We start from the raw sequence: 56822 nt of genomic DNA on the forward strand, positions 1-56822 counted from the left end.
CCGATGGTACTGCACCGGGGACGGTGTGGGAGAGTAGGACGCCGCCGGACAATTTTTTGGAAGGGCCATCCCGTGTGGGATGGCCCTTCTTTTTTGTCCCCACCCAATCGGCCTGATCGGTGGCTAGGGTTACGGGAGTGACCGAGCGACTCATCCGTGCGCTGGCCCGCCACCTGCCCGGCTACGCGGTCGGCAGCGTCGTACCGCTGGGCGAGGGACAGGACAACGCGGCGTACGAGGTCAACGGTGAGTTGGTCGTACGACAGAGCAAGGTCGACGATTCGGTGCTGCGCGGGGAAGTTGTGCGGCGAGAGGCGGCGTTGCTCGCCGCCGTGAGCGAGTTGTCCCCGTTGCCGGTGCCGCGGACGGTCTTCGTGGACGAGGAGGCGGGGCTCCTCGCGTACGGCAAGTTGCCGGGCCGTCCGCTGAACCTTCACCCGGTCAGGGACCCCGTGCGCCTGGCGGCTCCTCTGGGCGGTTTCCTCAGCCGGCTCCACACGGCGCCGGTGGAGCGCATGCACGCCTTCGTGCCGCACGACGCCTTCCCGCTGAGCGATCTGCTGGAGGAGGCCGAAGGCCACTACCGGCAGATCGCGACCCACGTGCCGACGGCCGCGCGGCGGCTGGTCGAGGGGTTTCTCGGCACCGCGGCCCCCGCGGAGCCCGGTGTGCTGACGTTCTGTCACAACGACCTGGGCAGTGAGCACGTGCTGGCGGACGCCGAAACGAGCACCGTGACGGGGATCATCGACTGGACGGACGCGGCCATCGCCGATCCCGCCTACGACCTCGCACTGGTCTACCGGGATCTCGGTTCCGAGGTCTTCGAGCGGACGCTGGCGCATTACCAGGGGCGCCTCGACGACGCCGGCCACGAGCGGGTCGTCTTCTACGCGCGGTGCGCGCTGCTGGAGGACGTGGCATACGGCCTGCACACGAACGCCCGGTCCTACGCGGATGCCGGCCTGGCCCACCTCGCCCGGGTCTTCTCCCGGAACGAGGACGGTCTCACCCGCTGACCAGCCGGTAGCCGACTCCCCGCACGGTCTGGATCATCGCGTCCTCCACGTCGCCCAGCCGGGCGCGCAGGCGCTTCACGTGGACGGCGATGGTGTTGGTCGACATGCCGTCGGTGGAGTGCCAGACGTTGCGCATGATCTGTTCGCGGGTGACCGTTCTGTCGGCGTTGCGCATCAGGTAGTGCAGCAGCTCGAACTCGCGCAATGGCAGGTGCACGACGCGCCCGCCGACCTTCACCTGGTACGCCGTCACATCGAGTTCCACGTCGCCGATCGTCAGCACGCTCCGCTGGCCGTCCTGGCGCCGGAAGGCGGCCTGGACGAGGGGGAGCAGCTCGGGCACGCGGTATGGCCTGGCCACGCAGGCCGTCGCGCCCGCCTCCAAGGCCTGAAACGCCTGCCCGGCATCGCCCCCGAGGTCGACGCCGAGCAGGACGGGCACGGACCGCATGAGCCGTACGGCGCGGACGAAGTCGACGGGGCCGACGATGGGGAGGCAGGCGCAGATCAGCACGGCGTCGGGCCGGAGCGCCCCGGCCTGCAGCAGCGCCTGGGCGCCGTCGGAAACGCCGGTCACGTCGACGCCCTCGGCCTGCATGGCGGCCGAGAGCTGCCGCACGAGTCCCGCGTCCGGATCGGCCACCAGGAGCATGGGCGCCGTCCGCGTGTCCCCCTCCACTGCGGGTGCCGTCACCCGGGTCCCTCCAATGCTGTCAGCCGGATGCGGTGGTCGGCCGAAAAGGCGGTCGTCAGCCGAAGCGGCCCGTGATGTAGTCCTCGGTCGCCTTCTCGGCCGGATTCGTGAAGATCTTCGAGGTCTCGTCCATCTCGACCAGCTTGCCGGGCTGCCCCTGCGCGGCCAGGTTGAAGAACGCGGTCTTGTCGCTGACCCGGGCGGCCTGCTGCATGTTGTGGGTCACGATCACGATCGTGTAGTCCTGCTTGAGCTGGGAGATCAGGTCCTCGATCGCCAGCGTCGAGATGGGGTCGAGGGCCGAGCACGGCTCGTCCATGAGCAGCACCTGCGGGCGTACCGCGATCGCGCGGGCGATGCACAGGCGCTGCTGCTGGCCGCCGGACAGGCCCGCGCCGGGCTTGTTCAGCCGGTCCTTGACCTCGTTCCAGAGGTTGGCGCCCTTGAGCGACTCCTCGACGACGCCCTCCAGCTCCGACCGGGAGTGACGGCCGTTGAGCCGCAGGCCGGCCGCCACGTTGTCGAAGATGGACATCGTGGGGAAGGGGTTCGGCCGCTGGAACACCATGCCGATGGTCCGCCGGACCGACACGGGGTCGACGTCGGCGCCGTACAGGTCCTGCTCCTCGAGGCGGACCTTGCCCTCGACGCGGGCGCCGGGAATGACCTCGTGCATCCGGTTGAGGGTCCGCAGGAACGTGGACTTCCCGCAGCCCGAGGGGCCGATGAAGGCCGTGACCGACCGCGGCTCGATCGTCATCGAGATGCCCTCGATCGCCTTGTGCGAGCCGTAGTAGGCGTCGAGTCCCGCGACTTCGATCTGCTTGGCCATTTCTTACCTCCTCCTCGCGGGCGAACGCCACCAGGTGATGAGGCGTGCGACCAGGTTGAGCAGCATGACGATCAGGATCAGCGTGAGCGCGCCCGTCCAGGCCCGGTCGATCGCGGTGTCCGTGGGACGGCCGGCCTGATCGAAGACGTACAACGGAAGCCCCATCTGGGGCCCGTTGAACGGGTCGTTGTTGATGGAGTCGGTGATGAAGACGGTCAGCAGCAGCGGCGCGGTCTCGCCGGCGACGCGGGCGACGGCCAGCATGACGCCGGTCACGATGCCGGTGAACGCCGTGGGCAGCACGACCTTGACGATCGTGCGCCACTTGGGCACACCCAGTGCGTACGACGCCTCACGCAGCTCGCGGGGGACCAGGCGGAGCATCTCCTCGGCGGACCTGACCACGACCGGCATCATCAGGATCGACAGGGCGAGCGCGCCGGCGAAGCCGGAGAACGGCATGCCGAGCACGAGGATCCAGAAGGCCAGGACGAACAGCCCGGAAACGACGGAAGGGACGCCGGTCATGACGTCCACGAAGAAGCTGATCGTGCGCGACAGCCGCCCGCCCTCGCCGTACTCGACGAGGTAGACGGCGGTGAGCAGGCCGATCGGGACCGCGATGAGCGACGCGAGCAGGACCTGTTCGAGCGTGCCGATGATGGCGTGGTAGGCGCCGCCGCCGGCGTCACGCGCCCCGATGTTGCGCATCGAGTGGGTGAGGAACTCCATGTCGAAACGGCCGATGCCGTTCTTGACGACGAGCCACAGCACCGAAAGCAGCGGGATGACCGCGAGCGCGAACGCCAGGTAGACGAGCACCTGGACGATGCGGTCCTTGGCCCGCCGGGCCGCGGAGATGGGCTGGATTCCGGTCCGTATCCGGATTTCGGTCTGTGCGGTCACGCTGCGGCCCTCGCGTACTCCTTGCGGCGGGCGATGACGAAACGGGCGGCCATGTTCACCAGCAGGGTGATGAGGAACAGGACGAGACCCGAGGCGATCAGCGCGCCGCGGCCCACCTCGGTCGCCTCGCCGAAGCCGTTGGCGATGTTGGCGGCGATGCTGTTGCCGTACGGGCCGAGGATCCGGAACGAGATCGTGAACGTCGCCGGGAAGATCAGCGCGACCGCGATCGTCTCGCCCATCGCGCGGCCGAGGCCGAGCATGGCGGCGCTGATGACGCCGGGCCGGCCGAACGGCAGGACCGACATCCTGATCATCTCCCAGCGCGTCGCGCCGAGTGCGAGCGCGGCCTCTTCCTGCATCTTGGGGGCCTGCAGGAAGACTTCGCGGGAGATCGCGGCGATGATCGGCAGGATCATGATCGCGAGCACGAGCGACGCGGTGAGCATGCTCTTGCCGACCACGGTGTCCCCGCCGAACAGCGGGATCCAGCCGAGGTAGTCGTTGAGGAACTTCGACGGGCCGAGCATGAACGGCACGAGGAAGGTGACGCCCCACAGGCCGTACACCACGCTGGGGACCGCCGCGAGGAGGTCCACCACGTAGCCCAGGACGGAGGCGAGCCGCCGGGGCGCGTAGTGCGAGATGAACAGCGCGACCCCGACCGCCACCGGGGTGGCGATGACCAGCGCGAGCAGCGAGCTCAGCACGGTGCCGAAGGCGAGCGCCCCGATGCCGAAGACGGGCTCGGTGGCGTTCGGCTGCCAGGTCGGCTCGGTGGCGAAGTGGGAGGTGTTCGCCTGGAGGGCGGGGACGGCCTTGACGACCAGGAACACCCCGATGGCCGCCATGATCGCCAGAAGGACGACCCCGGCCCCGGTCGAGGCGAAGCGGAACGGGCCGTCGCCGCGGCTGCGCCGGAAGGCGGACCGGCGCATGGCCGGCCCGCTCTCCCTGGTTCTGGTTGACGTCGCCATCTGGTTAGGCGATCGCCTCGACCGCGCCGCGGACCTTCGTGAGCAGGCTCGACGGCAGCGGAGCGTAGCCGAGGCTGGTCAGCGCCTGCTGGCCCTCGTCGCTGGCGGTGTAGCCCAGGAACGACTTGACCAGCTTCGCGTCCTCGGCCGCCAGGCCCTTCTCACAGGTGATCTCGTACGTCACCAGCACGATCGGGTAGGCGCCCGCGGCCTTGGTGGCGTAGTCGATCTTCAGCTTGAGGTCGTTGCCGGTGCCCGCGATCTCCGCGGCCTCGACGGTCTTGCCCGCGCTCTCCGGCGTGAGCTCGACGTACTCGCCGGCGCCGTTGGCGACCTTGGCCTTCTGCAGCTGGGAGTTCTCGGCGAAGGAGAGCTCCACGTAGCTGACCGCGCCCTCGGTGCTCTTGATGCTGGAGGCGATGCCGTCCGAGCCCTTGGCGCCCTGGCCCTGGGCCTCGGCGGGCCACGCCTTGGCCGGCTCGTACGGCCAGTCGGCGTCCGCTGTGGCCTTCAGGAACTTGGTGAAGTTGTCGCTGGTGCCCGACTCGTCCGAGCGGTGGAACGCCTGGATGGCGGTCGAGGGAAGCTTCGCGTCGGGGTTGTCCGCCTTGATGGCCGGGTCGTCCCACTTGGTGATCTTGCTGTTGAAGATGCCGGCGATGGTCTTCGGCGACAGCTGGAGGCCGTCCACGCCAGGCAGGTTGTAGACGACGGCCACCGGGCCGGTCACCATCGGCAGGTTGATCGCCTTGCCGGTCTTGCAACGGGCGTCGGCCTGGGCGGGCTCGCCCTTCTCGTCGTTCAGCGCCGAGTCGGAGCCGGCGAAGGCCACCGTGCCCTGGATGAACGCCTGCACGCCGGCGCCGGAGCCGCTCGGGTTGTAGTTGATGCTGACGCCGGGGTTCGACGACTGGAAGTTCTTCTTCCACTCCGCGATGGCGTTCGCCTGGGCCGAGGAGCCGGCGGCGTTGATGGTGCCCTTCACGGTGTCGTCGCCCTGCACGGGAGCGGCGGCGCTGGAGGTGCCCCCCGCGGTGCTCGTGTTGTCATCGGTCCCGCATGCGGCGAGCGAGAGCACGCCGGCGATGGTGGCGGCGGCGAGCCGGCCTGCATACTTCACGGTTGTTCCTCCCCATGTCTTCTCAACAGCAGGGACGGTAAGGAGCCAAGGTGACGCAAAGCCCTGGTAAAGGTGAACGGGTAATGAACGCCCCCAGTCGCTCTTGTGCGACCCCAGAAGAGATAACGGCCAGGTCACGGGCGTTATGGGAGAGGATTGAGTTCATGAAGCGTGTATGTCTGGTCTGCATGGGGAACATCTGCCGCTCGCCGATGGCCGAGGTCGTGCTGCGCCGTACGCTGGCCGAACGCGGGCTCGACGCCGAGGTGGACAGCGCCGGCACCGGAGGCTGGCACGCGGGGGAGCCGATGGACGAGCGGGCCCTGGCCACCCTGGCCGACCACGGCTACGACGGCTCGTCCCACCGGGCGCGCCAGTTCGACCGGGCGTGGTTCGCCGAGCGCGACCTCATCCTCGTGATGGACCGCGACAACCTGCGCGCCGTACGCGCCATCGCCCCGCCGGACGCCGACGTGCGGCTGCTGCGGTCGTTCGACCCGGCGGCCCCCGAGGGCGCCGAGGTGCCCGATCCCTACTACGGAGGACGCGAGGGGTTCGTCGAGGTGCTGCGCATGGTCGAGGCCGCCTGCGAGGGGGTGGCGAAGTACCTTGAGGATCACTAGGGACCTCGGCGGCGGACACGCCTGGACGCTGCATGAGGGCGTGCTCGGCGATGGCCGCAGGGTCTTCGTCAAAAAGTGCGGGGCCGCGTCGGCCGTGTTGGAGAGTGAGGCGGCGGGGCTGCGCTGGCTGGCCGAGCCTGGAGCGGTGACCGTCCCCGAGGTGGTCGCCGCGGACGGCGGCACGCTGGTGCTGGAGTGGATCGACACCGTCCCCGCGACGGCCGATGCCGCCGAACGGTTCGGCCGGGCGCTCGCGGCGCTGCACGCCGCCGGGGCCCCGGGTTTCGGCGCCCCGTGGCCCGGTTACATCGCCGAGCTTCCGATGGGCAACGAGCCCGCGCCGGACTGGCCGTCGTTCTACGTGTCCCGCCGGGTGCTCCCGTTCGTACGGCTCGCGCGTGACCGCGGCGCGCTGTCGGCCGCCGATGCGGAACTGGTCGAGGATGCGTGCGAACGGGTGGCGGAGATCGCCGGGCCGGCCGAGCCGCCGAGCCGGACCCACGGCGACCTGTGGAGCGGGAACCTGTTGTGGTCGGCGGACGGGGTCGTGCTGGTCGACCCGGCCGCCCACGGCGGCCACAGGGAGACCGATCTCGCGATGCTGGCGCTGTTCGGGGCGCCGCACCTCAACACGATCCTCGCCGCCTACCGCGAGGCGGCGCCCCTCGCGGACGGCTGGCGTGAGCGCGTGCCTCTGCACCAGCTCCATCCGCTGGCCGTGCACGTCTGCCTGTTCGGCGAGGCGTACCGCGGCAGCCTCCGCACGGCCGCCGCGGACGTGCTGGCGTTGTAGGGCTCAGCGGGGGGACAGGCGCTTGAGGACCTCGTCGTGGAGCAGGCCGTTGGTGCACACCAGGTTGCCGCCGTCGAGCGGCGGGGTGCCGTCGAGCGCTGTGCAGGAACCGCCGGCCTCCTCCACGATGATCGTCAGCGCGGCCATGTCCCAGGGGGACAGTTCGGGCTCGGCGGAGATGTCGGCCGAGCCCTCGGCGACCAACATGTGCGACCAGAAGTCGCCGTAGCCGCGGGTGCGCCAGCACTCCCGGGTGAGGTCGAGGAACGGGTCGAGCCGCCCGGCCTTCTCCCATTCCTCCAGGTCGGAGAAGGAGAAGGAGGCGTCGTCGAGGCGGCCGACCGAGGAGACCTCGCAGCGCGTGGCCTTGCTCATGCTGCGCCCGGTCCACGCGCCGCTTTCCTTGGCGGCCCACCAGCGGCGGCCGAGCGCCGGGGCCGAGACCACGCCGACGACGACCTTGCCGTGCTCCATCAGCGCGATCAGCGTGGCCCACACGGGGACTCCGCGGACGTAGTTCTTCGTGCCGTCGATCGGGTCGACGATCCAGGAGCGCATGCCGTAGCCGGTCATCCCGAACTCCTCGCCCACGACGGCGTCGCGGGGGCGGGCGCGGCGCAGCGTGCCGCGGATCGCCTCCTCCACGGCCCGGTCGGCGTCGCTGACCGGGGTGAGGTCGGGCTTGGTGTCGACCTTGAGGTCCACGGCCTTGAAACGGCGCATCGTGATGTCGTCGGCGGCGTCCGCCAGCAGATGCGCGAGGTGCAGGTCGTCGCGGTACTCCGTCACAGGCCCAACGTATCGTGCCGCGACCTGCTCACATCAAAGGATGGATCGCCCCGGACCATACCAGCCGGTAACATCCCGGCCATGGACATCGGCGCCTTCATGCTCGACAGCGTCCCGTTCGCGCGGCTGCTCGGCATCACGTTCGACTCGATCGGCTCCGGCACGGCGGTCGCCCGCCTGGCCGACCGGGCGGATCTGCACAACCACGTGGGCGGCCCGCACGCCGGTGCCCTGTTCACTCTGGCCGAGACCGCCTCGGGCGCGGCCATGCTGTCGGCCTTCGGCGACCAGTTGTCCCGGGCCGTGCCGCTGGCCGTCGAGGCGGGGATCCGCTATCTCAAGCTCGCGAAGGGAGAGGTCACGGCCGCCGCCGCGGTGCGTGCCGAGCGGGAGACGGTCGTCACCCGGCTGGACGCGGGGGAGCGGCCCGAGTTCGAGGTCGGCGTCGAGATCCGCAACGCCGAAGGAGTGATCGTCTCCGAGATGACGGTCTCCTGGACCCTGCGGCCCAACCGCTGACCGCACCGTGGGGCGGTCAGCGGGTCCCGCGTACGGGGTGATGCCGGGTTTCGGGACGTTGCTCCCCGAACGAGCCATAGTCGTGTAACTGATCGGATAGGCTGATGCACCCCTCGTGGGCCGGCCATGCCGACTGCGCGAGGAGCGGTCCGCGCACCGCCGGGTGCACGAACAGTGGAGACCACATAGACGAAGCGTGACCGACGCGGGTAACGATCAACAGGGAGAAGCGGAATGCCGTCGTTCCCTCCGCACAACGCCCGCCCTCCTCTGCAGGGGACGCAGGGAGGCGAGCCCAAATATCAGGCGATCTACCGGGACCTGCTCGCGCAGATGAACCGCGGCGAGCTCGCGCCCGGGCAGCCTCTCCCGTCGCAGCGCGAGCTCAGCCAGCACTACGGGGTCAGCCTGATGACGGTACGGCAGGCACTGCAGCGGCTCAGTTCCGAGGGCCGTGTCGAGCAGCGGCACGGCCTCGGCACGTTCGTCGCGGAGAACGTGATCCCTCACGAGATGAACAGCCTGCGCAGCCTGGCCGAGGACCTCGCCCTGCGGGGCGTCGACCTCAAGACGAGGCTCCTCGGCGTGCACCACGTGGAGGCTCCCGCCTCCGTCCAGGTGGACCTCGGCCTCTCTCCGCGCGCCGACATCGTGCTCGTCGAGCGCCTGCGGGTGATAGCCGGTCGCCCGGTCATCCTGCAGCGCTCCTACCTGCCCGCGGAGCTGGCCCGCCGGCTGGCGGACGAGGAATTCGAGCGCAGGCCCCTCTATCGGCTCATCGAGGACCGATGCGGACTGGTGCTCGGGTCGGCGAAGGAGTCCATCAAGCCGATCGTGCTGACGCAGGAACAGGCGGAGTTGCTGGGGCAGCCCGCGGGTGGCGCCGCCCTGATGAGCGACCGTGTCACCTTCGACGTCGAGGACAAGCCGGTGCTGGTGGACCGCGCGGTGATGTGGGCCTCCCACATCGTCTACACCGCACGGCGGCAGACCCCGGGTGCGGCCCCGGACCCTGCCGTGCTGCTGCACCTGGAGATGTGACAGCCCGCGAGATGTGACAGCCCGAGACGTGACAGTCCGCCGGGAAGCGGGAAAAGCGGGGCGCGGGGGTTGACCGCGCGGCGTCTCTCTGTGAGAGTTCTAGAAGACTAGAACTCCACATCGGCGTGTGCGGATTCCGATGCGCGCGGAGGTGGCGCCCGGGCGAGGGCGCTCGACATCGTCGCCCGGCCGGATGAGTCGCACCTGACCTTTTCCGGCCGGCTGGGCATCGTCACCGAAGCCCCGAGCTTCGCGCATCATATTCGGACTCGTCGGCAGATCCCCGGAAGTGCATCGGCGGCCGGACGATCGAGTTTTCTACTTCCGATACACCCACGGGATGGAACCGAAATTGACTGGTGTATTGACTGCATGTGAGGCGATCTGTCTAATACAAAGGGCGCCTGGCGTGCGAGGTGATCGCCAAGCGCTTGAAGGGGTCGTCCCTCATCGAGGCGGGACGGCCTTCGGAGAAATTTGAAAGCAGCGTACGGTCGTTGCCGAGGTGATCGCCGGAAGGCGGATCGCGTGGGCGTCGACCCCACCAGCTTACCGTCTCCGCCGTAGCCGAGCGGCAATTCCGTGGCACTCGCGCGTCTTCCCGTGGGCGTCCCGAACGTGCTGTCGTGTTCGACGGAGAATTCGACGAAGAATGTGATGGGTGAGGTGGTGGTGGGTGTGCGAAACAAGGTTTGACTGATTTATTTACACGAATTAGCATACTTCGTGAGAGCACTCGGGAACGAGTGAGAAAATAGGCCCAGGTCCGCGTCGGGTAGTGAACTGCCGTAAAAAGATTCACAGCCCGATCGTTCGATGAAAAATGGCCGGCGCTCTTTCGCCGGCTCATGGCGTGGCGTGTGGCCCGTCATTTCAGGGCGATTTCGCCTGCCGTCGGCGCGGCACATCCTGTCAACGGTGTGCCGGCGCGCGAATCATGCCCATGTTCCGATTCCGGGCGGCGGGAACGCCCGCCCAGCCCTTCGCAAGCAGGGTTCGTCAATTCGTCGTTGGAGCACATGTGTTCAGGGGGTGTCGCCTGTGTCAGGCACGGCTGTGGTGACCGGCGCGAGCAGTGGCATAGGCGCGGCGACCGTCCGCCGCCTGGTGAAGGACGGATTCGACGTCGTGGGAGTGGCCAGGCGCGCGGACCGGTTGCGGGTCCTCCAGGAGGAGACCGGCGCCCGGGTACACGCGCTGGACGTCACCGACGACGACGCGGTCCGGCGTTTCGCGGCCGGATTGCCCGGCTGCGACGTACTCGTGAACAACGCGGGCGGCGCGTTCGGCGCGGACCACGTGGCCGCGGCGTCCCTGGACGACTGGCGGCACATGTACGAGGTCAACGTCATGGGGACGTTGCACGTGACGCAGGCGCTGCTGCCGCTGCTGCGTGCCGGCGGCGGGACGATCGTGACCATCACCTCCACCGCCGCGTTCGTCAACTACGAGGGCGGCGGCGGATACAGCGCGGCCAAACACGCCGAACACGCGCTCGTGGAGACCCTGCGCCTGGAACTGAACGGCGAGCCGGTCCGCGTGATCGAGGTGGCGCCCGGGATGGTGCGGACCGGCGAGTTCGCGCTCAACCGCGTGCGCGGCGACGTGGAGAAGGCGGCCGCGGTGTACGCCGGCGTCGACCGCCCGCTGACCGCCGAGGACGTGGCCGAATGCGTCGCCCTGGTCGTCGGGCTTCCGCCGCACGTCAACGTCGACCGGCTCGTCGTCCGTCCGCTGGCGCAGGCCGCCCAGCACAAGGTCCACCGCGGCTCGCTGTTCGAGCGGCCCTGAGTCAGTCACGACCCGCTAGGAACCGAGGAGATCCGTGAAACTGCACCGCGAAGCGCTGACCCCGCAGATGCAGGAGTACGACAGATTCTTCGATCACGGAGACATGAACTACCAGCCGTATCTGATGTACTTCCACCAGCAGGGCTTCCGGTCGCCGACGGTCAACAGCGACCGCTCCGGGTTTCGCCTGTCGGTGGGGCCGGACGGCGAACGGGCGTCGGTCGCGGGACACGTGCCGCCGGGCCCGGTCCGGCTGATCACCGGCGGCTCCACCGCGCTCGGGATCGGCGCGACCGGCGACGAGCACACCCTGGCGTCCCTGCTGTGGAGGCGTTACGCGCCGTCCGGGCCCTGGCTCAACTTCGCCGGCCGGTGCTACAACTCGACCCAGGAACTGCTGCTCTTCACGCTCTACCGCCATCTGCTGCCGGAGATCGACGAGATCGTCATCTTCAGCGGGCTCAACAATCTGACCGTCGGCAGGCTGCCCGAATGGCAGCAGGGCGACCACGGAGCCTTCTGGTTCTGCGGGGAGTACTTCACGGCGATGGACGAGCTGCGGGAACGCAACCGGAAGACCTCGAAGGTCTTCGGCAGGCGATCCGACCGGGCGCGGACCAGCCGCGTCGCCACCTTCGACGACGTGCGGCGCGACATCGGGCAGGTCATCGACTCCGCGGCCGAGCTCACGCTGCGCCACCTCGAGACCTGGCGTCGCCTGGCCGGGCCGAACACCAGGATCTCCTACGTCCTGCAGCCCATGTTCCTGTGGATGGGCAAGTCCTGCTCGCCCGAGGAGAAGCTCCTGTTCGAGGAGATCGACCGCATCTCCAAGCTCGGCACGTGGGAGGAGCTCTACGGGGACATCTCCACGCCGGACGTGGCCCGGCGCTTCGCCGAGGCGCTCCAGGCCGGATGCGAGAAGAGGCACGTGCGGTTCCACGACCTCAACCCGGTGGCCGCCGCCACGATGACCGGGAACGACTGGATCTTCGTGGACCGGGCGCACTACACCGACAAGGGCTACGACGTGGTCGCCGGCCTCCTGGCCGAGACCCTCGGGCTCTCCTGACCTTCCGTCCGATCAATCCGACCGGCGGTTCCGTTTCCTTCGAGGAGTCATTCGGCATGTCTTTCCTGCGCAAGATCGTGGACAGGGTGTTCGGGCGGAAGAAGCGCGCGAAGCGGAAGAACGACGCGTCCATCTATCCCATGTTCTGAGGACCGGAAAGGAACGTTCCGATGCGATCCAGATCTGGTTCCGAAGGCGAGGGAGACGATGGCGGCCAACGCGACGACCAACACCGCGACTGGCACCGCGGCCGGCGCCGCACCGGCGACCTCGGCACCTCCGGACGACGGCTCGGCAGCCCGGTGGCTGTACGCCTACGCGGCCAATCCTGAGGCCCGCGTTCCCGGAGGCGAACTCGTCGAAGAGGTCCGTGCGGAGCTGCACCGCCGGGTCTCCGGCCGTCCGGCGCCGCCGGCCGAGCTCGTACGGCAGGCCGGCGACTGGGCGGCCGCCGAGGGTGGGAGGTTCCGGGACCTGGGCGACCGGGCGGACGACGACGACCGCCGCGTCCTGGTCCGCAGGGCCGTGCTCGGATGCGCGCCGCTGTCCCTGGCGTCCGGAGCGTGGCTGCAGTGGCTGAGCGCTCCGGGCAACGCCGACGACGCGCTCGTGTTGCGCATCCTCGCGCTGTACGCCTCCGACACGGGGGTCGGGCACCCGGGCGCCTCCCGGGGCGACGCCTATCTGCACCTGCTCCGGAGGCTGCGCCTGTCCGAGAACGCCGTACCGCTCGCGCGTCTCACCGGCGACCCCCGCATCCCCGACGGCGCCTACACCCTGCCGGGCCTGCTGCTGGTGATGAGCAGGCGTCCCGACGACTTCCGGGGTGAACTGCTCGGCGCCGACCTGTGCCTGAGAACCGTGGGGCTGCCGCCGCCGCTCACCCTGGTCAGGCAGGCGCTGCCGGCGACCGCGGACTGGGCCGTCATCGATCCCTCGGCGGCCCGGCGGGACGAGGATCCCTCTCCCGCCGAGGAGTGCCGCACGGTGGTGGAGGAGCTGATCGCGCGGGAGGGGCCGCGGGCCGAGGCGGCCGTCGGCCTCGGCTTCTCCTGGGCTCTCGCCGCCCTGCGCGAACAGACGGACGCCTTGTACGCCGAGCTGACGGCGGCCTTCGACCCGGCGTACGACATGGCCGAGCTGATGAGGCTGCGCGCGAGAGAGGGCTCGGTCTATCACCACCAGTTCCAGCTGGAGGGCAGGCCGCTGGCGGACTGGCTGAAGGAGTCCCGCACGGATCCCTCGGGCCTGCTGGGGGCGCTGGCGCGCAGCAGGCTGGTCAAGCCGGGGCGTTCCGCGGCCAGCGCGCTCGTCAAGGGGCTGGTCAGCGAGCGCGGTCCGATGTTCCGGGTGTTCTCGCCGGACGACCTCACGATCATCGGCCGCTGGATCGACTCGCTTCCGCCGCGCTCTCCCGGGAGCGCGGAGCAGGAGACGGCCGCCGCCCGCGTCGTCCCGGCACCGCGGCCGCCGGTGGCGGTGGCACGGACGCTCGGCGCCGGTCCCCGGACCGAGGGCAGGGCGCCGGCCGATCTGCGGGAGGCCTACCACCTCCTGATGGTCCGCACCGACACCCCGGCGTTGCGTCGATGGAGCCTGGACTACGTGACCGGCTGGCTGGCGCGGTCCCGGTACGGGATGGACCACGAGCCGATCCCGCTCCCGCGCAGTTGGGGACGCGAAGGGCTGCGGCCCTGGCTCCAGGTCCAGCACGACCGCCACGGGGCCGAGTTCGAGGAGAACGCCGACGTCCCGCTGCCCTCACGGGACGCCGTCATCGACGACACGCTGCAGACGGCGCCGCTGACGCTGATCGACGGCAGCTGGCTCCAGGGGTTCACCGACCACGAGCTGGCGTCGTCGGACATCGGTCACGCCCTCTTTCAGACGTACTGGGACGAGCTGGGCAACGGCATCGCCAAGCTCAACCACCCGCTCATCTACCGTGAAGTGCTCAAGGAGATGGACATCGACCTGCCGCCCACCGCGTCGCCGGAGTTCGCGCGCTGGCCGGGTTTCAGGGACGCCTCCTTCGAACTGCCCGTCTACTGGCTCTGCATCGGCCGCTTCCCCCGTACGTTCCAGCCGGAGGTGCTGGGGCTGAACCTGGCCATGGAGTTGTCGGGGGTGGGCGGCAGCTACCGCAGAGCCCGGCTGGCCCTGCAAAAGTACGGCTTCAACACGCGGTTCGTCGACATCCACAACACCATCGACAACGTCGCCACGGGTCACTCCGCCTGGGCCGCCGACGCGGTCGACACGTATCTCGCGGGCCTTCCCGACTCCTCCGGCGCCGGATCGCGGGCCGACGCGTGGGAGCGGGTCCGGGTGGGCTACAGGTCGCTCAATCCGCCCGGCGGTGCGGGCGCCCGCAGAGCCGCGCGCCGTGCCATACGTGGTGGCCGGATCGATCCCCTCTCCCTGTTCTCCAAACGTCGTTGATCCCTTTTCCCGCGCGCAGTTGAGCGGTGCTCGACGTTCTCCGGCGCGCCGGACGTCGCGCGCGCCCGCCCCGGGCGCGGCGCCGGCCGCGACGATCTCCAGCCCGGGGCGACCTCCAGCACCCAGAGGAGCACAGCCTTGTCTGACCTCGTTCTCGGCATCTCCGCCTTCTACCACGACAGCGCCGCCGCCCTCGTCGCGGACGGCGTGCCCGTCGCAGCGGCGCAGGAGGAGCGTTTCAGCAGGAAGCGGCACGACTCCTCGTTCCCTTCGCAGGCAGTGACGTACTGCCTGGACGAGGCGGGCGTGAGCTTCGACGACATCTCCGCGGTCGCGTACTACGAGGACCCCCGGCTCAAGTTCCGCAGGGTCATGGCCACCTTCGCGGGCGCGGCCCCGACGGCCTTCCCGTTCTTCCGCGCCGCCCTGCCCTCGTGGCTGTCGGCGGACGGGAAGCGGCACACCGACCAGACCGTACGCAGGGAGCTCCAGGCTCTGGGCCGGGGACGGGTTCCGCGGGTGTCGGTGCGGCGCCACCACGAGTCGCACGCGGCCTCGGCCTTCTTCCCGAGCCCTTACGAGAGCGCCGCCGTCCTGTGCGTCGACGGAGTGGGGGAGTGGGCGACCACCACCTTGTGGCACGGTCGCGGGACCACGCTGGAAGCGGTGGCCGAACTGCGGTTCCCCCACTCGCTCGGCATGCTGTACTCCGCCTTCACCTACTTCTGCGGGTTCAAGGTGGACTCGGGCGAGTACAAGCTGATGGGCCTCGCGCCGTACGGGAGGCCGCGTTACGCCGATCTCATCCGTGACACGCTCATCGACGTCAAGCCCGACGGCACCTTCCGCCTGGACATGCGCTTCTTCGAGTACCTGCGTGGTCAGACCATGACCGGGAGGGGCTTCGAGAGGCTTTTCGGAGGGCCCAGGCGCATGCCCGAAGGGCAGCTCACCGAGCGCGAGTTCGACCTCGCGGCCTCCGTGCAGGAGGTCACCGAGGAGGTGATGCTCAAGCTGGCGCGTACGGCGCGCGAGCGCACCGGGGAGTCGAAGCTCTGCCTGGCCGGCGGCGTGGCGCTCAACTGCGTGGCGAACGGGAAGATCACCGATGCGGGGATCTTCGACGAGATCTGGATCCAGCCCGCGGCGGGCGACGCCGGCGGCGCGCTGGGGGCCGCGCAGGCCGTCGCGATGGAGCGCGGCGCCTCCCGTGATCACCTCGGCACCGGGCGGGACGCGATGTCCGGGTCGCTGCTCGGCCCCGCGTACGACGACGACGAGATCGCGGCGTACCTGACGGCCAACGGCATCCCGCACCGGCGCCTGGACGACGAGGAGCTGGTGAAGCAGGTGGCGGCGGGGCTGGCCGACGGGAAGATCGTCGGCTGGTTCCAGGGCCGTATGGAGTTCGGCCCCCGCGCGCTCGGCGCCCGTTCCATCCTCGGCGATCCCCGCGACCCCGCGATGCAATCGGCGATGAACCTGAAGATCAAGTTTCGTGAGTCGTTCCGGCCCTTCGCGCCGGCGGTGCTGGCCGAGGACGCCAAGGACTACTTCGACCTGCGCCAGGAGAGTCCGTACATGCTCCTCGTCGCGCGGGTGGCGGCGGCGCAGCAGCTGGAGGCCCCGGAGTCCGGCGTCAGCGGCCTCGATCTGCTCCGCGTGCGGCGTTCCACCATCCCGGCGGTCACCCACGTCGACTACTCGGCCCGCGTCCAGACCGTCGACGAGCACAGCAACCCCCGCTACCACCACCTGCTCGGCGCGTTCAAGGCGCGTACGGGGTGCCCGGTGCTGGTCAACACCTCGTTCAACGTCCGCGGCGAACCGATCGTGAGAACGCCGCACGACGCCTACACCTGCTTCATGCGGACCAACATCGACATGCTCGCGCTCGGCGGCTTCCTGCTGGACAAGAGCGAGCAGCCCGCCTGGACGGAGAAGTCCGACTGGCGCGAAGAGATCCCCCTGGACTGAACCCGGCCCCGCGTCCTCCCGGCGCAGAACGGAAGCCCATGCGCGCGCTCCTGCTCTTCCTCTTCTACTACCTCGTGGTCACGCCCGCCGGACTGCTCGCCCGGCTGGTACGCGACCCCCTGTCGCGCCGGAGGAACCCGGACGCGGCGACCTATTGGATCCCGTCGGAGAAATCCTGACCCACTTCGACACCGGACCGGAGGAAATCGATGACGCATTTCCGTCGCATCGACCGCTATGAGATTGAGGACGGCGTCCGTGATCTCCTCGCCAAGGAGGTCGCGGAGCGCGTCTCCACGAGTCTGCTCGATTCCGACGTCGACGACACCATCCTCGGCGGCATCGGCGCGCACGCGCTGCGCCGCTACCTGCCCGGCGAGGTGCTGCACGGACTCGACGTGTTCAGCCACTCGGGCAGCCACGCGCTCGTCCTGGCGAACCTGCCCGTGCAGGAGGACCTGCCCGACACCCCCGTGACCGGGTTCGGCGACGAGCACGAGCTCGCGGCGCTGAACGCCCTGCACCTGGGGCTCATCAGGCTGATGCGCGCCATCCCGTTCGCGGTCAGCTTCGAAAACGACGGCCGCCTCATCCGCAACGTGGTGCCCAACCCCGCGGCCTCGGGGACGACCAGCTCCTGGGGCGCCGACTCGGAGTTCTTCTGGCACTCCGACAACCCCCATCAGCCGTTCGGGCTGCCCGGCTCGGACCCGCGTCCCTTCATGCCGCAGTACCTGACGTTCATGGCCCTGCGCAACGAGGAGCGGGTGCCGACCGATCTCGCCGCGATCGAGGACGTGGTCCTGCGGCTCGACGCGGAGACCCTCGAACGGTTGCTGGCGCCGGAGTTCGACGTCGGGGCGCCGGCCTCCAACGAGGGCGAGAAGACGCAGCCGCTCACGAACACCCCCGTCCTGAGCCACGGCGCCGACGGCCGTTACCGGGTGCGTTTCGACCGCGGCACGACCACGGGCCGCACCCCGGCCGCCGCCGCGGCGCTCGAGCGCTGGTGCGAGGTCCTCCGCACCGTGCCGGCCGAGGAGCTGGTGCTGGAGCCGGGGGTGTTCCTGGTGTTCGACAACTACCGGGTGCTGCACCGCAGGCGCAGGTTCGAGCCGAAGCCCGCCGCGGCGGCGCGCTGGCTGCGCCGCTGCTACGCCGCCTGACACGCGCCGGGCGTACGGCGTCCGACGAAAGACACGAAGGAGAGAAAGATGCCGGGTAAGTACCGGGTAGCAGTGATCGGCGGCCGGCCCGCGCCCGTGGCGGGCGCCAAGGAACTGGACATCGACGTCGTCCTGGTCCATGAGCAGGGGGCGTACGAGGAGTCCGTCCTGCGGCACTGCGAGCGGGTCGTGCACGCCCCGATCGCGGACGGGCAGGCCATTCTCGACGTGCTGAAGCCGTTGCACGAGGAGCGCCCGTTCGACCGGGTGCTCACCACGACCGAGCCCGCGGGCGAGTCGACCGGCTTCGTGGTCGACGCGCTGGGGCTTCCCGGCGTCACCGAGGCGACCGCCCGCGCGCTCAAGGACAAGGTGCTCACCCGGAAGCTGCTCGACCGCAACGGCCTGAGCCCGGTGCGGTACCGGCAGATCGAGAGCCTCGCCGACATCAAGCGGTTCTGGGCCGAGGTCGGCGACCGCATCGTCGTCAAGCCGGCCGACGGCGTGGCGAGCCTGCACATCCACCCGGTCGACTGGGAGGGCGACGCCGAGCGGGCCTGGCGCGCACTGCGGGACGCCGGCGTCGAATCGGTCATCGCCGAGGAGTATCTGGACGGTCCCGTCGTCAGCGTCGACTCCTTCTCCTACGGCGGACGTCACCTGCCGATCGGCTACTCCGAGTACCGCATGAACGACCGGTACGTCGAGTGGGAGGTGAGCACGCCCAGCCGCGTCGCGGCGCCGCACCGGGCCGAGTTGTTCGACCTGACCCGCAAGCTGCTCGACGCGGTCGGGCTGACCGAAGGGCCCTCGCACAGCGAGTTCGTGCTGACCCCGAAGGGCCCCCGGGTGCTGGAGTCGCACGCACGGCTCGCCGGCAGCGGCGCTCCCGAGCTGGTCCGCCGGGCCTTCGGGTTCGACCTGAACCGCATGTTCCTGACCGTCCCGCTCGGCATCGACGCACTGCCCGAGACCTCGCCCGAGCCGCTGGGCGGCGCCGCGGTCCGGTTCTTCACCCCCGAGCCCGGCACGGTGACGGCGGTCGAGGCCGACGACGACGCGGCGGACGCGATCAGGACGGTGCCGAAGGGAGAGGTCCCGCTGGTCTTCCTGCCGTACCTGGACGAGTTCAGGGACGTCGAGGTGGCCGCGGTGATCGCGAAGCACCCCGGGGACGTGGTGCCGCCGCTGCTGACCGTGGCCGACTGCGTCTCCGGTTACGTGATCGCCTCCGGAACCGACGCCGCGGACGCCGTGGCCAAGTGCGACCGGGCGAACGACAAGATCCGCTTCAGGACGAGCTGAGGACCTCAGGAAAGGGAACAGCCCGTGACCATGTCCAGCACCGCCGAGTTGGCGGACTCCGTCACCCAGTTGAGAAGCGCGCGCAAGCTCGTCGCGGAGAGCTCCACCGCGGACGAGCAGCTCACCCAGGCGGCACTGCACCTGATCGACTGCGCCGCCGACGTGGTCAGCCGCCTGCCGGCCGGGGACCTGGAGTCGGCTCGCGAGGCACTCGGATCGGCACGTGCGGCCGTGGTCTCGGCGACCTACGCCGTACGGCGGATCCACGACCGCTCCCGGACGGAGCACCCATGAGTACTCACATCCTGGTCATCCACCGATGGCGTGACCGGCACGCGCTCTACGACGAGTACATCGATCACGACGCGCACCGGGTCACGTACGTGACCACGGACCTGGGGGTGGTGTCCGTGCCGGGCACCGCCGCCGCGGTCCGGGTCGTGCCGGCCACCGACGACGTGACCGCGGTGACGGCCGCGGTGGACGGGCTGTCCGCGCGGTACGGCCCGCCGGACCGGGTCGTCGCGCTCAACGAGGGCGACCTGGACATCGCGGCCCTCGTCAGGGAACGGCTGGGCTGCGAGGGACAGGACACCGAGCGGCTCGCGCCGTTCCGCGACAAGCTGGTGATGGCCGAGGCGATCGCGGCCGCGGGCATCGCGGTGCCCGTGTTCGCGGACGCGCCCGACGAGGCGGCCGTACGGGCGTTCGCGGACGTCCACGGCTGGCCCGTCGTCGTCAAGCCCAGGAAGGGGACGGCAAGCCGGGGCGTGGTCCGCCTCGACACCGAGGCGGACCTGGCTCTGCTGCGGGGGTTGCCCGCCGAGCCGCGGATCGTGCAGAAGTTCTGCGGCGACGCCGTCTTCCACATCGACGGGCTGTGGACGGGCGACCGGCTGGGTCCCTGGCGGGCGTCCCGCTACGTCAACACCTGCGTGGACTTCACCAGAGGCGACGCGCTGGGGTCGGTCGAGGTCGACGATCCCGATCTCCTGCCGGCGCTGGGGGAGTTCACCGCCGCCGTGGCGGGCGCGCTGAGCGACGAGCCGTGGGTCTTCCACCTGGAGGCGTTCGTCGGATCCGCCCTCGGGCGCGTACCCCGGCTGACCTTCCTTGAGGCCGGTTACCGGGTCGGCGGCGCCGAGATCCCGTTCGTGTGGCGTGAGGTGCACGGCATCGACCTGATGCGCGCCGCCGTCGACATCCAGCTCGGCCGGCGTCCCGACCTGCCCGTGCCCGACGCCTGGCGGACGGGCGGATGGCTGCTGGTGCCGACGCCGGTGGCCGCTCCGTGCCGGGTGACGGGCTGGAGACTCCCCGAGCCGCCCGCGCCGGGCGAGGGGCCGTACGCCCATGTGATCCCGCCGGTGGGCGACCTGATCCCCAGGGTCGGCGGATACGAGCACGTGGGGGCACGGTTCCGCTTCCGGGGCGAGTGCAGCAGCGACGTCGAGAAGGCCGTGGTCAGGACGGCGGCGCAGTTCCGCCTGGAATGCGCGCCGCAGCGGCCGGTCGGCGCCGGCGTCGTACGGCACGGGGCGTGCGTGCGATGACGGCGACCGGCGCCGCCCCGCGCCCCCGCGTCCCGGCCGTGCTCGTGCTGGAGGACGGCCGTACGTTCCGCGGTTTCGCCTTCGGGGCCGTGGGCGAGACGTTCGGCGAGGCGGTCTTCTCGACGGGCATGACCGGCTACCAGGAGACCCTGACCGACCCCTCCTATCACCGGCAGGTCGTGGTGATGACGGCGCCCCACGTCGGCAACACCGGGATGAACGACGAGGACCAGGAGTCGGGGCGGATCTGGGTGTCCGGATACGTGGTGCGCGACCCCTCGCGGGTCGCGTCGAGCTGGCGCGCCCGGCGCGGCCTGGAGGAGGACCTGACGGCACAGGGCGTGGTGGGCATCGGCGGCGTCGACACGAGGGCGCTCACCCGGCATCTGCGCGAGCGCGGCGCGATGCGGGTGGGCATCTTCTCCGGCACGGCGATCGCGGGCGACGCCGCGATGCTCGCCCGGGTCCGCGCGACGCCCGGGATGGCCGGCGCCGATCTGGCGAACGAGGTCTCGTGCGCCCGGCCGTACGTGGTTCCCGCGGTCGGCCGGAGGCGCTTCACCGTGGCCGCCCTCGACCTCGGCATGAAGTCGATGACGCCCCGGCGCATGGCCGAGCGCGGCATCGAGGTGCACGTGCTGCCGGCGACCGCGACCGCCGAGCAGGTCGAGGCGCTGGAGCCGGACGGCGTCTTCCTGTCCAACGGCCCTGGGGACCCCGACACGGCCGACCTGAGCGTGGTGCGCGCCGCGCTGGACAGGGGAACGCCCGTCTTCGGCATCTGTTTCGGGCACGAACTGCTGGGCCGTGCCCTCGGATTCCGCACCTACAAGCTCAAGTATGGCCATCGCGGGATCAACCAGCCCGTCCAGGACCGGGCGACGGGAAAGGTCGAGATCACCGCGCACAATCACGGCTTCGCCGTGGACGCGCCTCTGGACGGCACGGCCGTCACGCCGTACGGCCGGGCCGAGGTCTCGCACGTGTGCCTGAACGACGACGTGGTGGAGGGGCTCGTCCTGCTCGACCGGCCGGCGTTCAGCGTGCAGTACCACCCCGAGGCGGCGGCGGGCCCGCACGACGCGCGCCATCTGTTCGACCGCTTCGCCGCATTGATGGAGGGATAGCGTGCCCAAGCGCGCCGACATCCGATCCGTGCTGGTCATCGGCTCGGGGCCGATCGTCATCGGGCAGGCGGCGGAGTTCGACTACTCCGGCACCCAGGCCTGCCGCGTCCTGCGGGCCGAGGGCCTGCGGGTGATCCTGGTCAACCCCAACCCGGCCACGATCATGACCGATCCCGAGATCGCCGACGCGACGTACATCGAGCCGGCCACCCCCGAGTTCGTCGAGAAGATCATCGCCAGGGAGCGCCCGGACGCGCTGCTCCCGACCATGGGCGGCCAGACCGGGCTCAACACCGCCATCGCGCTGCACGAGACCGGCGTGCTGAAGGCGTACGGCGTCGAGCTGATCGGCGCCGACGCGGACGCCATCCGCAAGGGCGAGAACAGGGAGCGGTTCAAGGCGGTCGTCGAGGCGGTCCGCGAGAAGATCGGTCACGGCGAGTCCGCCCGCTCGGTCATCTGCCACTCCATGGACGAGGTCCTGGCCGGGGTGGGACGGATCGGCGGCTACCCCGTCGTGGTGCGCCCGTCGTTCACGATGGGGGGCGCCGGTTCCGGCTTCGCCCACGACGAGGCCGAGCTGCGACGCATCGCCGAGGTCGCGCTGACGCTCTCGCCCACCTCCGAGGTGCTGCTGGAAGAGTCGATCATGGGCTGGAAGGAGTACGAGCTCGAGCTGATGCGCGACAAGAACGACAACGTCGTGGTCGTCTGCTCGATCGAGAACCTCGACCCGATGAGCGTGCACACCGGCGACTCCATCACCGTGGCGCCCGCCATGACCCTGACCGACCGCGAGTACCAGATCCTGCGCGACATCGGGATCGCGGTGATCCGGGAGGTCGGCGTGGACACGGGCGGGTGCAACATCCAGTTCGGGGTCGATCCCGCCACCGGCCGGGTCATCGTGATCGAGATGAACCCGCGCGTGTCGCGGTCGTCGGCGCTGGCCTCGAAGGCCACCGGCTTCCCGATCGCGAAGATCGCGGCCCGGCTGGCGATCGGTTACACCCTCGACGAGATCCCCAACGACATCACCGGGGAGACCCCGGCGTCGTTCGAACCGACCCTCGACTACGTGGTGGTGAAGGCGCCCCGGTTCGCGTTCGAGAAGTTCCCCGACGCCGACCGGACCCTCACGACGACGATGAAGTCCGTCGGAGAGGCCATGGCGATCGGGCGCAACTTCCCGCAGGCGCTCAACAAGGCGCTGCGGTCGCTGGAGAAGAGGGACGCCCCGTTCGCCTTCGACGATGCCGGGGGCGGCCCGGGGGACAGGGACCGGCTGCTCGAGGCCGCGCGGCGCCCGGCCGAGGACCGGATCGCCGTCGTCATGCGCGCCATCCGCGCCGGCGCCGGACGGGAGGAGCTGTTCGAGGCGACGAAAATCGACCCCTGGTTCATCGATCAGCTCTTCCTCATCAAGGAGATCGCCGACGAACTGGCGGACGCGGCCGAGCTCGGCCCCGAACTGCTCGCGCACGCGAAACGGCACGGAATCTCCGACGCCCAGATCGCGGCCATCAGGTCGGTGAGCGAGGACGACGTGCGGCGGACGCGCCATGAGCTCGGCATCCGCCCGGTCTACAAGACCGTCGACACGTGCGCGGCCGAGTTCGCCGCCCGGACGCCGTACTTCTACTCCTCCTACGACGACGAGAGCGAGGTCGCCCCGCGGACCAGGCCCGCGGTGATCATCCTCGGCTCGGGCCCGAACCGCATCGGCCAGGGCGTCGAGTTCGACTACTCCTGCGTGCACGCCTCCTTCGCCCTGCACGACGCCGGCTACGAGACCGTGATGGTCAACTGCAACCCGGAGACGGTGTCGACGGACTACGACACCTCCGACCGGCTCTACTTCGAGCCGCTCACGCTGGAGGACGTGCTGGAGGTCGTCCACGCCGAGCAGCAGGCGGGGCCGGTCGCGGGCGTCGTGGTGCAACTGGGCGGGCAGACCCCGCTCGGGCTCGCCCAGGCGCTGAAGGACAACGGCGTCCCCGTGGTCGGCACCTCGCCCGAGGCGATCCACCTCGCCGAGGACCGCGGCGCCTTCGGCGGGGTGCTGGCGCGCACCGGGCTGACAGCCACCGAGCACGGCACCGCGACCTCCTTCACCGAGGCCAAGGCGGTCGCCGACGAGGTCGGCTACCCGGTCCTCGTCCGTCCCTCGTACGTGCTCGGCGGGCGCGGCATGGAGATCGTGTACGACGAGGAGCGGCTTTCCGCCTACATCGCCGAGTCCACCGAGATCGGCCCGGAGCGGCCCGTGCTGGTCGACCGCTTCCTGGACGACGCCATCGAGATCGACGTCGACGCCCTGTACGACGGCGCGGAAATCTACCTGGGCGGCGTGATGGAGCACATCGAGGAGGCCGGGATCCATTCCGGCGACTCGGCCTGCGTCCTTCCGCCGCTCACCCTCGGCGGGGAGACCGGCAGGCTCCGCGCGTCGGCGGAGGCCATCGCCCGCGACATCGGCGTACGCGGGCTCATCAACATCCAGTTCGCCCTGGCGGGAGACGTCCTGTACGTCCTGGAGGCCAACCCCCGTGCGTCGCGGACGGTGCCGTTCGTCTCCAAGGCGACGGCGGTGCCGCTGGCGAAGGCGGCCGCGCGGATCTCCCTCGGGGCGACCATCGCCCAGCTGCGGAGCGAGGGCCTCCTGCCGCCGCGCGGCGACGGCGGCACGCTGCCGCCGGACGCGCCGATATCCGTGAAGGAGGCGGTGCTGCCCTGGTCCCGGTTCCGTGACCCCTCCGGGCGCTGGACCGACACCCTCCTCGGCCCGGAGATGCGCTCCACCGGCGAGGTCATGGGCATCGACTCGATCTTCGGGACCGCCTTCGCCAAGTCGCAGGCCGCGGCGTACGGCGCGCTGCCGACCAAGGGGAGGGTGTTCCTGTCGGTGGCCAACCGCGACAAGCGGACCGTGGTCTTCCTGGCCCGGGCCCTGGCCGACCACGGCTTCTCGCTGCTGGCCACCGCCGGCACGGCCGAGGTGCTGCGCCGCCACGGGATCGAGGCCACCGTGGTGCGCAAGCACAGCGAGGGCCCGGGACCGGACGGCGAGCCGACGGTCGTCCGCCTCATCCACGAAGGGAGGATCGACCTGATCGTGAACACGCCGTACGGCGCGGACGGCCGCGTGGACGGCTACGAGATCCGCACCGCCGCCGTGGCCAGAGGCGTGCCCTGCCTGACCACCGTCCAGGCGCTCGCGGCCGCGATCCAGGGGATCGACGCGCTGACGGGCGGTGAGGTGGAGGTCCGCTCGTTGCAGGAGCATTCACGGCGGCTCACGGCGGCCCGCTGACGTGCGGGCCGGGCGGTCACTCGGCCAGGAGGTCGTCGGGTGAGGACCGCGCGATCCCGGCCAGAGTGGTCAGGGCGCGTGCCAGCGTCTCGGCCGGGGGCGAGGCGAGACCGAGACGGACGGCGTTCGGCCTGCGGTGGTCGCCGACGGCGAAGGCCGCCGCCGGGGTGACGGCGATGCCGTATCGCGCGGCGGCGGCCACGAACGTGTCGGCCCGCCACGGGGGCGGCAGCTCCCACCAGCAGGAGTAGGAGCGTGGGTCGCCGCGCACGGCGAACTCGCCCAGGTGGCGAATCGCGATCTCCTGCCGGTCGGCGGCGTCCCGCTGCTTGCCGCGGGTCACCGCCGCGACGATCCCGTCGGTCGCCCACTGGACCGCCGTTTCTAGCGCGAACCGCATCGGCGCCGAGCCCGCGGAGTGCAGCGCCGCCGTCATGCCCGGGACGGTGGCCCGGGGAACGACGGCGAATCCGACGGTCAGGCCCGGCGCGAGCCGTTTGGAGAGGCTGTCGACGAGGATCGTGTGCTCCGGCGCCATCGCGGCGAGCGGCGGCAGGTCGTCGCGGAGGAACGACCAGATGGTGTCCTCGATCGCGTGGACGCCCAGCCGTTCGAGTACGCCCGCGAGCTCGGCCCGGCGCTCGACCGGCATGCTGAGGGACAGCGGGTTGTGCAGCGTGGGCTGGAGGTAGATCGCCTTCAGCGGGGTCTTGCGGGCGGTGCTCTCCACGGCGTCGGGGACCAGCCCGGCCTCGTCGACCGTCAGGGGGACGAGCGTGACCCCGAGGCGGCCGGCGATCGCCTTCAGGACGGGATAGGTGAGTTCCTCGACGCCCAGCCGTCCGCCCGGAGGGACCAGTGCGGTGATGGCGGCCGCGATCGCCTGACGTCCGTTGCCGGCGAACAGCACGCGCGCCGGATCCGGGCGCCAGCCCGCGCGTGCGAGCAGGCCCGCGGCGACGTCGCGGGCGAAGGAGGTCCCGGCCGCGCCCACCGGCCGTACGGACGACTCCAGGACGTCCGGGCGCAGCAACTGCCTGATGCCGTCCCCCAGCAGGCGGGCCTGCCCGGGGACGGCGGGGTAGTTGAGCTCCAGGTCGACCCTGCTGTCGCTGGGCTCGGTGAGGGCCGGCCCGGGGCGCCGGTCGGACGCCCGTACGAAGGTGCCCCGGCCGACCTCGCCGACGGTGAGGCCGCGGCGGGTCAGCTCGGCGTAGACGCGCGCGGCCGTGGAGTTCGCGATGCCGCGCCGCCGGGCGAAGTCCCGTTGCGGAGGCAGCCGGTCGCCCGGCCGAAGCCGTCCGGCCGCGATCTCCGCGGCCACCTCGTCGGCCACCTGCCGGTAGCTCTCCACCGCCGTCTCCTCTCCGCCTCGCCCGCCCAGTGCAATACCGCACCGATTGAATCCAAACACGTAATTGCTCCGAGAGCAATTCTGAACATTGCGCTCTCAATGGGGCGTGGAATAGCCTGAGAAAGCCTTCCGGGCCGGCATGAGGGATCGCGGGCGTATGCCGTTGTCCTCGTTGATCGATACGAGAAAGAAGGCGCGTCAATGGTCGGACAAAGTGTGGCCGGGCAGGGTTTGGTCGCGCAGAGCGCGGTCGTGGGAGTCGTGTCCGTGGCGCTCGGAATGGTGCTGTCTCCGGGTCCGAACATGATGTACCTCGTGTCGCGGAGCATCAGCCAGGGGCGCCGGGCCGGAGTCATCTCGCTGGGCGGAGTGGTCCTCGGATTCATCATTTACCTGGTCGGCACGAACCTCGGCCTGGCGGTGCTGTTCGCCACGTTTCCGCAGATCCTGACGGCCATCCGGCTGGTCGGGGCCGCCTACCTGCTCTGGCTCGCCTGGAAGACCGTCAGGCCCGGCGGCGTGTCGGTGTTCACCGTGCAGGACGTGCCGCACGACCGGCCGCGCCGGCTTTTCGTCATGGGGCTGATGACGAACCTGCTCAATCCTAAAATCGCCATTCTGTATATTTCCGTGATTCCGCAGTTCATCGACCTCGACCGGGGAAACGTCCTGCTTCAGGGCATCGTTCTCGGTGGTTGCCAGATCGCGGTGGCGACAACCGTGAACCTGTCGATCGTGCTGGCCGCCGGTGGCATCGCGGGTTTCCTGGCGCACCGGCCGACCTGGCTGCGCGCGCAGCGGGTCGTCATGGGGAGCATGCTCGGGGTGCTCGCCGTCATGCTCGCCTTCGACCAGAGCACCAGCACGTCGAACGTCGCCGCCTCGGCCCGGACGGGCTCCTCCCAGGGGCAGACCGTCTCGTATCCCACTCAGCCGGGCGTCGGCTGACCCGCGGCCAGTCTGCGGCTAGTCCTCGTCCGCGCCCTCGCGGCTGGCGAGCAGCCGCCGCAGGGACTCCAGGCGCGCGGGATCGGCGTGCCCCTCGGCGACGTACCGGTCGAGCGCGCAGTCGTCGCCGAGGTGGGTGCAGCCCTTGGGGCATTCGGTCGTGGCGTCCACCAGGTCGGGGAAGGCCGCGAGCACGGTCTCCACCGAGATGTGGGCGAGCCCGAAGCTGCGCACGCCGGGCGTGTCGATCATCCAGCCGCCCTCCGGCAACTCCAGGGCGACCGCGGACGTGGAGGTGTGCCTGCCCCGGCCGGTGACGGCGTTCACGTGGGACACCGCCCGGCGGGCATGCGGCACCAGCGCGTTGACCAGGGTCGACTTGCCGACCCCCGAATGGCCGACGAGCACGCTGACCCGGTCCGCGAGCGCCTCGCCCAGATCGTCGAGCGGGCCGCCCCTGTGCACCACGACGAACGGCACGCCGAGGGGTTCGTACAGCGCCACGAGATCGTCGGCGGGGGCCAGGTCGGCCTTGGTGAGGCACAGCAGGGGCTCGATGTCGGCGTCGTAGGCCGCGACGAGCATCCGGTCGATCATCCGGGGGCGCGGCGGGGGATCGGCGAGCGCGGTGACGATGACCAGCTGGTCGGCGTTGGCGACGATGGGGCGCTCGATGTCGTCGACGTCGTCGGCGCTGCGCCGCAGCATCGAGGTGCGCTCCTCCACGCGGACGATGCGCGCCAGCGTGTCCGGCTGCCCGGTGACGTCGCCCACCAGTGCCACGCGGTCGCCCACGACGATGCCCTTGCGGCCGAGCTCGCGGGCCTTCATGGCCACGACGAGCGTACGCTCGCCCCGCCGTCTCCTCGGTGTCGCGGAGCGGGGGACGCCCTCGCCCACCAGACAGGTGTAACGCCCGCGGTCGACGGCCACCACGAAGCCCTCGACGGCCTCGCTGTGGGCAGGCCGGATCCGCGTCCTGGGCCGCGAGCCCTTGCCCGGCCTGACCCTGACGTCGTCCTCGTCGTACTGCCGTTTTCTCAGTGCCCCTGTCCTTCGCCGTGCCCGTGCCGACCTCCGTTGCCCAGCATCGCGGCCCACATGCGCGGGAATTCGGGCAGGGTCTTGCCGGTCGTCGCGATGTCCTCGACCTCGACGCCCGGCACGACCAGGCCGATGACCGCGCCCGCCGTGGCCATGCGGTGGTCGGCGTACGAGTGGAAGACGCCGCCGGTCAGCGGCCGGGGGTGGATCTCCAGGCCGTCGTCGGTCTCCCTGGCGTCGCCGCCCAGCCGGTTGATCTCCGTGGCCAGGGCGGTGATCCGGTCGGTCTCGTGCCCCCGGATGTGCGCCACGCCCCGGATGCGGGACGGCGCGTCGGCCAGCGCGGCCAGTGCGGCGATCGTGGGCGTGAGCTCGCTGACGTCGCGCAGGTCGGCGTCGATGCCGCCCACCCGGCCTTCGCCGGTCACCCGCAGGCCCTCCGGCACCCGCTCGACCCGCGCGCCCATCTCGGCGAGCAGCCCGCGCAGCGCGTCGCCGCCCTGCGTCGTCTCCTGCGGCCAGTCCGGCACGACGACGGAGCCCCCGGTGACCAGGGCCGCCGCCAGGAAGGGAGCGGCGTTGGACAGGTCGGGCTCGACCGTGACGTCCCCGGCCAGGATCGGGCCGGGCTGCACCCGCCATACGTCGCGCTCGGAGGCGTCCACCTCGACCCCCGCCTGGCGCAGCATCTGCACGGTCATCTCGATGTGCGGCATCGACGGGACGGGCGGGCCGTCGTGCCGCACCGTCACGCCCTTCTCGAACCGCGCGGCGGCCAGCAGCAGACCGGAGACCATCTGCGAGGAGACCGAGGCGTCGAGCACCACCTCGCCGCCCGGGATCGGCCCGCGGATCGTGAACGGCAGCGCGTCGTTGTCCACCGACGCGCCGAGCGCGCGCAGCGCGCCCAGGATCGGGCCCATCGGCCGCTTGCGCGCGTGCGGATCGCCGTCGAAGAAGACCGGCCCGTCGGCCAGCGCGGCGACCGGGGGCACGAACCGCATGACGGTCCCGGCCAGCCCGACGTCGATGGACGCCCCGCCGCGTACGGGATGCGGGATGACCGACCAGTCCACGCTGTCGGCGCTCTCGTTGGACGGCGTCATCTCGGCGCCGAGCGAGCGCAGCGCCGCCGCCATCAGGTCGGCGTCGCGGCTGCGCAGCGCGAGCCGTACGGCGCCGGGGGCGTCGGCCAGTGCGGCGAGCAGCAACGCGCGGTTGGTCACCGACTTGGAGCCGGGCAGGCGGACCGTCGCACGGACCGGCTCGGCGGCCACCGGGGCGGGCCAGAGCGGGGTTGCGGCGTTCCGGTCGACGCCGGTCTGACGGTCGACGCCGGTCTGATCGGTGGCGTGCGGCTCGGCGCCGCCGGACGCGGACTGCGGAGAGGCCATGCCCGCAAGCTTAGTGCGCTCACGTTCGTCCGTACCGTCGCGAGAGCGCGTCCGGCCCGCGTGAGTGGCAGTCTTGGTGGCATGTGCGGGAGGTACGCGTCGGCGCGCAAGAAGCAGGAGTTGCTGGAGGAGTTCCAGGTCGAGCTGGACGGGGTGCCCGACCGGCTGCCCGGCGGCGAGCTCCGGCCCGACTACAACGTCGCGCCCACCAAGAACGTCTACGCGGTCATGTGCCGGGTGCCGAAGGACGACGGCGGCGAGAGCCGGGCCGACGAGCAGCCCGTCAGACAGCTGCGGGTGGTCCGGTGGGGGCTCGTGCCGAGCTGGGCCAAGGACCCGTCGGTCGGGTCGCGGATGATCAACGCCAGGGTGGAGACGGTGGCGGAGAAGCCGTCCTACCGCAGGGCGCTGAAGTCCCGGCGCTGCCTGATCCCGGCGGACGGCTACTACGAGTGGATGCCGCTGGAGGGCAGGAAGAAGCAGCCGTTCTTCATCCACCCCGCGGACGGCGGCGTGCTCGCGATGGCCGGCCTGTACGAGTTCTGGAAGGACCCCACCCGCGCGGACGACGACCCGCTGAAGTGGCTGTGCACCTGCACGGTGATCACCACGACGGCGACCGACACGCTGGGCCGCATCCACGACCGGATGCCGATGATGGTCGAGCGCGACCGCTGGACTGAGTGGCTCGACCCGCGGCTGACCGACCCCACCGGCCTGCTCGTCCCGGCCGGTCCCGACCGGCTGGAGGCGTACGCGGTGGCGGACGCCGTCAACAACGTCCGGCACAACGGCCCCGAGCTCATCGAGCCCCTGGAAGGCGACGACGTCCCACGGCTCTTCTAGGTCGCGGCTCGTCTACAGGCGGGTCGCGGCCCGGACCAGCCCGGCGAGGGCCAGGGACCGGCTGTGCGGCGGCCACGCGATCACCGTCGTCACGGCCGGCGCGTCGAGCACCGGCACGGCGGCGAGGTCGCGGCGCAGGTGGACCCGGCACGACTCCGGCAGGATCGCCGACGCGCGGCCGAGCGCGATCAGCTGAAGCAGTTGCGCGTGGTCCCGGACCTGCGGCCCGGGACCGTCCGGGTACGTGCCGTCGGACGAGGGCCAGCGCGGCATCGGCAGGCCGGGCAGCGCGGCGACGTCGGCCATCCGCAGGTGGGCCCGGCGGGCGAGAGGGTGCCCGGCCGGCAGGACCACGACCTGCCCCTCCGTGCGCAGTTCCTCGGTGTCGAGCCCCGTCGTCGAGTCGAACGGCAGGTGCAGCAGCGCCACGTCCGCCCGTCCGTCGCGCAGCAGGCGCTCCTGCTCGCCGACCCCGCACAGGAGCACGTCGACGGTGACCGCGCCGGGTTCGGCGGCGTACGCGTCGAGCAGCTTCGGCAGCAGCTCTCCGGCCGCTCCGGCCTTCGTGACGAGGACCAGCGCGGGACGACCGGTCGAGGCGAGGGCGGCGCGGCGGGTTCTGCGGTCGGCGGCGTCGACCGCGTCGAGAGCCGCCCTGCCCTCGACCAGCAGCACCGACCCGGCCTCGGTCAGCGTGACGCTGCGGCTGGTGCGCTCCAGCAGCGTCACCCCGAGCCGCCGTTCGAGCTGCCGGATCGCCCGCGACAGCGGTGGCTGCGCGATGCCGAGCCGCTGCGCGGCCCGCCCGAAGTGCAACTCCTCCGCGACGGCGACGAAATACCGCAGCTCCCGCGTCTCCATGCCCGTCAGCGTACGACGCGACGGCCGCGCGCGGGGACGAGAGCCGGCGGTGGGGCGAGGGCCCGGTGAGAACGCCGATGACCTGGACCGATATCCGGGAGGTATCGCCACCCACCCAGACGGTGTTGGAAGCCTCGCCGGGCGGGCGCACAGGATGAGCGCATGAACGAACAGACGACCGCACTGGTCACCGGTGGGAACAAGGGAATCGGATACGAGATCGCGGCGGGTCTGGGCGCCCTCGGCTGGAGCGTCGGCGTCGGCGCCCGGGACGAGGAGCGCCGGGAGGCCGCGGTCGAGAAGCTGCGCGCGGCAGGCGTCGACGCGTTCGGCGTGCCGCTCGACGTGACGGACGACGCGAGCGTGGCCGCCGCCGCAGGGCTGATCGAGGAGCGCGCCGGACGCCTCGACGTGCTCGTCAACAACGCCGGGATAACCGGCGGCGCGGCACAGATGCCCACCACGGCCGACCTCGATGCGGTGCGGGCGGCCGTGGAGACCAACGTGATCGGCGTCATCCGCGTCACCAACGCGATGCTGCCGTTGCTGCGCCGCTCGGCGTCGCCGCGGATCGTGAACATGTCCAGCACCGTCGCTTCACTCACCCGGCAGACCACTCCCGGCGCCGAGACGGGCCCGATCGCCGTCGCCTACGCGCCGTCGAAGACGTTCCTCAACGCCGTCACCGTGCAGTACGCCAAGGAGTTGCGCGACACGAACATCCTGATCAACGCCGGCTGCCCCGGTTACTGCGCGACCGACCTCAACGGGTTCCGGGGCGTCCGTACGCCCGAACAGGGCGCGGCGATCGCGATCCGGCTGGCGACCCTGCCCGACGACGGCCCGACCGGCGGATTCTTCGAGGACGCCGGAGTGGTGCCCTGGTGACGCGGGCGCTGCCCGCTCCAGGCGGGACGCGCCGCCGCGCGGAGGTATCGGCGGTGGATCGGCGGCGGATCGACGAAGGGCCGGACGCACCGGCGTGCCCGCCACGCGCCTCGTCAGAACCGGTGTAAGCGGCGCGCGAAGTGGGCATTCGTTCGGGAAAGCGGTCGCACGGACGGTGCACGACCGCTGACCGACCAGGAGACCGGGGGCTTCTGGCCGGATGACTCCCCCACTCCCGGAGGTGCGGATCCGTGGACGTCGCGACCGCGCGTATGCGCCTGGAAAGCATGCTCGCAGAGCTCGACCGGTCGATCAGAGTGCTGCGGGGGGATCCGGTCGACGGGCACGACGGGTCCCTCGCCGACGCGGGCGCCCATCTCACCGACGCCGACCGGACCCGCGCCATGCTCGACGCGGCCTCGCGGCAGCGTACGGCCGTGCTGGCGGCGCTGAAGCGGCTGGACGACGGCGGGTACGGCCGCTGCGTCGACTGCGGCACGCTCGTTCCCGAGGGAAGGCTGGAGGCCCGCCCCGAGGCGGCTCGCTGCGTGCAGTGCCAGTCGCGGGCCGAGCGCCGCCGCTGAGGACCCGCCCCCGGCGGCGTTCGAGAGAGCGTTCACAACGGCTTGCGGGCGCTCGCCACCAGGTGGATGCCGACGGTGTCGTCGCCGTCGGCCTCGCTCTCGAGCTCGGTGCGGACCAGCCAGGACAACGACTTGCTCTCCGTGCTGAGCACGTGGTCGACGGTGGAGGGGGACAGCACCGTACGCGGGCGCACCCACTCCACCTCCAGGCCGGCGCCGGTGATCAGCTCGCGTACCTGCTGACTGGTGAAGCAGCGGGTGATGCTGCCGTCCGGCCAGGGGATGAGCATGACCTCGCCCGTCTGGCACAGGTGCGCCCAGTAGTTCTGCTCGGCCAGGATCGCCATCCCGAGGACCAGCGAGTCGACGCACAGCAGCGCCCGCCCGCCGGGCCGCAGCACCCGGGCCACGTCCTCCACGACGGACTCGGCCATGATCTCGACCGACAGCACGCGCTCCTCGGCGATGACGCCGTCCACGGAGCCGTCGGGCAGGAACCCGAGGTTGTCGGCGCGCACCTTCTGTATGCGGTCGGAGGCGTCGCGCAACCACGGTTCCGCCGGCCTGCGGAAGTCCATGACCTCGATCACGCGGTGGCCGGCGCGCGCCGCCTGGGCCGGCCACCGCCCCCGTCCGCCGGACAGGTCCAGCAGCAGGGAAGGGCGGGCGGGCAGCCACTGACGCAGCTGTTCGGCGACGACCGCGTGATAGAAGGTCCAGTACGGCCCGAGTGTGCCCGAGCCGTTGAGTTCGTTGGCCGGTATAGGCAGCACGAGCGGCTCCTGGACTCTGGCTGCCCCACGTATGGGTGTGAGACAGCGAAACTCGGTTTCCGGGCTACCAAGCCGGTGCTTGCTTTTTTCCCCGCACCGGGTCGTTCGTCACCTCAATCTGCACCGGGAACAGACTCTACGCCCGCCCTGTTGCAGTTGGGCATGAAGACGTTGGTGCTGCCAGAAGGCCTCGACGGGCTGGACGTTGCCGGGCCGGTATCCTCGGCTGGGTACGGTGTCCTTAAGGGGGTGGGTCCGGTCTCCAAGACAGCCGAGGAGACTCTGGAGCAGCGCAGCCAGCGGTTCGAGCGCGACGTCATGCCGTTTCTCGACCAGCTGTACTCGGCCGCGCTCCGGATGACCCGAAACGCAGCGGATGCGGAGGATCTCCTTCAGGAGACCTTCGCCAAGGCCTTCGCTTCCTTCCACCAGTTCCAGGAGGGGACGAACCTCAAGGCCTGGCTCTACCGCATTCTCACCAACACCTTCATCAACAGCTACCGGAAGAAGCAGCGGGAGCCCAAGCAGGCGGGCACCGAGGAGATCGAGGACTGGCAGCTCGCGCGGGCGGAGTCGCACACGTCCAGCGGGCTGAAGTCGGCCGAGATCGAGGCACTCGAGCACCTTCCCGACAGCGACGTGAAGGACGCTCTCGCCGCGCTCCCCGAGGAGTTCCGCATCGCCGTCTATCTGGCCGATGTGGAGGGCTTCCCGTACAAGGAGATCGCCGACATCATGGGCACGCCCATCGGGACCGTGATGTCGCGCCTTCACCGTGGCCGCCGGCAGCTGCGCAACCAGCTCGAGGACTACGCGCGCGAGCGCGGTCTCGTGCGGCCCGACTCCCGCGGCGCGGGTCTCGGCGGGACGCTTGGCGAGGAGGAGCGATGAGCTGCGGGCAACACCACGACACCCCGTGTGACGAGGTGCTCGAACGGGTGTACACCTACCTGGACGGCGAGCTGGACAACGAACGCATCGCCAAGATCAGGAAGCACCTCGACGAGTGCGGCCCCTGCCTGGAGGAGTACGGCCTCGAGGAGGCCGTCAAGCGGCTCGTGGCCAAACACTGCGGATGCGACCCCGTCCCGCAGGACCTGCGCGCCAAGGTGCTCAGCCGGATCGAGCAGGTACGCGCGGAGATGGCCGACTAGGGAGTACCCCCGGGGATGACGGCCGGGGCGGTCCGGGCCCTCGCCGCGCTCCGTCCCCGTGCTCTGCGCCCCTGCTTCGTGCCCGCGCTCTGTGTCCGTGGCGGGGGTGAGGCGCCCCGCGTGCCGAGACGTGATCGGGCCGGACCGGGGCGACGCTCGTTAGGATCTTCCGTTACAGGCCGGGAAGGGCGGGGACATGCGGGCACTGGTCACGGGCGGGGCGGGGTTCATCGGATCCACCCTCGTCGAGCGGTTGTTGGCGGACGGCCACGAGGTCGCGGTGGTGGACGACCTGTCGTCCGGGCACGTGCGCGACCCCGAGGTCCCCCTGCACGTCATGGATGTGCGTGACCCCGCCCTCGCGGAGCTCGCCGGGCGCTGGCGTCCGGAGGTCGTCTGTCACCTCGCCGCGCAGATCAGCGTGCGCAGGAGCGTCGCCGACCCGTTGACCGACGCCAGGATCAACGTCGAGGGCACGGTGAACGTCCTCGAGGCCGCCCGCCGCGCCGGGGCACGCAAGGTCGTCTACGCGTCCTCCGTGGCCGTCTACGGCAGGCCGGCCGTGATCCCGGTCCCGGGTGACGCCCCCACCGATCCCCGCTCGCCGTACGCCGCGTCCAAGCTCGGCGGCGAGCTGTACCTCGCCACCTATCGGGCGCTGTACGGGCTCGAATACACCACGCTCGTGCTGTCGAACGTCTACGGCCCGCGCCAGTCGCCGGAGGGCGAGGCCGGGGTGGTCGCCATCTTCACCGACGCCCTGCTGACCGGAAAGCCCACGGTCGTGTACGGCGACGGCGCCCACACGCGTGACTACGTCTTCGTCGAGGACGTGGTGGACGGCTTCGCCCGCGCCTGCGGGCCGCGGGGCGACGGCCGCCGCTTCAACCTCGGCACCGGCGTGCAGACCACCGACCGTGAGCTGCACACCCTGGTCGCCGCCGCCGCCGGAGCGCCCGACGAGCCGCGCTTCGAGCCCCCTCGCATGGGTGACCTCCCCGCGATGGCCGTCGACCCCGCTCCGGCGTACGAGGCCCTCGGCTGGCGCCCGCGGCACGACCTGCCCACCGGCCTCAAGGCCACGGTCGAATGGGCCCGCCGGGCGCTCGTCTGATCGGTTCCGCTGAACCGGACGGCCGGGTCGGCACGTCTCAGCGATGTGACACGTTCACAGTGGGCCCTCGCCGCCGTCGTCGCCGTCGTCATGGCCGTGGCCGTGTGCGGGGGAGTCGCACTGGCCCGGCACGCGGGCCGGTCGAGCGCGGTACCGGACGCCTGCCCGCGGCACTGGGAGGACGAGGGCATCGGCGGGTGGGTGCCGGCCGGCCCGGACGTGGACGGCGCGGACGAGTCGCTGGTGCCCGGCTCGCCGGTACGGGCGCTGATCTGCGCCTACCCCGGCGTCAACACGGATCCGGGCGGCGAGCGGCTGGGCGGGTCGCGGACGCTGACGGACCAGGCGGCGGCGATGGCCCGCGACCTCGCGTACCTGCCGGTCACCACCGGCGAGGTCGAGCACGTCTGCACCCTGGCGGGCGGGCCGATGACGAACTACCTGGTGCGCTTCGCGTACGCCGACGGCTCGGCGCTGTGGGTGGGCAGCGCCGAGGAGGTGAACTCCTGCGTCACGACGACCAACGGCGAGGCCCGGACCAGCTCGTACGTCGGGACGGCCCTGACCGCCGCCTATCGGGGAGGCACGTGGAGGATGCCGCGGCCGGACGACCCCTGCCGGGGCGGAGGGGACCGGCGGGGGCAGGAGGACGCCATGGTGCCGGAGGAGCCGGATTGGGTTCTCGTGTGCCTGGACGGGGGCGAGAAGTGGCCGCCCAGGCGCGAGCACGGCGCGGCGGCGGCCCGAAGGCTCGCCGCGGTGCTCGACGACCTCGACACCGTGCCGAGCGGGCACGGGTGCCAGGGGGGAGGCCCGGAGGCGGACGACCGCGAGTACCGGCTCGTCTTCGGGTACGCCGAGGGACCGCCCGCCGGCGTTCGGGTGGCGTACGGCTGCACGCCGGGCGTCGACAACGGGATGCTCCAGGCCGACGTGGGCGACGACGTCCGCCGGCTGATGGCACGGCTCACACCGTGAGAAGGCCGTCGGATGGACGTCACGGCCGTCACGAGGTGGGGAGAAGGCGCCGACAAACCGGTGCAATTGCACGCGGCGTGATTGCTTGGTTACGGTTTGGCTGCGATGGTCGCGACATCCCGGAGGGCGCGCCGGCCCTTCTGTAGCCTGAGTGCGACATCGACGTGGAGGCGGCGCAATGCTAGGGAAGACCGTCGTCAGGCTGATAGTGGCGCTGGCGCTGCTCACTCCGGTGGTCGCTCTGGCCGGTCTCGCGGCCGGCACCCCGGGGATCTCCTGGACGTAGTCACTGCCCGTGGGCCGGTCCGGCAGGGTCGGCCCACGGGTCCGATCCGCATTCAAGGTGGCCGCAATGCGGGAACTTCCGTGGCCCGCCAGGGTCTACTTCGTCGCACTCGTCGGAACCGCCGGCTTCGTGATCGCGCGCGGTCTGCTCGCGCATCGCGGGCTCGCGGCGGAGGACTGGTCCACGCTTCTCGTCCTGGCGCTGCTCTTCCTGCTCTGCGAGTCGGTGCCGACGCTGCTCAACGTGCCGCACGTCGCCGTGTCGGTGAGTTTCTCCGCCGCCCTGGCCGCCGTGGTGCTCGTCGGCCCGGAGGGCGCCGCCCTGGTCGGACTGGCCGCGGTCGTCAGCGTGCGCCCCGGCCTGCCGGTGGTGAAGCGGCTGTTCAACGGCGCGCAGTACGCCCTGTGCGGCTACGCCGCGGGGTGGGCCTACCAGAGCGCCGGAGGACGGGCCGCGCTGCCCGAGCCGGCCGACTTCCCCGGCATCCTCGTGCCGTACGCCGCGGCGACCGGGGTCTTCGTGGCCGTCAACTTCGCGCTGACCGCGGTCATCCTGCGCCTCGCGTCCGCGGTGCACAGGGACGAGGTCTCGCTCCGCGCGATGATGCAGTTCCTGAGCTCCTACGTCGGCTTCGCCACCTTCGGCCTGCTGATCGCGGCCCTGTGGTCGACGGTGCAGTCGATCTCGGCCGTGCTCGTGCTGCTGCCGCTGTTCGTGGCCCGGTGGGCGCTGGGGCACTACCACGCCGAGCAGCGCGCGTACGACGCGACCATCGCGGCGCTGTGCCAGGCGGTGGAGACGAAGGACTACTACACGCGCGGACACTGCACGCGGGTCTCCGCCGCATCTTCCATGATCGCCGAGGAGATCGGCATGGGCACGGAGCGGCTGCGTGCGATCAGGTACGCCGGAATGCTCCACGACGTGGGCAAACTCGGCGTGCCGACCAAGGTGCTGCAGAAGGACGGGCGCCTGACCGAGGAGGAGTACGCCGCGATCCAGCTCCACCCGATGCGCGGACTGGAAATCGTGCGGGGCATCGACTTCCTCGACGAGGCGTTCGCCGGGATCATGCACCACCACGAACGACATGACGGCAAGGGGTACCCGATGGGGCTGGCCGGGCCGGAGATCCCGGAGTTCGCCCGGATCATCGCGGTGGCCGACGCGTTCGACTCCATGACCTCCGACCGCTCCTACCGCAAGGCCAAGCCGATCGAGGTCGCGGTGGCCGAGCTGCGCAAGAACGCGGGCACGCAGTTCGACCCCGACATGGTCTGCGCGTTCGTCAAGGCGCTCGACCGGCACGGCTGGGACCTGGCCCAGCCGGTGCCCGTCCCGCCGGACGACGCGGCCGTGGAGACCACGGTCAAGGACCACGACGACCCGACGACGCCCATCCAGGTGGTGTCGGAGCGATGAGGGAGCGTCGGCTGACGGCCAGGCCGGTGGGGCTCGACTCGGGCCAGCTCCTGCTCATCTGCGCCGCCGGGATGCTGACCGTGGCGGGGATCGCCCACACCGCGGCCGTGGGGCTGACCGACCCGCGGGTCGCCATCGGGTTCGGCGCGCTCATCGCCGCCGGTGAGCTGGCCCGCCTCACGATGCCCGGCAACCGCGAGGTCGCCCCGATCTCCACCGCCGCCTCCCTCGGGTACGCCCTGCTGCTCGACGTGGGCGGACGGCCGGCGCACCATTCGGCCCTGCAGGTCGTGGCGGTCATGTCGGTCGGCATGATCGCCGGTGGGCTGCCCCACCTGGCGGTCGGCCGGCCGCCGCGTCTCGACGCGATGGCCCGGAGGTTGCTCGCCGGGTCGCTGCTCGCCTTCGCCTACCGGCCGCTCACCGGTCCGCTCGGCGACATCGCGCGCGACGCGGGAGACCGGCACGGCAACTGGTGGCCGGCGCTCGGCGTCATGGCGGTGCTTGTCGCGATCATGCTCGCGGCCGACGTGGTGATCGCGGCCATGCTCCGGGCCGACCAGGTCAGGACCGCGTTCGGCGTCGCCGTACGGGACGAGATCAGGATGGGCGCGCCGCTCGGCGCCGCCGTGGCGGCGTCGGGCATCCTGCTCACGCTCGCCTCGCACAGCATGGACATGACCGCACTGCCCGCGTTCGCCGCGCCGCTGCTCGTCACGCAGGTGGCGTTCCGCAAATACGCCGGCATCCGGGCGACCTACCTGCAGACCGTGCGCGCGCTGAGCCGGGTCACCGAGGTCGGCGGGTACGTCGAGCCCGGCCACTCGCGTCGCGTCAGCCAGTTGTCGGTCGCCATCGGCCGGGAGCTGGGCATGGCGGAGCCGCAGCTGCTGGAGCTGGAGTACGCCGCGCTCATGCACGACATCGGGCAGCTCTCGCTGCGCGATCCGATCCCCGGCGGCGCGACCGTGCTGGCCGCCCCCGCGCAGGCGCGGCGGATCGCGGAGCTGGGGGCCGAGGTGATCAGGAAGACCGGAGTCCTCCACGGCGTCGCCGAGATCGTCAGGCGGCAGTGCGACACGCTCGGCGACTCACCGCCGATGGCCAGCCGCATCATCAAGGCCGCCAACGCCTACGACGACCTCGTGGGCGGCTCGACCGACAGGGACCGGGTGGCGGCGGCCCTGGAGCGGCTGCGCCTCGACGGCGGCTCGGCCTACGATCCGGGAGTGGTGGAGGCGTTGGCGCGCGTCGTGGACCGCCTCGTGCTCGTCACACGCTTGTAGCAGACGTAGCATCGCGACGTCTGTAACGCCACGCCGGAACAGCCGTTATTGTGGCGACCCTACAGATTCAGCCCCCGCGTTCAGTCGGAACGGTCGGCAGGCCGGAGCGGGGGATCACCTTAGAGTTGGCTGCGTGTTCGACTCAGTTCTCGTCGCCAATCGTGGTGAAATCGCCCGCCGGATCATCCGTACGGTGCGGAGCATGGGGCTGCGCGCGGTCGCGGTCCATTCGGAGGCGGACGCCGACCTGCCGTTCGTGTGCGAGGCCGACGACGCCGTGCTCCTCGGCCCCGCGAGCCCGGCCCAGAGCTATCTCGACATCGACAAGGTCCTCCAGGCCGCCCGTACGACGGGAGCCCGGGCGGTCCACCCCGGCTACGGCTTCCTCGCGGAGAACGCCGCGTTCGCCCGCGCGGTGATCGACGCCGGTCTCGTCTGGATCGGACCGGACCCCAAGGCCATCGAGCAGATGGGCGACAAGATCAACGCCCGCAACCTGATGGAGGCGGCGGGCGTGCCGGTCGCCGCCGGGACCAGGGAGCCGGTGTCCGACCTCGCCCAGGCGGAACGGGCCGCCAGGGAGATCGGATATCCCGTGATGGTGAAGGCGGCGGGAGGGGGCGGCGGCATCGGCATGGGCGTGGCGCGCGACGACGCGTCGCTGGCCAAGGCGTTCGAGCAGGCGTGCCGGGCGGCCGCCCGATTCGGCGGCGAGCCGGCCATCCTGCTGGAGCGCTACATCGAGCGGGCCAGGCACGTCGAGGTGCAGATCCTCGGCCTCGCCGACGGCACCGTTGTCGCCCTGGGCGAGCGGGACTGCTCGGTCCAGCGGCGCCACCAGAAGGTCGTGGAGGAGAGCCCGTCTCCCGGCGTGACCCCGGAGTTGCGCGAGCGGATGCTCACCGCGGCAGTACGGGCCGGAGAGGCCGTGGCCTACCGCGGCGCGGGCACGGTGGAGTGCCTGGTGGACGCCGACGCCCAGGACTTCGTCTTCCTCGAGATGAACACCCGCCTCCAGGTGGAGCACCCCGTCACCGAGCTCGTCACCGGCCTCGACCTCGTGGAGCACCAGATCCGCATCGCCGCCGGTGAGACCTACACAGTCGAGCCGCGGGTGAGCGGGCACGCGATCGAGTTCCGTGTCTACGCCGAGGACCCCCGCAGGTTCCTGCCCGGGCCTGGCAAGATCGGTGTGTGGGAGGAGCCGGTGGGCGAGGGGGTGCGCATCGATTCGGGATACACGGCGGGCAACACGGTCACGCCGTTCTACGATCCCCTGATGGCCAAGCTCTGCGTCGTCGGCGCCACCCGCGAGGAGGCGTTGCAGCGGGGTCGCGAGGCCGTCGCGGCGTTCCGCGTCGAGGGCCCCAAGAACAACCTGCCGTTCTGCGCCGAGCTGCTTGACCACCCCGAGTTCGTGAGCGGGGACTACGACACCGGGCTGATCTCCCGGATGAGAACAGCCTGATTTGCTGGATTACGTTGAGGGGAGTTGCCGGGTGGCCGAGGTGCGCGCCGAAATGGTGGCGAACGTCTGGAAGATCGTCGTTAGCGAGGGTGATGTCGTCGACGAGGGCGACACGCTCGTGATCCTGGAGTCGATGAAGATGGAGATCCCGGTTCTCGCCGAGGATGCCGGAACCATCGCCAAGCTTCAGGTGAAGGAGGGCGACGTCGTCCAGGAGGGAGACGTGATCGCCGTCATCGAGTAGGGGCGCCGTCAGAGGAGGAAACCGCCGGTCGTCCGGCGGGGCGTTCAGAGACGGGACAGGAACCGGTCCCGGTCGACGACGACCCGCTCGATCGTGCCCGTGGCGACCAGCGCGCCGGTCTTGTCGACGGCCCTGACGGAGAAAACCAGACGCCTGCCGTCCACCTCCGTGAGCTCGACGCGGATCTCGACGTGCATCCCGACCGGGCTGGGCAGGCGATGCTCGATCAGCACCCTGGTCCCCACCGTGGTCTGCCCGGGCTCCAGGTGCGGCTGGACGGCCTTGACCGTCGCTCCCTCGGCGAACGCCAGCAGTCGCGGCGTGCCGAGCACCGGCACGTCGCCGCTGCCGACCCGGATCGCCGTGTCCCCGCGCTCCACCATGATGAGGACCTCGGCGCGCAGACCTGGAGCAACACTCATGCGGGTCAGCCTATTGGGTGGTGATTCCCCGATACTCCCGGCCGACAGGCAACTAAAAGGGGCGTTGAAGCGTCTTAATCGGCAGCGGGGGCTTCCGTCATGCTTTTCGGGCGACGGAGGCGGGCAGCGGTTAGGGTGGTCATCTGTGGACTTCTACTGCGATCACTGCGGCCATTCGGCCGGAGACGGTGATCACGCGGCCTGCCTGGCCGCCAGGGTGATGGAGCCACCGCGTTACTGCCCGCACTGCCGCCGCCGAATGATCGTCCAGGTCACGCCCAGGCACTGGACGGCTCGGTGCTCGGTGCACGGTAGTACGGGCGGATAACAGGTAGGCTCGACGTCCGACCCCCGAGCCTGGATCCCTTGGTCTTACAGGGTTCCGTGATCTTGTCGTTATCTACCCGCGACACGAACCTGCTTTGTTGGACACCTTCGGGGGTCGAGTGACTTAGGGGGTACGGGGCGCAGATGGTGGCCCAAGGCATGACCCTGGCTGGGCGTTACCGGTTGGACGCCCGGCTCGGCGCCGGGGGCATGGGCGAGGTATGGCGAGGCGAGGACACCGTCCTCGCACGCACCGTCGCCGTGAAGGTGCTTCTTCCCGGTCGCCTCGACGACCCCGGATTCGCCGTCCGCTTCCAGGGCGAGGCCCGGGCGATGGCGACCGTCAACCACCCCGGCGTCGTCGACGTCTACGACTACGGGGTCACCGAGGTCCCCGGTGACGGCTCCACCGCGTACCTCGTTATGCGGTTCGTCGACGGAGAGCCCCTCGACCGCCTGCTGACCCGCCTCGGGCGCATCGGTGCCGAGCCCGCGATGGAGCTCATCGCGCAGGCCGCCTCCGCGCTCCAGGCCGTGCACGAGCGAGGCATCGTGCACCGGGACGTCAAGCCGGGCAACCTGCTGGTGCGTTCCGACGGCACGCTGGTGCTCACCGACTTCGGCATCGCCCGTGCCGACCAGGGCAGCCGTCTCACCGACGCGGGCATGGTGCTCGGCACCGCCGCCTACTGCGCGCCGGAGCAGGCCGAAGGCGCTCCGGTCACTCCCGCCGTCGACATCTACGCCCTGGGCGTGGTGGCGTACGAGTGCCTGGCCGGGCAGCGTCCCTTCGACGGCGACTCCCCGGTGACGATCGCGCTCAAACACATCCGCGAGGAGCCGCCGCCGCTGCCGCCGGACGTGCCGCCCGCCGTCCGGGCCATCGTCGAGCGGGCCATGTCGAAAGACCCGGCGCGCCGCTGGCCGTCCGCCGCGGCGATGAGCCAGGCGGCCCGGCAGTCGGTGCTGCCCCATTCCGCCGGGATGCACGCCGCCGGTATGCAGGGCGCCGCGGCCCCGGATGCCATGCCCGTATACGGCCCGCAGGGCCTGGCGGCGGCCCCGGTCGCCGACATGGGTGCGGGGGCCCCGCAGCTTCCCGCCGGCCCGGCCACCCAGGCGGGCGGTCCCTACGCCGGCGTGCCGGAGGCCCTCCCGTCCACCGGCCACACCTACCGCGTCACCCGCGAGTCGTGGGACGACGCCCCCGCCGTGCCTCCGACGACCGTCGGCACGCCGCAGCAGGGCGCCCGTACGGCCCGGCGCGCGGCGCAGCGGGCCAAGAAGGGCCGGGGGGTGCCGGTCGTCGCGGCCGGGGTGGCGGGGGTCGCCGTCGTGGGCGGTCTGGCCGTGCTCGGCATCAACATGGCCTCGGCCGGATCTACGACGCCCGAGTCGCCCGCTCCGTCCTTGACGCTGGAGACCACCGACCCGCCGAGGCCGTCGCCGACGCGGACCGCCACACGGCACTCACCCAAGCCCACCACGCAGCTCCCCGTGGAACAACCCAGCCCGCCCAGGAAGAAGCCGAGCCCCACGCCGAGCCCGACTCCCAGCCCGACACCGAGCCCCTCCGCCTCCCCGACGCCCTCGCCCAGCCCGACCAAGGGCATGGTCAAGGTGCCGCAGCTACAGGACCTCCCGGAGAGCTCCGCGCTGGCGCGGCTCAACATGCTGGGTCTCACCCCGAAACCCGTCTACGACGGCGAGGGACAGTGCAAGGGGACGGTCGTCAGCCAGAAACCGGCGTTCGACACGCTCGTGAAGGAGGGCACGACGGTCACGTTCACCGTGAAGAAGGACTGTCCTCCTCCCTCGCCGAGTCCGTCGCCCAGCTCTGTCGCGAGCCGCAGCCCCGCGGCAGGCTGAGGCCCGAGGAGCCCCGCGAGACGGACGTACGCGGGGCTCCGCCGGAGGTCACACTCCGGTCGTGTTGCGCGGGTAGGCGATCGCCGGGTCGGTGGCGATGTTCACCAGGTAGGGCACGCCGGAGTCGAAGGCGCGCCGCAGCGCGGGGCCGATCTCGCCGGGCGACGTGACGAGCTCCCCGCCGCCGCCGAGCGCGGTGACGACCTGGTCGTAGCGGCACTGCGGCTGAAGCTCGGCCGCCACGTCGTAGCCGTACAGCATCTGCATGGGGTGTTTCTCCAGGCCCCACATGCCGTTGTTGCCGCAGATCATGACGACCGGCAGACGGTGGCGGACCAGCGTGTCGACGTCCATCAGCGAAAAGCCCGCCGCGCCGTCGCCGAGCAGCAGCACGACCTGGGACGACGGTCTCGCCAGCCGTGCCGCGATGGAGTAGCCGAGCCCGGTGCCGAGGCAGCCGTACGGGCCGGGGTCGAGCCAGCTGCCCGGCCGGCGCGGCTCGACGTACTTGCCGGCGTAGGAGACGAAGTCGCCGCCGTCGCCGATGACGACCGCGTCGTCGGCCAGCACCTTGTTGAGCTCGCCGTAGATGCGCATCGGGTGGATCGGGTCGGCGTCCGACTCCAGCATGGCCGCGTCCTGCGCGATCGCCGCCGTCGTGGCCTCGCTCAGCCTGCTGACCCACGGCTCGTACGCCTTGGGGTTCACCCCGGCGGTCCCGCACGCCGCCGACAGGCCCCAGAAGACGACCGACAGGTCGCCGGCGGCCGAGCCGGACAGGCCGGTGTGGATGGCGAGCTGGGAGGGCGCGTCGGCGATGTGGACGACCCTGGCGAGGGGCGCGCCCTCCTTGCCGCCGAACCAGCCGTACGCGAGCCGGAAGTCGAGCGGGGTGCCGACCACGATGACGAGGTCGGCCTGACTGAAGGCGACGCCCCGGGCACGGGTGACGAGCAGCTCGTGCCCGGCGGGCAGGATGCCCCGGCCCTGGCCGTTGGGGACGACGGGCAGGCGCCACTCCTCGGCGAAGTCCCGCGCGGCCTCCTCGGCGCGCTCCATCCAGACGTCCGAGCCCAGCACCAGCACCGGGCGCTCTGCCTCGGCGAGCAGCCGCGCGATGCCGGCGAGGGCCTCGGGATCGGGCTCCAGCGGTGACGGGGTCAGCGTCTCCGAGACGTACTCGGGCGACGGGGAGAACAGGTCGTCCATGTAGACGTCGAGGAACACCGGGCCGCGATGCGGGGCCAGGGCGGTCCGAAAGGCCATCTCGACGTCCTGCCCGATGGAGTCCGCGCCCGAACCGGTGAAGGCGAGCTTGGTGATGGGCTCGAACAGCGGCGGATGGTCCATCTCCTGCAGGGCGCCGGAGCCCCAGCGTGAGCGCGGAGCGCGCCCGCCGAGCACGACGACCGGGGAACCGTTGAAGTGGGCGGTGGCGACCCCCGAGACGCCGTTGGTGACGCCGGGGCCGGCGGTGAGCACGGCGAGGCCGGGCCTGCGGGTCAGCCGGGCCGTCGCCTCGGCCGCGAACACCGCGCTCTGCTCGTGGCGCACGTCGAGAATGCGCATGTTCTGATGGACGGCCCCGTCGTACAGGGGGAAGACGTGCCCACCGGAGAGCGTGAACATGGTGTCCACGCCGTAGGCCTGGGAGACGGCGACCGCGATGTCGCCTGCGTGTTTGGGGGACTCCATAGGGTGAAACCTACCAGTCGGTCAGTAACCGGAACAGATGGGCGGCCAATGCCCTCCAGCCACAGGAGAACGTCGGTCACCTCCGCTGATGCCCGGTGTCGTCGCGGCTACTCCGCCCCCGCGGACTGGGATTCCAGCCGACCGCCCGCCGGCGGCCTCAGAGGGTCTGCGAGAGCGCCTTGATGGGCATCTTGAGGTCGGCCAGCAGCTCCAGATCGCGCTCGGGCGCCCGGCCCAGGGTGGTCAGGTAGTTGCCGACGATGATCGCGTTCACACCGCCCAGCATGCCGTCCCTCGTGCCGAGGTCGCCCAGGGTCAGCTCGCGGCCCCCGGCGTACCGCAGGATCGTCCGCGGCAGGGCGAGGCGGAACGCGGCGATCGTCTTCAGCGCCTCGGCGCCCTCGACGAGCGGCCGGCCGGCGAGCGGAGTGCCCGGGCGGGGGTTGAGGAAGTTGAGCGGCACCTCGTCCGGCTCCAGCTCGCCCAGCTGGGCGGCGAACTCGGCCCGCTGCTCCGGGGTCTCGCCCATGCCGACGATGCCGCCGCAGCACAGCTCCATGCCCGCCTCCCGGACCATGAGGCAGGTGTCCCAGCGTTCCTCCCAGGTGTGCGTGGTGACGACGCGGGGGAAGTGCGACCGGGCGGTCTCCAGATTGTGGTTGTAGCGGTGGACCCCCATCTCGGCCAGTTCGTCCACCTGCGTCTGCGTGAGCATGCCGAGCGAGCAGGCCACATTGATGCCGACCGCCTCCCGGATCGCCCGCACGCCCTCGCGGACCTGGTCCATCAGCCGCCGGTCCGGCCCGCGTACGGCCGCCACGATGCAGAACTCCGTCGCCCCGGTCGCCGCCGTCTCGGCGGCCGCCCGGACGAGCGAGGGGATGTCGAGCCAGGCCGCCCGGACCGGGGAGGAGAACTGCCCGGACTGTGAGCAGAAGTGGCAGTCCTCCGGGCAGCCGCCGGTCTTGAGCGAGACGATCCCCTCCACCTCGACCTCGGGACCGCACCACCTCATCCGCACCTCGTGCGCCAGCGCGAGCAGGTCGGGCAGGCGCTCGTCCGGCAGGGTCAGGCACTCCAGCACCTGGGCCGCGTCGAGCCCCGTTCCCTCATCCAGGACCTGAACGCGGGCGATATCCAGGATGGCGGTCGTCATTCGGCACCTTCCGTGTTCTCTCAGTTGCGGCCCGTTACAAGGGCAGCTTAAGGGTCGTGCGGAATCTCGCCGGGTCGAACATGCCGCCGAGCGTGGGAGCGAGCCCGGCGCGGGCGGCGCGGGCGAACGCGTCCCTGCGGAGCGCCCCGGCGCCCTCGGGGAGCGCGCCCGACAGCGGCCGGGCGGCCAGCATCTCCAGGTCGGCGACGTTCGACCGCTCCGCGAGCCCGGGATCGGCCGGCCAGGAGCCGATCACCACGCCCGCCAGGTCGAGGCCCCGGCCCGCCGCGACTTCGAGCGTCAGCGCCGTGTGGTTGAGCGTCCCCAGCGCGGCGCGCGCCACCACGAGGACCGGGGCGTGCAGCCGCCGTGCCAGGTCCGCGAGCGTGCCGCCCTCCTCGTCGTAGCGGACCAGCAGGCCTCCGGCCCCCTCGACGAGCACCAGCCGGTGCGACTCGGCCAGCTCCCCGATCCGGGCCGCCGCCGACGCGAGCGACAGCGGCGGCATGCCGGAGACACGGGCCGCGGCGGCGGGGGAGAGAGGGTCGGGATACCGCGTCATCTCGAAGGTCGTCGTCACCCCCGACAGGCGGATCACCTCGTCGAGGTCCCCGCGCTCTCCCACGGCCACTCCGGTCTGCGCGGGCTTCACCACCGCGACGGTCGCGCCACGCTCCCTGGCCAGGGCGGCGAGCGCGGCCGTCACCACCGTCTTGCCGACCCCGGTGTCCGTCCCGGTCACCACGAGAATGCTCACTGTGTTACCCGCTTCGCTTTCGGGGCGCTCGATTCCGCCGGGTCGTGCCGGAGGCGCGCCATGGGCACTTCCCTCGTCGTTCGGGAGTTCGTTCCTCACTCCCTCTCTCCTCAGTCCAGATCGGCGGCGCGCCCCTCGGCTCGCTCTGTGTTTCCCGCTTCGCTTTCGGGGCGCTCGATTGCGCCGGGTCGTGCCGGAGGCGCGCCATGGGCACTTCCCTCGTAGCGCTCTGGTCGCTTCGCTCCCGCGCGCTCCTCAGTCCAGATCGGCGGCGCGCCCCTCGGCTCGCTCGGATTCTCCTCAGGGACGGCGGAGGCGGGTGACGAATTTGTAGCGGTCGCCGCGGTAGAGGGACTGGGCGTACTCGACGGGGTTGCCGTCGGCGTCGAAGGCGTGCCGGGTCAGCAGCAGCATGGGCAGGCCGACGTCCACCCCGAGCACCTGCGCGTCGTACGGCGTGGCGAGCACGGTCTCGATGACCTCCTCCGCGTCGGTCAGCCGTACGTTGTAGGCGTTGTGCAGGGTTTCGTACAGCGAGGAGTGCACCTCCAGCTCGCGCCGCAGGCGGGGGAAGCGGCGGGCGGACAGATGCGTGGTGTCGATGGACATCGGCTCGCCGTTGGCCAGGCGCAGGCGGTGGATCCGCAGGACCCGGCTGCCGGGGTTGATGGCCAGCCGCCGGCCGAGGGCCTCGTCGGCCGTGATGTAGCTGATGTCGAGGATTTTGGTGTCCGGCTCCAGGCCGACCGTGCGCAGGTCACCCGTGTACGAGGTGAGCTGGAGGACCTGGGCGACCTTGGGCTGGGCGACGAATGTGCCCTTGCCCTGGATGCGCAGCAGCCTCCCTTCGACCACGAGCTCCGACAACGCCTGCCGGACCGTCGTCCGAGAGGTCTCGAAGCGTACGGCCAGGGTGCGCTCGGGAGGGAGCGCACTGCCGGCGGGCATACTCTTGGTGAGCTCCAGAAGATTGCGCTTCACGTCGTAGTACTTGGGAACCCGGGGAGTATCCTCGCTGTGCTGCGTCACCTGTCCACCTTCAACTCGGCCGCATCGTCAACGCGGGCCACGACGCCAACTCGGCCACAGCGGTGAGCGCCCCCCGGACCACCGCGAGATCATCGGACCTCAAATCGGCCCTTGCGGTCAACCGCAGACAGGACCCGCCCTGAGGCACCGACGGTGGCCGGAAGCATCCCACGCGGACCCCGAGTTCCGCACACAGAGCTCCCGCCGACACGGCGAGCCGCGGCGAACCGAGCACGACCGGCACCACGGCGGCCGCCGGATCGGTCGTCTCCAGGCCGAGCTCGCGGGCCAGTGCGGTCAGCTCCCGGGCTCGCTGCCGGGCACGTCCGGGCAGGTCAGCGGTGCTTTCCAGGATATCGACGGCGGCCAGGGCGGCGCCGGCGCACGCCGGTGCGAGGCCGGTGTCGAAGATGAACGGCCGCCCGGTGTCCACGAGCGTGTCGATCACTTCGGGCGCGCCCAGCACGGCGCCGCCCTGAGCGCCGAGCGACTTCGACAGCGTGATCGTTGTCACAATGTCCGGACATCCGGCGAGGCCCGCCGCGTGCACCGCGCCCCTGCCGTGGTCGCCCACCACGCCGAGCGCGTGGGCCTCGTCCACCACGAGGAGCGCGCCGTGCCGAACGACCGCCTCGTACAGGGCGCGCAGCGGCGCGAGATCGCCGTCGACGGAGAAGACGGCGTCGGTGACGACGAGAGCGTGCTCCTCGACACGCTCGGCCAGGGCCCTGTCCACGGCCTCCACGTCCGCGTGCGGCGTGACCACCACCCGCGACCGCGACAGCCGGCAGGCGTCCACGATCGAGGCGTGGTTGCCCGCGTCGGAGACGATCAGGCCGCCCCGGCCGAGGGCGGCGACCGCGGCGAGGTTGGCGAGATACCCCGAGGAGAACACCAGGCCCCGGGCCGCCCCGGCGAACGCGGCGAGCCGATCCTCCAGATCGGCGTGGAGCCGGGTGGAGCCGGTGACCAGCCGCGAACCCGTCGACCCCGCCCCCCACTCCCGGGTGGCCCGTACGGCCGCCTCGACGAGCCGCTCGTCCCGGGAGAGCCCAAGGTAGTCGTTGGACGCCAGGTCGAGCAGGCCGTCATGGCCGGGCGTGCGCGGGCGGAGGGCGCGCCGCAGGCCCGCCGCCTCCCGCTCGGCGGCGGCCGCGCGCAGTCTGTCCATCGGCCCTGTCATGAGGTGCATCTTGCCAGGTGGCGATGGTCGATTCGCTTTCGACCCGGACGGCGTCGCATCATGCACTCGTGCCGACTCTCAGCGACCTGGTGTCGCGCCACACCGCGCTCGATCCCGCCGACCTCGACTGGATCCACTCGCTGGTCTCCGACTGGCAGCTGCTCGCCGACCTGTCGTTCGCCGATCTCATCCTGTGGGTTCCCGGCCAGGGCGGCACGAGGTGGGTGGCGGTGGCCCAGATGCGGCCCACGACCGGCCCCACCGTCTACCACGACGACGTCGTGGGCGTGTCCATCGCCATGGGGGAGCGACCGCTGATCGACGTGGCCTGGGCCGAGCACCGCATCTGCAGGGAGGGCGACCCCGACTGGTCCAGCGGCGTGCCGGTGCGCGAGGAGACGATCCCGGTGCGGCGAGGCAAGGGCGGCCCGATCATCGGGGTCATCCAGCGCTCGACCAACCTGTCGTCGGCGCGTACGCCGTCCCGCCTGGAGCTGACCTACCTGCAGAGCGCGTCCGACCTGGCGCAGATGGTCGCCGAGGGCAGGTTCCCCTTCGCGGAGGAGGAGCCGATCCTGGTCAGGTCGCCCCGGGTGGGCGACGGCCTGCTCCGCCTGGACAAGGCCGGCCGGGTCACCTACGCCTCGCCCAACGCGCTGTCGGCCTACCGGAGACTGGGCCTGCACGCCGACCTCGTGGGGGCGGACCTCGGGAAGACGACCGCCGACCTGTGCTACTCCGACGAGCCGATCAACGAGGACCTGATGGTCGTCGCCAGCGGGCGGGCCCCTCGGGAGACCGAGGTGGAGAACGGCGGCACGGTCGTGCAGCTACGAGCCATCCCGTTGATCGTCGCGGGGGGCCGCATCGGCGCGCTGGTGCTGATCCGCGACGTGACGGAGCTGCGGCGGCGCGAGCGGGAGCTGCTCACCAAGGACGCGACGATCCGCGAGATCCACCACAGGGTCAAGAACAACCTGCAGACCGTGGCCGCGCTGCTACGGCTGCAGGCGCGCCGGCTGAACAACCCGGAGGGCCAGGAGGCGCTGAACGAGGCCGTACGGCGGGTCGGCTCGATCGCGATCGTTCACGAGATCCTCGCCCAGATGCCGGAGGAGATGGTCGAGTTCGACGACATCGCCGACCGGGTCATCGCGATGACGGCGGAGGTGGCGCTCGCGCAGGTGATGATCAAGCGGGTCGGCAGCTTCGGCGTGCTGCCCGCGGCGGTCGCGACCCCCATCGCCATGGTGCTGACCGAGTTGCTGCAGAACGCGGTCGAGCACGGGTTCGCCCACTGCTCCGGAAACGTGCAGGTCGTCGTCTCCCGGACCGCCGACCGGCTGGAAATCACGGTCGCCGACGACGGCAGGGGCCTGCCCGAGGACTTCGACCTCGACGCCACCGGGAGCCTTGGGCTCCAGATCGTCCGTACGCTGGTGGTCGGCGAACTGTCCGGCCGCCTGGGCGTGGCCACGAGAGAGGGCGGGGGCACCGAGGTCAGCCTCAGCATCCCGGTCCAGCCGGGCTGATTCCCCGCCCGGTTCGGGCGGGAGAGGCATCCCCGCCGGCCCTCAGGTGGGAGACGTCAACCCTTGGGCGGGATGCGTCAGAGGGGGTCCGCTGTGCGGGACCTGTGTGGGGGATGCCATAGTGGACGCGATGCCTTGGTGGAACAGACGGTCCTACGGGCGGGAGGCTGCGCGGTCGTCCCGGCCGGGCCCGCGTGCCCCGCGATTCGGTGAATGCCAAGGCGGGCATTCACCGAAGGCGTTCGCGTGCGGCGGGGAGTCAGACGGCGGCGCGGGCGCGGGCGCGAGCGGTACGGCGCTTGAGAGCACGGCGCTCATCCTCGCTGAGCCCGCCCCAGACTCCGGCGTCCTGGCCGGATTCGAGGGCCCACTTGAGACAGGACTCGACGACCGTGCATTGCCGACATACCTGCTTGGCCTCTTCGATCTGCATGAGCGCCGGACCAGTGTTCCCGATCGGGAAGAACAGCTCGGGGTCCACGTCACGGCAGGCAGCGCGGTGGCGCCAGTCCATGCGTTCCACTCCTTCGTAAGGCGGAGCCTCCGCGGCTCCTCTGGCCGTCAACTTTGTGAACTCTTTCACTAGCTGCTGCGGACGATTGCCCGGATCCTGGGTGGGGGCCGGGCTCATCCGCGCGATCGCCGGGGCTCTTCACGGAGGCGGTGGTCTCCGTAAAGGTCCTACGTTCCGACGTCGTAGTTCAGCTTTTCAGCCGTACCAACACCACACAAGAGGTTTGGGACAAGGTTTTGCCCGTCGTGGCTGTCGGATGCGTCACACTATGACTGGTTGTAACAGGCTAGACGAGCACTTGTAACGCGTCCGGGATAGCGCGGAAGATCACCCACTCGTGTTCCCCGAGGTAGTCGCCGTCGAGCTGGAAGGCGACCGGGCGTGAGGCACGCAGGGTGAACTCGGCCTCGTCATGGAGCTGAACGAAGTGTTTACCGCGCGGTAGTCCCCGGTGTTCGCCGATGATCTGCCGGACGAGCGAGAGCACGGTCGGCAGGTTCATCTTGCGGAGCGCGAGCATGTCGAGCCCCGTTTCGAATCCGGCCCACGGCGTCGGGTTGATCGGACGTGTGCCGGCGTACGTCCACGGCGACGTGTTGGACACGATCGCCATGAAGATCCCATCCTCTGTCGGCCGGCCGGGACGCGACAGCCGGATCGCCGGCCGTCGGCGGTCCGTCACGAAGAAGTGGCGAACCGTCGTGTTCACGTAGAGAGCGGGCAGCGCGCGGTGTCCCGCGCTCCGCAAGCCCTCCACGGCTCGGACGACCTCGGCGTCGTATCCCAACCCAGCACAAAATGTGAAATATCTGGACCTTTGCTGGTCAGGTGGCGCTCCTGCCCCCGGATCCGGGCCCGAAACCTCGTCATGCCAAATCGCCTGCCCCAAACCGATGGTCCGGTGGCGTCCTTCGCGTAGCGCCTCCAGGACGGCACCGGTCGCCTCGACCGGGTTGTTGGGCAGCCCCAGGGCGCGGGCGAAGACGTTCGCGCTGCCCCCGGGGATCACGATGAGCGCGGGCCGCTCGCTCGCGCCTTCGCCGGGCCGGGTCTCCAGCAGGCCGTTGACGGTTTCGTTGATGGTTCCGTCACCACCGAGGACCGCCACCGTGTCGAAGCCTTTGGCGTGCGCGGCGGCCGCGAGCGCGGTCGCGTGGCCGCGGTAGGCGGTCTCCTCGACGGTCAGGTCGACGGCGGCGCCGAGCGCCCGGATCAGCACGTCCCGGGTGCGCCGGTGCGTCGAGGTCGCCTTGGGATTGACGAGGAGGAGTGCCCGCATGCCTGAAGGTTAACGAACGGTTTACCGCCCATGCCGGGCGACGCCTGGCGCGCGCCTCTGCGGGTAGGGTTGGGCGGTGTGATCAGCAGTTCCGCCGGCCGCCCCGCCACGCTCACCGTGGCCGCCGCCGTCCTGGCCGCGGAGGGCCTGCTCGCCCTCGTCATGGGGGGTTTCGTCGGCGTCGAAACCGTGATCGGACAGCCCACCGACCTCGTCACCAGCATCGCGGTGGCCGGGTTCGGCGTGCTCGGCGGCGCCCTGCTGCTCTGGGTGGCCTGGGGCCTGTGGCAGGTGCTGCGCTGGAGCCGGGGCCCGGCCGTGGTGACACAGATATTCGCGCTTCCGGTGGCGATCAGCCTCATCCAGTCCGCGCAGTACGCCTTCGGGGTCCCGCTCGTCGCCGCGGCGGTGGTCGCCCTGGTCGCGTTGCTCGCGCCGGCCTCCACCCACGCCCTCATGGGGGAGGACGGCACTCCCGGCGAGTCCTGAGCCGCGCGGTCTCCGACTGGGGCGCCGCAGGGGGGAGTGCGGCGTCACAGTCGTCGCGTCGCGTCCGTCATCGGGCCCAGTGGTCCTGTCTCCAGTCCGTGGCGGTCCGTGGCCGGCTGTCGCGTTCGCCCGGCCCCGATCACTCCCCGGCGGTCACTCCCCGGCGGCCACTCTCCGACGGTCAGTCCTCGGCGGTGAGGCCCTCGCGGAGCTGGGCCAGGGTCCGGGCGAGCAGCCGGGACACGTGCATCTGCGAGATCCCCAGCTCGGTCGCGATCTGCGACTGCGTCATGTTGCCGAAGAAACGCAGGAGCAGGATCCGCTTCTCACGCGGCGGCAGGCGCTCCAGGAGTGGCTTGAGCGACTCGCGGTACTCCACACCCTCCAGGGACTCGTCCACGATGCCGAGCGAGTCGGACACGGCGGGAGCGTCGTCGTCGCCCGAGTCGGGCGCGTCGAGCGACACGGTGGAGTAGGCGTTGGCCGACTCCAGGCCCTCGAGGACCTCCTCCTCGCTCATGCCCAGGTGGACGGCGAGTTCGGCGACCGTGGGCGCCCGGCTCTCCCGCTGCGACAGTTCGCTTATCGCCTTGGTGAGCGAGAGCTTCAGCTCCTGCAGCCGGCGCGGCACGCGGACCGCCCAGCCCTTGTCGCGGAAGTGCCGTTTGATCTCGCCGACGATGGTCGGGGTGGCGTACGTGGAGAACTCCACGCCGCGCGCGAGGTCGAAACGGTCGATCGACTTGATCAGGCCGATCGTGGCGACCTGCGTGAGGTCGTCGAGCCACTCGCCCCGGTTGCGGAAGCGGCGGGCGAGGTACTCCACCAGTGGCAGGTGAAGCTCGACCAGCTCGTCGCGGATGCGCTGCCGCCTGGGGTCGTCAGGCGGAAGCTCCGACAGCTCGGCGAAGAGTGTGCGCGCGCGGACGCGGTCCGGCACCGCCGAGTCGCCGGAGGTCATCGCACTCGTCCTTTCCGTCATCACGACGGCCTCGCCGTGCTCCGGCGCTTACGCAGCACGATCGCCAGGTGGTCGGCGTGGTCGGAGATGGCGTCCACGTCGTCGGCCAGCGCGGTCAGCACCATCCAGGCGAAGTCCTCCCGGTTGGGCGAGCTGACGCCGAGCGTGTTGACCTCGACGCGAACCGTCATCTCCTGGCCCGTGAGTTCGAACTCCGCGAGGAGGTCGGTCCCGGGCACGGCGTGCCGCAGCAACATGGCGCACGCCTCGTCGACGGCGATGCGCAGGTCCTCGATCTGGTCGAGGGTGAAGTCGAGCCGTGCGGCGAGCCCGGCGGTGGCCGTGCGCAGCACGGACAGGTAGGCGCTCACGGCGGGCAGCCGGACACTCACAGCATCGCGAATCCCGGTCAGATCCACCGCAGGCGTCTCGGTTTCCTCGGTCACGTTCCTCCTCGCCCTTTCAGCCGGCTGAGTGCCGCTGACTGCAACTTACCGCCACTCGCGCGGTGCTGCCCCGGCTGAACGCGCTGATTGTGGCGATCCTTGGAGGTAACTGCACGTAAATTCCGTGCTACCGAATATGGAGTTTGTATGGGCCTTGGGATGATCTGGCCCCGCGCGGCCCCTGAAGGCCGTGCGGGGCGCGAGATCCCGAGACTCAGGCGGCCTTGGTCTCCCAGAAGATCTTGGCGATCTCGTCGATCTTCGCGAGGAGGTCGTCGGCCAGGGAGGGGTCGACGGTGCCCTTGGCGCCGGCGGCGCCGGCGAGCTTCGTGGCGTCCCAGAAGAGCTGGTGGAGCTGCGGGTACTGCTCGAGGTGCGGGGGCTTGAAGTAGTCGGTCCACAGCACCCACAGGTGATGCTTGACCAGCTCGGCCCGCTGTTCCTTGATGATCAGCGCGCGGGTCCTGAAGACCGGGTCGTCGTTGTCGGCGTACTTCTTAATGATCGCCTTCACCGACTCGGCCTCGATGCGGGCCTGCGCCGGGTCGTAGACCCCGCACGGCAGGTCGCAGTGGGCGGACACCTCGTGCCGGGGTCGCAGCAGTCGTGCGAGCATCGGAATCCTTCCTTAGGAATGCTGGTGACAGCACTGTTCCAGGACCGACCTTACTCGTCTCGAAATCATCGTGCGGAGGGGGATGTGCTCACCGCCGTGTGTGTCTCCGGCGACTCGATGCTGCCCGCGTTGCGGCCCGGAGACTGGCTGCTGGTACGGCTCGGCGCCCCCGTCCGGCCGGGCGACGTGGTGGTCGCCAGGCGGCCGCACGGGCTGATCGTCAAGCGGGCCTTCCGGCTCACGGGTGACGGCTGGTGGCTGGAGAGCGACAACCAGTCGGCCCCGGGGCGCCGCGACAGCTGGGACTTCGGCGCGGTGCCCGAGGAGGACGTCGTGGGCCGGGTCGTGCTGCGTTACTGGCCCCGGCCCGCGTTGCGGTTCCCCGCACCGGCCGTCTGACCCGGCCGCCTCACCCGGTCACGGCTCGATCGGGCCGTCCGGGGCGGGTCGATCGAGCCGTCTGGGCGGGACGTACCGGCGTCCGGGTCAGGCGCCCCGCTTGCGCGCCCGGTAGGCGGCCACGTTGGCCCGGCTGGCGCACCGCTCGGAGCAGTAGCGGCGCGACCGGTTGGAGGAGGTGTCGAGGTAGGCGTTGCGGCACGGCGCCGCCTGGCAGGTGCCGAGCCGGTCCACGCCGAGCCGGGTCACGACGCTGGCCAGGCCCATGACCGACCCGACCGAGAGGGCGTCGGCCACCCGGCCGCCCTCGGTCAGGTGCAGGTGCCAGGGCTGGCCGTCGTGTCCCGAGATCTGCGGATGCACGGGATGGCGGACCAGCAGCCCGTTCAGCCGCTCGACGACATCCGCGTCGTCGCCCTCCGCGGCGGACGCGAAGACCTCCGCG

The 56822-nt window shown here is 71.0% G+C and carries 55 protein-coding genes (1 of these 55 running past the window's edge); 32 read left to right on the forward strand and 23 right to left on the reverse strand.

Translation table 11 applies throughout. The annotated features are described in order from the left end of the window. The first annotated feature begins 137 nt into the window (after nt 1-137). Nucleotides 138-1019 (forward strand): aminoglycoside phosphotransferase family protein, encoded by an 882-nt coding sequence (locus tag AB0O28_RS35610; protein ID WP_363646990.1) that lies wholly within the window; start codon nt 138-140, stop codon nt 1017-1019. On the opposite strand, the gene AB0O28_RS35615 is transcribed toward AB0O28_RS35610, so the two are convergent. Genes AB0O28_RS35615 through pstS form a run of 5 tightly spaced genes read right to left on the reverse strand, consistent with a single transcriptional unit; the run spans nt 1009 to nt 5548 of the window. Further along, nucleotides 1009-1713 carry a response regulator transcription factor gene (locus tag AB0O28_RS35615; protein ID WP_363646991.1) on the reverse strand — a complete coding sequence of 235 codons (705 nt, stop codon included), beginning with the start codon at nt 1711-1713 and terminating at the stop codon, nt 1009-1011. The two genes, AB0O28_RS35610 and AB0O28_RS35615, sit on opposite strands and share 11 nt — an antisense overlap. A 55-nt stretch (nt 1714-1768) precedes the next feature. Next, a complete protein-coding gene (pstB, locus tag AB0O28_RS35620; RefSeq protein WP_363646992.1) occupies nt 1769-2545 on the reverse strand; it encodes a phosphate ABC transporter ATP-binding protein PstB in 777 nt (258 codons plus the stop codon). 3 nt (nt 2546-2548) lie between these two features. Next, on the reverse strand, nt 2549-3451 hold the full coding sequence (gene pstA / locus AB0O28_RS35625) for a phosphate ABC transporter permease PstA (RefSeq protein WP_363646993.1): 903 nt from the start codon (nt 3449-3451) through the stop codon (nt 2549-2551). Further along, complete coding sequence (pstC, locus tag AB0O28_RS35630; RefSeq protein ID WP_363646994.1) at nt 3448-4428, reverse strand: phosphate ABC transporter permease subunit PstC; 981 nt, start codon at nt 4426-4428, stop codon at nt 3448-3450. Before pstC ends, pstA begins: the two co-directional genes overlap by 4 nt. Before the next feature lie 4 nt (nt 4429-4432). Then, nucleotides 4433-5548 carry a phosphate ABC transporter substrate-binding protein PstS gene (gene pstS / locus AB0O28_RS35635; protein ID WP_363646995.1) on the reverse strand — a complete coding sequence of 372 codons (1116 nt, stop codon included), beginning with the start codon at nt 5546-5548 and terminating at the stop codon, nt 4433-4435. Between the two features lie 164 nt (nt 5549-5712). Between pstS and AB0O28_RS35640 the strand changes: the two genes are divergently transcribed. Both AB0O28_RS35640 and AB0O28_RS35645 read left to right on the forward strand, forming a co-directional pair. Continuing rightward, the gene (locus AB0O28_RS35640) at nt 5713-6171 is read left to right on the forward strand and encodes a low molecular weight protein-tyrosine-phosphatase (RefSeq protein ID WP_363646996.1); all 459 of its coding nucleotides are present in this window, start codon (nt 5713-5715) and stop codon (nt 6169-6171) included. After that, nucleotides 6158-6964: a fructosamine kinase family protein gene (locus AB0O28_RS35645; RefSeq protein ID WP_363646997.1), complete on the forward strand. Its 807-nt coding sequence runs from the start codon at nt 6158-6160 to the stop codon at nt 6962-6964. The genes AB0O28_RS35640 and AB0O28_RS35645 overlap by 14 nt, the downstream gene beginning before the upstream one ends. Before the next feature lie 3 nt (nt 6965-6967). Here AB0O28_RS35645 and hisN read toward each other — a convergent pair whose 3' ends face one another. After that, nucleotides 6968-7753 (reverse strand): histidinol-phosphatase, encoded by a 786-nt coding sequence (gene hisN, locus AB0O28_RS35650; RefSeq protein ID WP_363646998.1) that lies wholly within the window; start codon nt 7751-7753, stop codon nt 6968-6970. 81 nt (nt 7754-7834) lie between these two features. On the opposite strand from hisN, the gene AB0O28_RS35655 reads away from it, so the two are divergent. The 13 genes from AB0O28_RS35655 to carB all read left to right on the forward strand — a co-directional run bounded on the left by AB0O28_RS35655 (nt 7835) and on the right by carB (nt 25059). Further along, on the forward strand, nt 7835-8272 hold the full coding sequence (locus tag AB0O28_RS35655) for a DUF4442 domain-containing protein (protein WP_363646999.1): 438 nt from the start codon (nt 7835-7837) through the stop codon (nt 8270-8272). 234 nt (nt 8273-8506) lie between these two features. Next, nucleotides 8507-9313 carry a GntR family transcriptional regulator gene (locus tag AB0O28_RS35660; protein ID WP_363647000.1) on the forward strand — a complete coding sequence of 269 codons (807 nt, stop codon included), beginning with the start codon at nt 8507-8509 and terminating at the stop codon, nt 9311-9313. A gap of 1041 nt (nt 9314-10354) precedes the next feature. Beyond that, complete coding sequence (locus tag AB0O28_RS35665) at nt 10355-11104, forward strand: SDR family NAD(P)-dependent oxidoreductase (RefSeq protein WP_363647001.1); 750 nt, start codon at nt 10355-10357, stop codon at nt 11102-11104. 34 nt (nt 11105-11138) lie between these two features. Beyond that, a complete protein-coding gene (locus AB0O28_RS35670) occupies nt 11139-12176 on the forward strand; it encodes a hypothetical protein (RefSeq protein ID WP_363647002.1) in 1038 nt (345 codons plus the stop codon). Between the two features lie 207 nt (nt 12177-12383). Further along, nucleotides 12384-14618 (forward strand): iron-containing redox enzyme family protein, encoded by a 2235-nt coding sequence (locus AB0O28_RS35675; protein WP_363647003.1) that lies wholly within the window; start codon nt 12384-12386, stop codon nt 14616-14618. A gap of 138 nt (nt 14619-14756) precedes the next feature. Then, nucleotides 14757-16595 carry a carbamoyltransferase gene (locus tag AB0O28_RS35680; RefSeq protein WP_363647004.1) on the forward strand — a complete coding sequence of 613 codons (1839 nt, stop codon included), beginning with the start codon at nt 14757-14759 and terminating at the stop codon, nt 16593-16595. A 38-nt stretch (nt 16596-16633) separates the two neighbouring features. Continuing rightward, on the forward strand, nt 16634-16774 hold the full coding sequence (locus tag AB0O28_RS35685) for a hypothetical protein (protein WP_363647005.1): 141 nt from the start codon (nt 16634-16636) through the stop codon (nt 16772-16774). Between the two features lie 30 nt (nt 16775-16804). Next, nucleotides 16805-17761 (forward strand): TauD/TfdA family dioxygenase, encoded by a 957-nt coding sequence (locus AB0O28_RS35690; RefSeq protein WP_363647006.1) that lies wholly within the window; start codon nt 16805-16807, stop codon nt 17759-17761. A 48-nt stretch (nt 17762-17809) separates the two neighbouring features. Beyond that, nucleotides 17810-19066, forward strand: coding sequence for an ATP-grasp domain-containing protein (locus tag AB0O28_RS35695; protein WP_363647007.1), 1257 nt, complete (start codon nt 17810-17812; stop codon nt 19064-19066). Between the two features lie 24 nt (nt 19067-19090). Further along, nucleotides 19091-19360: a hypothetical protein gene (locus AB0O28_RS35700; RefSeq protein ID WP_363647008.1), complete on the forward strand. Its 270-nt coding sequence runs from the start codon at nt 19091-19093 to the stop codon at nt 19358-19360. After that, the gene (locus AB0O28_RS35705; protein ID WP_363647009.1) at nt 19357-20619 is read left to right on the forward strand and encodes a hypothetical protein; all 1263 of its coding nucleotides are present in this window, start codon (nt 19357-19359) and stop codon (nt 20617-20619) included. The genes AB0O28_RS35700 and AB0O28_RS35705 overlap by 4 nt, the downstream gene beginning before the upstream one ends. Beyond that, complete coding sequence (carA, locus tag AB0O28_RS35710; RefSeq protein WP_363647068.1) at nt 20616-21746, forward strand: glutamine-hydrolyzing carbamoyl-phosphate synthase small subunit; 1131 nt, start codon at nt 20616-20618, stop codon at nt 21744-21746. Before AB0O28_RS35705 ends, carA begins: the two co-directional genes overlap by 4 nt. Before the next feature lies 1 nt (nt 21747). Continuing rightward, nucleotides 21748-25059 carry a carbamoyl-phosphate synthase large subunit gene (gene carB, locus AB0O28_RS35715; RefSeq protein WP_363647010.1) on the forward strand — a complete coding sequence of 1104 codons (3312 nt, stop codon included), beginning with the start codon at nt 21748-21750 and terminating at the stop codon, nt 25057-25059. A 16-nt stretch (nt 25060-25075) separates the two neighbouring features. Here carB and AB0O28_RS35720 read toward each other — a convergent pair whose 3' ends face one another. After that, nucleotides 25076-26413: a PLP-dependent aminotransferase family protein gene (locus AB0O28_RS35720; protein ID WP_363647011.1), complete on the reverse strand. Its 1338-nt coding sequence runs from the start codon at nt 26411-26413 to the stop codon at nt 25076-25078. 201 nt (nt 26414-26614) lie between these two features. Here AB0O28_RS35720 and AB0O28_RS35725 point away from each other — a divergent pair, with 201 nt between their 5' ends. Beyond that, nucleotides 26615-27361, forward strand: coding sequence for a LysE family translocator (locus AB0O28_RS35725; protein ID WP_363647012.1), 747 nt, complete (start codon nt 26615-26617; stop codon nt 27359-27361). 18 nt (nt 27362-27379) lie between these two features. Here the strand turns inward: AB0O28_RS35725 and rsgA are convergent, their stop codons facing one another. Next, nucleotides 27380-28405 (reverse strand): ribosome small subunit-dependent GTPase A, encoded by a 1026-nt coding sequence (gene rsgA, locus AB0O28_RS35730; protein WP_363647069.1) that lies wholly within the window; start codon nt 28403-28405, stop codon nt 27380-27382. Then, the gene (aroA, locus tag AB0O28_RS35735; protein ID WP_363647013.1) at nt 28402-29799 is read right to left on the reverse strand and encodes a 3-phosphoshikimate 1-carboxyvinyltransferase; all 1398 of its coding nucleotides are present in this window, start codon (nt 29797-29799) and stop codon (nt 28402-28404) included. The genes rsgA and aroA overlap by 4 nt, the downstream gene beginning before the upstream one ends. An 81-nt stretch (nt 29800-29880) precedes the next feature. On the opposite strand from aroA, the gene AB0O28_RS35740 reads away from it, so the two are divergent. Then, on the forward strand, nt 29881-30645 hold the full coding sequence (locus tag AB0O28_RS35740) for an SOS response-associated peptidase (RefSeq protein WP_363647014.1): 765 nt from the start codon (nt 29881-29883) through the stop codon (nt 30643-30645). 12 nt (nt 30646-30657) lie between these two features. Here AB0O28_RS35740 and AB0O28_RS35745 read toward each other — a convergent pair whose 3' ends face one another. Next, a complete protein-coding gene (locus AB0O28_RS35745; protein WP_363647015.1) occupies nt 30658-31506 on the reverse strand; it encodes a LysR family transcriptional regulator in 849 nt (282 codons plus the stop codon). Nucleotides 31507-31668: 162 nt separating this feature from the next. Here AB0O28_RS35745 and AB0O28_RS35750 point away from each other — a divergent pair, with 162 nt between their 5' ends. Both AB0O28_RS35750 and AB0O28_RS35755 read left to right on the forward strand, forming a co-directional pair. After that, nucleotides 31669-32394, forward strand: a complete 726-nt coding sequence (locus AB0O28_RS35750) for an SDR family oxidoreductase (protein ID WP_363647016.1) — start codon at nt 31669-31671, stop codon at nt 32392-32394. Between the two features lie 251 nt (nt 32395-32645). After that, nucleotides 32646-32978 carry a TraR/DksA family transcriptional regulator gene (locus AB0O28_RS35755; protein WP_363647017.1) on the forward strand — a complete coding sequence of 111 codons (333 nt, stop codon included), beginning with the start codon at nt 32646-32648 and terminating at the stop codon, nt 32976-32978. A 32-nt stretch (nt 32979-33010) separates the two neighbouring features. Here AB0O28_RS35755 and AB0O28_RS35760 read toward each other — a convergent pair whose 3' ends face one another. Then, entirely contained in the window at nt 33011-33751 is a 741-nt protein-coding gene (locus tag AB0O28_RS35760) for a methyltransferase domain-containing protein (RefSeq protein ID WP_363647018.1), read from the reverse strand. 162 nt (nt 33752-33913) lie between these two features. Between AB0O28_RS35760 and AB0O28_RS35765 the strand changes: the two genes are divergently transcribed. The 8 genes from AB0O28_RS35765 (at nt 33914) to AB0O28_RS35800 (ending at nt 41703) form a co-directional block, all read left to right on the forward strand. After that, nucleotides 33914-34642 carry a sigma-70 family RNA polymerase sigma factor gene (locus tag AB0O28_RS35765; protein ID WP_363647070.1) on the forward strand — a complete coding sequence of 243 codons (729 nt, stop codon included), beginning with the start codon at nt 33914-33916 and terminating at the stop codon, nt 34640-34642. Beyond that, the gene (gene rsrA, locus AB0O28_RS35770; protein ID WP_363647019.1) at nt 34639-34905 is read left to right on the forward strand and encodes a mycothiol system anti-sigma-R factor; all 267 of its coding nucleotides are present in this window, start codon (nt 34639-34641) and stop codon (nt 34903-34905) included. Before AB0O28_RS35765 ends, rsrA begins: the two co-directional genes overlap by 4 nt. 196 nt (nt 34906-35101) lie before the next feature. Then, nucleotides 35102-36019: an NAD-dependent epimerase/dehydratase family protein gene (locus tag AB0O28_RS35775; protein ID WP_363647020.1), complete on the forward strand. Its 918-nt coding sequence runs from the start codon at nt 35102-35104 to the stop codon at nt 36017-36019. A 45-nt stretch (nt 36020-36064) separates the two neighbouring features. After that, nucleotides 36065-36997, forward strand: coding sequence for a hypothetical protein (locus AB0O28_RS35780; RefSeq protein WP_363647021.1), 933 nt, complete (start codon nt 36065-36067; stop codon nt 36995-36997). Nucleotides 36998-37349: 352 nt separating this feature from the next. Then, on the forward strand, nt 37350-38705 hold the full coding sequence (locus tag AB0O28_RS35785; protein ID WP_363647022.1) for an HD-GYP domain-containing protein: 1356 nt from the start codon (nt 37350-37352) through the stop codon (nt 38703-38705). Then, nucleotides 38702-39991, forward strand: coding sequence for an HD domain-containing phosphohydrolase (locus AB0O28_RS35790; RefSeq protein WP_363647023.1), 1290 nt, complete (start codon nt 38702-38704; stop codon nt 39989-39991). The genes AB0O28_RS35785 and AB0O28_RS35790 overlap by 4 nt, the downstream gene beginning before the upstream one ends. Before the next feature lie 133 nt (nt 39992-40124). Continuing rightward, on the forward strand, nt 40125-41459 hold the full coding sequence (locus AB0O28_RS35795; RefSeq protein WP_363647024.1) for a biotin carboxylase N-terminal domain-containing protein: 1335 nt from the start codon (nt 40125-40127) through the stop codon (nt 41457-41459). A gap of 31 nt (nt 41460-41490) precedes the next feature. Next, a complete protein-coding gene (locus AB0O28_RS35800; RefSeq protein WP_363647025.1) occupies nt 41491-41703 on the forward strand; it encodes a biotin/lipoyl-binding carrier protein in 213 nt (70 codons plus the stop codon). Between the two features lie 44 nt (nt 41704-41747). Here the strand turns inward: AB0O28_RS35800 and AB0O28_RS35805 are convergent, their stop codons facing one another. After that, nucleotides 41748-42125: a hotdog domain-containing protein gene (locus AB0O28_RS35805; RefSeq protein WP_363647026.1), complete on the reverse strand. Its 378-nt coding sequence runs from the start codon at nt 42123-42125 to the stop codon at nt 41748-41750. Between the two features lie 486 nt (nt 42126-42611). Here AB0O28_RS35805 and AB0O28_RS35810 point away from each other — a divergent pair, with 486 nt between their 5' ends. Further along, nucleotides 42612-44321, forward strand: coding sequence for a protein kinase (locus AB0O28_RS35810; protein WP_363647027.1), 1710 nt, complete (start codon nt 42612-42614; stop codon nt 44319-44321). Nucleotides 44322-44369: 48 nt separating this feature from the next. Here AB0O28_RS35810 and AB0O28_RS35815 read toward each other — a convergent pair whose 3' ends face one another. From AB0O28_RS35815 to AB0O28_RS35835, 5 genes are all read right to left on the reverse strand, one after another. Next, nucleotides 44370-46016, reverse strand: a complete 1647-nt coding sequence (locus tag AB0O28_RS35815; protein WP_363647028.1) for an acetolactate synthase — start codon at nt 46014-46016, stop codon at nt 44370-44372. Between the two features lie 157 nt (nt 46017-46173). After that, nucleotides 46174-47172 (reverse strand): biotin synthase BioB, encoded by a 999-nt coding sequence (bioB, locus tag AB0O28_RS35820; RefSeq protein ID WP_363647029.1) that lies wholly within the window; start codon nt 47170-47172, stop codon nt 46174-46176. 34 nt (nt 47173-47206) lie between these two features. Next, nucleotides 47207-47929, reverse strand: coding sequence for a dethiobiotin synthase (gene bioD, locus AB0O28_RS35825; RefSeq protein ID WP_363647030.1), 723 nt, complete (start codon nt 47927-47929; stop codon nt 47207-47209). A 300-nt stretch (nt 47930-48229) separates the two neighbouring features. After that, a complete protein-coding gene (locus tag AB0O28_RS35830) occupies nt 48230-48958 on the reverse strand; it encodes a GntR family transcriptional regulator (protein ID WP_363647031.1) in 729 nt (242 codons plus the stop codon). Nucleotides 48959-48968: 10 nt separating this feature from the next. Then, on the reverse strand, nt 48969-50129 hold the full coding sequence (locus AB0O28_RS35835; protein ID WP_363647032.1) for an 8-amino-7-oxononanoate synthase: 1161 nt from the start codon (nt 50127-50129) through the stop codon (nt 48969-48971). Nucleotides 50130-50209: 80 nt separating this feature from the next. Here AB0O28_RS35835 and AB0O28_RS35840 point away from each other — a divergent pair, with 80 nt between their 5' ends. Continuing rightward, on the forward strand, nt 50210-51673 hold the full coding sequence (locus AB0O28_RS35840) for a PAS domain-containing sensor histidine kinase (protein WP_363647033.1): 1464 nt from the start codon (nt 50210-50212) through the stop codon (nt 51671-51673). A gap of 259 nt (nt 51674-51932) precedes the next feature. Here the strand turns inward: AB0O28_RS35840 and AB0O28_RS35845 are convergent, their stop codons facing one another. Next, nucleotides 51933-52187, reverse strand: coding sequence for a WhiB family transcriptional regulator (locus tag AB0O28_RS35845; protein WP_363647034.1), 255 nt, complete (start codon nt 52185-52187; stop codon nt 51933-51935). A 286-nt stretch (nt 52188-52473) separates the two neighbouring features. Continuing rightward, nucleotides 52474-53466: a diacylglycerol kinase family protein gene (locus AB0O28_RS35850; protein WP_363647035.1), complete on the reverse strand. Its 993-nt coding sequence runs from the start codon at nt 53464-53466 to the stop codon at nt 52474-52476. A 78-nt stretch (nt 53467-53544) separates the two neighbouring features. Here AB0O28_RS35850 and AB0O28_RS35855 point away from each other — a divergent pair, with 78 nt between their 5' ends. Further along, nucleotides 53545-53955, forward strand: coding sequence for a hypothetical protein (locus AB0O28_RS35855; RefSeq protein ID WP_363647036.1), 411 nt, complete (start codon nt 53545-53547; stop codon nt 53953-53955). A 181-nt stretch (nt 53956-54136) separates the two neighbouring features. Here AB0O28_RS35855 and AB0O28_RS35860 read toward each other — a convergent pair whose 3' ends face one another. The 3 genes from AB0O28_RS35860 to sodN all read right to left on the reverse strand — a co-directional run bounded on the left by AB0O28_RS35860 (nt 54137) and on the right by sodN (nt 55978). Then, complete coding sequence (locus AB0O28_RS35860) at nt 54137-54937, reverse strand: RNA polymerase sigma factor SigF (protein WP_030511447.1); 801 nt, start codon at nt 54935-54937, stop codon at nt 54137-54139. Beyond that, nucleotides 54937-55362 carry an ATP-binding protein gene (locus tag AB0O28_RS35865; protein WP_079316287.1) on the reverse strand — a complete coding sequence of 142 codons (426 nt, stop codon included), beginning with the start codon at nt 55360-55362 and terminating at the stop codon, nt 54937-54939. Before AB0O28_RS35865 ends, AB0O28_RS35860 begins: the two co-directional genes overlap by 1 nt. Before the next feature lie 214 nt (nt 55363-55576). Further along, nucleotides 55577-55978: a superoxide dismutase, Ni gene (gene sodN / locus AB0O28_RS35870; protein WP_139580370.1), complete on the reverse strand. Its 402-nt coding sequence runs from the start codon at nt 55976-55978 to the stop codon at nt 55577-55579. An 84-nt stretch (nt 55979-56062) separates the two neighbouring features. Here sodN and AB0O28_RS35875 point away from each other — a divergent pair, with 84 nt between their 5' ends. Beyond that, nucleotides 56063-56377, forward strand: a complete 315-nt coding sequence (locus AB0O28_RS35875; RefSeq protein ID WP_363647037.1) for a S24 family peptidase — start codon at nt 56063-56065, stop codon at nt 56375-56377. Nucleotides 56378-56464: 87 nt separating this feature from the next. Here the strand turns inward: AB0O28_RS35875 and AB0O28_RS35880 are convergent, their stop codons facing one another. Beyond that, nucleotides 56465-56822: the 3' portion of a CGNR zinc finger domain-containing protein gene (locus AB0O28_RS35880; protein WP_363647038.1), read on the reverse strand. The gene runs 170 nt beyond the window's last position; 358 of the gene's 528 nt are visible here — the last part of the coding sequence; its start codon lies beyond the right edge, outside the window; it ends in the stop codon at nt 56465-56467.

This window comes from Microbispora sp. NPDC088329 (assembly GCF_040685655.1).
GTDB lineage: Bacteria > Actinomycetota > Actinomycetes > Streptosporangiales > Streptosporangiaceae > Microbispora.

Bases quoted from the DNA above. Each gene is read 5' to 3' on its own strand.
- AB0O28_RS35790 (WP_363647023.1), top strand. From the start codon at position 38,702: ATGAGGGAGCGTCGGCTGACGGCCAGGCCGGTGGGGCTCGACTCGGGC.
- aroA (WP_363647013.1), bottom strand. From the start codon at position 29,799: ATGGCCTCTCCGCAGTCCGCGTCCGGCGGCGCCGAGCCGCACGCCACC.
- pstB (WP_363646992.1), bottom strand. From the start codon at position 2,545: ATGGCCAAGCAGATCGAAGTCGCGGGACTCGACGCCTACTACGGCTCG.
- AB0O28_RS35640 (WP_363646996.1), top strand. From the start codon at position 5,713: ATGAAGCGTGTATGTCTGGTCTGCATGGGGAACATCTGCCGCTCGCCG.
- carA (WP_363647068.1), top strand. From the start codon at position 20,616: ATGACGGCGACCGGCGCCGCCCCGCGCCCCCGCGTCCCGGCCGTGCTC.
- AB0O28_RS35815 (WP_363647028.1), bottom strand. From the start codon at position 46,016: ATGGAGTCCCCCAAACACGCAGGCGACATCGCGGTCGCCGTCTCCCAG.
- AB0O28_RS35725 (WP_363647012.1), top strand. From the start codon at position 26,615: ATGGTCGGACAAAGTGTGGCCGGGCAGGGTTTGGTCGCGCAGAGCGCG.
- rsrA (WP_363647019.1), top strand. From the start codon at position 34,639: ATGAGCTGCGGGCAACACCACGACACCCCGTGTGACGAGGTGCTCGAA.
- AB0O28_RS35810 (WP_363647027.1), top strand. From the start codon at position 42,612: ATGACCCTGGCTGGGCGTTACCGGTTGGACGCCCGGCTCGGCGCCGGG.
- AB0O28_RS35675 (WP_363647003.1), top strand. From the start codon at position 12,384: ATGGCGGCCAACGCGACGACCAACACCGCGACTGGCACCGCGGCCGGC.
- pstC (WP_363646994.1), bottom strand. From the start codon at position 4,428: ATGGCGACGTCAACCAGAACCAGGGAGAGCGGGCCGGCCATGCGCCGG.
- sodN (WP_139580370.1), bottom strand. From the start codon at position 55,978: ATGCTCGCACGACTGCTGCGACCCCGGCACGAGGTGTCCGCCCACTGC.
- AB0O28_RS35750 (WP_363647016.1), top strand. From the start codon at position 31,669: ATGAACGAACAGACGACCGCACTGGTCACCGGTGGGAACAAGGGAATC.
- AB0O28_RS35655 (WP_363646999.1), top strand. From the start codon at position 7,835: ATGGACATCGGCGCCTTCATGCTCGACAGCGTCCCGTTCGCGCGGCTG.
- AB0O28_RS35850 (WP_363647035.1), bottom strand. From the start codon at position 53,466: ATGCGGGCACTCCTCCTCGTCAATCCCAAGGCGACCTCGACGCACCGG.
- AB0O28_RS35765 (WP_363647070.1), top strand. From the start codon at position 33,914: ATGAAGACGTTGGTGCTGCCAGAAGGCCTCGACGGGCTGGACGTTGCC.
- AB0O28_RS35705 (WP_363647009.1), top strand. From the start codon at position 19,357: ATGAGTACTCACATCCTGGTCATCCACCGATGGCGTGACCGGCACGCG.
- AB0O28_RS35785 (WP_363647022.1), top strand. From the start codon at position 37,350: ATGCGGGAACTTCCGTGGCCCGCCAGGGTCTACTTCGTCGCACTCGTC.
- AB0O28_RS35695 (WP_363647007.1), top strand. From the start codon at position 17,810: ATGCCGGGTAAGTACCGGGTAGCAGTGATCGGCGGCCGGCCCGCGCCC.
- bioB (WP_363647029.1), bottom strand. From the start codon at position 47,172: ATGACGACCGCCATCCTGGATATCGCCCGCGTTCAGGTCCTGGATGAG.
- AB0O28_RS35805 (WP_363647026.1), bottom strand. From the start codon at position 42,125: ATGAGTGTTGCTCCAGGTCTGCGCGCCGAGGTCCTCATCATGGTGGAG.
- AB0O28_RS35835 (WP_363647032.1), bottom strand. From the start codon at position 50,129: ATGGACAGACTGCGCGCGGCCGCCGCCGAGCGGGAGGCGGCGGGCCTG.
- AB0O28_RS35745 (WP_363647015.1), bottom strand. From the start codon at position 31,506: ATGGAGACGCGGGAGCTGCGGTATTTCGTCGCCGTCGCGGAGGAGTTG.
- AB0O28_RS35690 (WP_363647006.1), top strand. From the start codon at position 16,805: ATGACGCATTTCCGTCGCATCGACCGCTATGAGATTGAGGACGGCGTC.
- AB0O28_RS35845 (WP_363647034.1), bottom strand. From the start codon at position 52,187: ATGGACTGGCGCCACCGCGCTGCCTGCCGTGACGTGGACCCCGAGCTG.
- AB0O28_RS35685 (WP_363647005.1), top strand. From the start codon at position 16,634: ATGCGCGCGCTCCTGCTCTTCCTCTTCTACTACCTCGTGGTCACGCCC.
- AB0O28_RS35660 (WP_363647000.1), top strand. From the start codon at position 8,507: ATGCCGTCGTTCCCTCCGCACAACGCCCGCCCTCCTCTGCAGGGGACG.
- AB0O28_RS35740 (WP_363647014.1), top strand. From the start codon at position 29,881: ATGTGCGGGAGGTACGCGTCGGCGCGCAAGAAGCAGGAGTTGCTGGAG.
- AB0O28_RS35775 (WP_363647020.1), top strand. From the start codon at position 35,102: ATGCGGGCACTGGTCACGGGCGGGGCGGGGTTCATCGGATCCACCCTC.
- AB0O28_RS35860 (WP_030511447.1), bottom strand. From the start codon at position 54,937: ATGACGGAAAGGACGAGTGCGATGACCTCCGGCGACTCGGCGGTGCCG.